57 protein-coding genes and 1 other annotated feature (2 of these 58 running past the window's edge) are annotated in these 57,671 nt (G+C 32.4%); of the genes, 49 read left to right on the top strand and 8 right to left on the bottom strand.

Annotated elements, in window-relative coordinates:
- From B5D14_RS01760 to B5D14_RS01725, 8 genes are all read left to right on the top strand, one after another.
- Positions 1-2,784, top strand: partial view of a GLUG motif-containing protein gene (locus B5D14_RS01760; protein WP_078710863.1) — the 3' portion only. The gene continues 1,323 nt to the left of window position 1, outside the view; 2,784 of the gene's 4,107 nt are visible here — the last part of the coding sequence; its start codon lies beyond the left edge, outside the window; its stop codon occupies positions 2,782-2,784.
- Positions 2,785-3,056: 272 nt separating this feature from the next.
- On the top strand, positions 3,057-3,476 hold the full coding sequence (gene rpsL, locus B5D14_RS01755; RefSeq protein ID WP_078710862.1) for a 30S ribosomal protein S12: 420 nt from the start codon (positions 3,057-3,059) through the stop codon (positions 3,474-3,476).
- Between the two features lie 17 nt (positions 3,477-3,493).
- The gene (gene rpsG, locus B5D14_RS01750; RefSeq protein ID WP_078710861.1) at positions 3,494-3,964 is read left to right on the top strand and encodes a 30S ribosomal protein S7; all 471 of its coding nucleotides are present in this window, start codon (positions 3,494-3,496) and stop codon (positions 3,962-3,964) included.
- 18 nt (positions 3,965-3,982) lie between these two features.
- Positions 3,983-6,058, top strand: a complete 2,076-nt coding sequence (gene fusA / locus B5D14_RS01745) for an elongation factor G (protein WP_078710860.1) — start codon at positions 3,983-3,985, stop codon at positions 6,056-6,058.
- Positions 6,059-6,138: 80 nt separating this feature from the next.
- A complete protein-coding gene (gene tuf, locus B5D14_RS01740) occupies positions 6,139-7,323 on the top strand; it encodes an elongation factor Tu (protein WP_078710859.1) in 1,185 nt (394 codons plus the stop codon).
- 113 nt (positions 7,324-7,436) lie between these two features.
- Positions 7,437-7,871, top strand: a complete 435-nt coding sequence (locus tag B5D14_RS01735; RefSeq protein ID WP_078710858.1) for a MarR family transcriptional regulator — start codon at positions 7,437-7,439, stop codon at positions 7,869-7,871.
- Positions 7,861-9,192, top strand: coding sequence for an MATE family efflux transporter (locus B5D14_RS01730; protein ID WP_078711125.1), 1,332 nt, complete (start codon positions 7,861-7,863; stop codon positions 9,190-9,192). Before B5D14_RS01735 ends, B5D14_RS01730 begins: the two co-directional genes overlap by 11 nt.
- A gap of 39 nt (positions 9,193-9,231) precedes the next feature.
- Complete coding sequence (locus tag B5D14_RS01725; protein ID WP_078710857.1) at positions 9,232-9,918, top strand: HAD family hydrolase; 687 nt, start codon at positions 9,232-9,234, stop codon at positions 9,916-9,918.
- Positions 9,919-10,239: 321 nt separating this feature from the next.
- Here the strand turns inward: B5D14_RS01725 and B5D14_RS01720 are convergent, their stop codons facing one another.
- Positions 10,240-10,680, bottom strand: coding sequence for a hypothetical protein (locus B5D14_RS01720; protein ID WP_078710856.1), 441 nt, complete (start codon positions 10,678-10,680; stop codon positions 10,240-10,242).
- Positions 10,681-11,045: 365 nt separating this feature from the next.
- Positions 11,046-11,804, bottom strand: coding sequence for an alpha/beta hydrolase (locus B5D14_RS01715; RefSeq protein ID WP_078710855.1), 759 nt, complete (start codon positions 11,802-11,804; stop codon positions 11,046-11,048).
- Positions 11,805-12,000: 196 nt separating this feature from the next.
- On the opposite strand from B5D14_RS01715, the gene B5D14_RS01710 reads away from it, so the two are divergent.
- The 11 genes from B5D14_RS01710 (at position 12,001) to B5D14_RS01660 (ending at position 23,730) form a co-directional block, all read left to right on the top strand.
- On the top strand, positions 12,001-13,929 hold the full coding sequence (locus B5D14_RS01710) for a BglG family transcription antiterminator (protein WP_078710854.1): 1,929 nt from the start codon (positions 12,001-12,003) through the stop codon (positions 13,927-13,929).
- Between the two features lie 97 nt (positions 13,930-14,026).
- Complete coding sequence (locus B5D14_RS01705; protein WP_078710853.1) at positions 14,027-14,434, top strand: PTS sugar transporter subunit IIA; 408 nt, start codon at positions 14,027-14,029, stop codon at positions 14,432-14,434.
- A gap of 82 nt (positions 14,435-14,516) precedes the next feature.
- Positions 14,517-14,999, top strand: coding sequence for a PTS sugar transporter subunit IIB (locus B5D14_RS01700; RefSeq protein ID WP_078710852.1), 483 nt, complete (start codon positions 14,517-14,519; stop codon positions 14,997-14,999).
- A gap of 9 nt (positions 15,000-15,008) precedes the next feature.
- Complete coding sequence (locus B5D14_RS01695) at positions 15,009-15,800, top strand: PTS mannose/fructose/sorbose/N-acetylgalactosamine transporter subunit IIC (protein WP_078710851.1); 792 nt, start codon at positions 15,009-15,011, stop codon at positions 15,798-15,800.
- Positions 15,787-16,599, top strand: a complete 813-nt coding sequence (locus B5D14_RS01690) for a PTS system mannose/fructose/sorbose family transporter subunit IID (RefSeq protein ID WP_078710850.1) — start codon at positions 15,787-15,789, stop codon at positions 16,597-16,599. Before B5D14_RS01695 ends, B5D14_RS01690 begins: the two co-directional genes overlap by 14 nt.
- A 9-nt stretch (positions 16,600-16,608) precedes the next feature.
- Entirely contained in the window at positions 16,609-17,847 is a 1,239-nt protein-coding gene (locus B5D14_RS01685) for a hypothetical protein (RefSeq protein ID WP_078710849.1), read from the top strand.
- 108 nt (positions 17,848-17,955) lie between these two features.
- Complete coding sequence (gene hslO / locus B5D14_RS01680; protein ID WP_078710848.1) at positions 17,956-18,843, top strand: Hsp33 family molecular chaperone HslO; 888 nt, start codon at positions 17,956-17,958, stop codon at positions 18,841-18,843.
- A complete protein-coding gene (dusB, locus tag B5D14_RS01675; RefSeq protein WP_078710847.1) occupies positions 18,831-19,865 on the top strand; it encodes a tRNA dihydrouridine synthase DusB in 1,035 nt (344 codons plus the stop codon). The genes hslO and dusB overlap by 13 nt, the downstream gene beginning before the upstream one ends.
- Complete coding sequence (locus B5D14_RS01670; protein ID WP_159443687.1) at positions 19,813-20,436, top strand: pentapeptide repeat-containing protein; 624 nt, start codon at positions 19,813-19,815, stop codon at positions 20,434-20,436. The genes dusB and B5D14_RS01670 overlap by 53 nt, the downstream gene beginning before the upstream one ends.
- A 43-nt stretch (positions 20,437-20,479) precedes the next feature.
- Positions 20,480-20,686: a binding site (T-box leader), on the top strand.
- Positions 20,687-20,722: 36 nt separating this feature from the next.
- Positions 20,723-22,219 (top strand): lysine--tRNA ligase, encoded by a 1,497-nt coding sequence (gene lysS / locus B5D14_RS01665; RefSeq protein ID WP_078710845.1) that lies wholly within the window; start codon positions 20,723-20,725, stop codon positions 22,217-22,219.
- A 209-nt stretch (positions 22,220-22,428) separates the two neighbouring features.
- A complete protein-coding gene (locus tag B5D14_RS01660) occupies positions 22,429-23,730 on the top strand; it encodes an ATP-binding protein (RefSeq protein ID WP_078710844.1) in 1,302 nt (433 codons plus the stop codon).
- A 225-nt stretch (positions 23,731-23,955) separates the two neighbouring features.
- On the opposite strand, the gene B5D14_RS01655 is transcribed toward B5D14_RS01660, so the two are convergent.
- Positions 23,956-24,165 (bottom strand): hypothetical protein, encoded by a 210-nt coding sequence (locus tag B5D14_RS01655; RefSeq protein ID WP_078710843.1) that lies wholly within the window; start codon positions 24,163-24,165, stop codon positions 23,956-23,958.
- Between the two features lie 156 nt (positions 24,166-24,321).
- On the opposite strand from B5D14_RS01655, the gene B5D14_RS01650 reads away from it, so the two are divergent.
- The 9 genes from B5D14_RS01650 (at position 24,322) to B5D14_RS01610 (ending at position 33,441) form a co-directional block, all read left to right on the top strand.
- Complete coding sequence (locus tag B5D14_RS01650; RefSeq protein ID WP_159443686.1) at positions 24,322-25,533, top strand: helix-turn-helix domain-containing protein; 1,212 nt, start codon at positions 24,322-24,324, stop codon at positions 25,531-25,533.
- A gap of 200 nt (positions 25,534-25,733) precedes the next feature.
- Complete coding sequence (locus B5D14_RS01645; protein ID WP_078710841.1) at positions 25,734-28,226, top strand: FtsX-like permease family protein; 2,493 nt, start codon at positions 25,734-25,736, stop codon at positions 28,224-28,226.
- A 1-nt stretch (position 28,227) separates the two neighbouring features.
- Complete coding sequence (locus tag B5D14_RS01640) at positions 28,228-28,884, top strand: ABC transporter ATP-binding protein (protein WP_078710840.1); 657 nt, start codon at positions 28,228-28,230, stop codon at positions 28,882-28,884.
- Between the two features lie 103 nt (positions 28,885-28,987).
- The gene (locus B5D14_RS01635; protein ID WP_078710839.1) at positions 28,988-29,905 is read left to right on the top strand and encodes an aldo/keto reductase; all 918 of its coding nucleotides are present in this window, start codon (positions 28,988-28,990) and stop codon (positions 29,903-29,905) included.
- Positions 29,906-30,065: 160 nt separating this feature from the next.
- The gene (locus B5D14_RS01630; protein WP_078710838.1) at positions 30,066-30,515 is read left to right on the top strand and encodes a DUF2975 domain-containing protein; all 450 of its coding nucleotides are present in this window, start codon (positions 30,066-30,068) and stop codon (positions 30,513-30,515) included.
- An 18-nt stretch (positions 30,516-30,533) separates the two neighbouring features.
- Positions 30,534-30,746 carry a helix-turn-helix domain-containing protein gene (locus B5D14_RS01625; RefSeq protein WP_078710837.1) on the top strand — a complete coding sequence of 71 codons (213 nt, stop codon included), beginning with the start codon at positions 30,534-30,536 and terminating at the stop codon, positions 30,744-30,746.
- Positions 30,747-30,748: 2 nt separating this feature from the next.
- Positions 30,749-32,059, top strand: a complete 1,311-nt coding sequence (locus B5D14_RS01620; RefSeq protein ID WP_078710836.1) for a DUF4153 domain-containing protein — start codon at positions 30,749-30,751, stop codon at positions 32,057-32,059.
- A 68-nt stretch (positions 32,060-32,127) separates the two neighbouring features.
- Positions 32,128-32,634 (top strand): hypothetical protein, encoded by a 507-nt coding sequence (locus tag B5D14_RS01615; RefSeq protein WP_078710835.1) that lies wholly within the window; start codon positions 32,128-32,130, stop codon positions 32,632-32,634.
- 24 nt (positions 32,635-32,658) lie between these two features.
- A complete protein-coding gene (locus tag B5D14_RS01610) occupies positions 32,659-33,441 on the top strand; it encodes a hypothetical protein (protein ID WP_078710834.1) in 783 nt (260 codons plus the stop codon).
- A gap of 140 nt (positions 33,442-33,581) precedes the next feature.
- Here the strand turns inward: B5D14_RS01610 and B5D14_RS01605 are convergent, their stop codons facing one another.
- A complete protein-coding gene (locus B5D14_RS01605; RefSeq protein ID WP_078710833.1) occupies positions 33,582-34,496 on the bottom strand; it encodes an AraC family transcriptional regulator in 915 nt (304 codons plus the stop codon).
- A 455-nt stretch (positions 34,497-34,951) separates the two neighbouring features.
- Between B5D14_RS01605 and B5D14_RS01600 the strand changes: the two genes are divergently transcribed.
- The 10 genes from B5D14_RS01600 (at position 34,952) to B5D14_RS01560 (ending at position 42,185) form a co-directional block, all read left to right on the top strand.
- A complete protein-coding gene (locus tag B5D14_RS01600; protein ID WP_200804729.1) occupies positions 34,952-35,248 on the top strand; it encodes a PTS sugar transporter subunit IIB in 297 nt (98 codons plus the stop codon).
- Between the two features lie 37 nt (positions 35,249-35,285).
- Positions 35,286-36,575, top strand: coding sequence for a PTS sugar transporter subunit IIC (locus tag B5D14_RS01595; RefSeq protein ID WP_078710831.1), 1,290 nt, complete (start codon positions 35,286-35,288; stop codon positions 36,573-36,575).
- A 53-nt stretch (positions 36,576-36,628) separates the two neighbouring features.
- On the top strand, positions 36,629-36,937 hold the full coding sequence (locus B5D14_RS01590) for a PTS sugar transporter subunit IIA (protein WP_078710830.1): 309 nt from the start codon (positions 36,629-36,631) through the stop codon (positions 36,935-36,937).
- An 8-nt stretch (positions 36,938-36,945) separates the two neighbouring features.
- Positions 36,946-37,155: a hypothetical protein gene (locus B5D14_RS01585; protein WP_078710829.1), complete on the top strand. Its 210-nt coding sequence runs from the start codon at positions 36,946-36,948 to the stop codon at positions 37,153-37,155.
- Positions 37,156-37,165: 10 nt separating this feature from the next.
- Positions 37,166-37,339 carry a hypothetical protein gene (locus B5D14_RS12110; RefSeq protein ID WP_159443685.1) on the top strand — a complete coding sequence of 58 codons (174 nt, stop codon included), beginning with the start codon at positions 37,166-37,168 and terminating at the stop codon, positions 37,337-37,339.
- A 1-nt stretch (position 37,340) separates the two neighbouring features.
- Positions 37,341-37,784, top strand: a complete 444-nt coding sequence (locus B5D14_RS01580; RefSeq protein WP_078710828.1) for a DUF3284 domain-containing protein — start codon at positions 37,341-37,343, stop codon at positions 37,782-37,784.
- A gap of 3 nt (positions 37,785-37,787) precedes the next feature.
- On the top strand, positions 37,788-38,870 hold the full coding sequence (locus tag B5D14_RS01575; protein ID WP_078710827.1) for a DUF871 domain-containing protein: 1,083 nt from the start codon (positions 37,788-37,790) through the stop codon (positions 38,868-38,870).
- A 72-nt stretch (positions 38,871-38,942) separates the two neighbouring features.
- Entirely contained in the window at positions 38,943-39,611 is a 669-nt protein-coding gene (locus tag B5D14_RS01570) for a GntR family transcriptional regulator (protein ID WP_078710826.1), read from the top strand.
- Positions 39,612-39,678: 67 nt separating this feature from the next.
- The gene (locus B5D14_RS01565) at positions 39,679-41,004 is read left to right on the top strand and encodes an MATE family efflux transporter (protein ID WP_078710825.1); all 1,326 of its coding nucleotides are present in this window, start codon (positions 39,679-39,681) and stop codon (positions 41,002-41,004) included.
- Between the two features lie 266 nt (positions 41,005-41,270).
- Positions 41,271-42,185 carry an HD domain-containing phosphohydrolase gene (locus B5D14_RS01560; RefSeq protein ID WP_078710824.1) on the top strand — a complete coding sequence of 305 codons (915 nt, stop codon included), beginning with the start codon at positions 41,271-41,273 and terminating at the stop codon, positions 42,183-42,185.
- 23 nt (positions 42,186-42,208) lie between these two features.
- Here the strand turns inward: B5D14_RS01560 and B5D14_RS01555 are convergent, their stop codons facing one another.
- From B5D14_RS01555 to B5D14_RS01540, 4 genes are all read right to left on the bottom strand, one after another.
- Entirely contained in the window at positions 42,209-42,604 is a 396-nt protein-coding gene (locus B5D14_RS01555; protein ID WP_078710823.1) for a hypothetical protein, read from the bottom strand.
- Positions 42,605-42,649: 45 nt separating this feature from the next.
- Positions 42,650-43,381: a nitroreductase family protein gene (locus B5D14_RS01550; RefSeq protein WP_078710822.1), complete on the bottom strand. Its 732-nt coding sequence runs from the start codon at positions 43,379-43,381 to the stop codon at positions 42,650-42,652.
- A gap of 170 nt (positions 43,382-43,551) precedes the next feature.
- The gene (locus B5D14_RS01545; RefSeq protein WP_078710821.1) at positions 43,552-46,068 is read right to left on the bottom strand and encodes a vitamin B12-dependent ribonucleotide reductase; all 2,517 of its coding nucleotides are present in this window, start codon (positions 46,066-46,068) and stop codon (positions 43,552-43,554) included.
- Positions 46,065-46,571, bottom strand: a complete 507-nt coding sequence (locus tag B5D14_RS01540; RefSeq protein ID WP_078710820.1) for an ATP:cob(I)alamin adenosyltransferase — start codon at positions 46,569-46,571, stop codon at positions 46,065-46,067. Before B5D14_RS01540 ends, B5D14_RS01545 begins: the two co-directional genes overlap by 4 nt.
- A 147-nt stretch (positions 46,572-46,718) precedes the next feature.
- On the opposite strand from B5D14_RS01540, the gene ispD reads away from it, so the two are divergent.
- The 11 genes from ispD to B5D14_RS01485 all read left to right on the top strand — a co-directional run.
- Positions 46,719-47,354, top strand: coding sequence for a 2-C-methyl-D-erythritol 4-phosphate cytidylyltransferase (gene ispD / locus B5D14_RS01535; RefSeq protein ID WP_078710819.1), 636 nt, complete (start codon positions 46,719-46,721; stop codon positions 47,352-47,354).
- Positions 47,355-47,399: 45 nt separating this feature from the next.
- Complete coding sequence (locus B5D14_RS01530; RefSeq protein WP_078710818.1) at positions 47,400-48,551, top strand: helicase-related protein; 1,152 nt, start codon at positions 47,400-47,402, stop codon at positions 48,549-48,551.
- A complete protein-coding gene (locus B5D14_RS01525) occupies positions 48,538-49,149 on the top strand; it encodes a ComF family protein (RefSeq protein ID WP_159443684.1) in 612 nt (203 codons plus the stop codon). The genes B5D14_RS01530 and B5D14_RS01525 overlap by 14 nt, the downstream gene beginning before the upstream one ends.
- A gap of 84 nt (positions 49,150-49,233) precedes the next feature.
- Positions 49,234-51,582, top strand: coding sequence for a preprotein translocase subunit SecA (gene secA, locus B5D14_RS01520; protein WP_078710816.1), 2,349 nt, complete (start codon positions 49,234-49,236; stop codon positions 51,580-51,582).
- A protein-coding gene (gene prfB, locus B5D14_RS01515) for a peptide chain release factor 2 (protein ID WP_143254363.1) occupies positions 51,582-52,680 on the top strand; the annotation gives its coding sequence in 2 pieces (ribosomal slippage) (positions 51,582-51,653 and positions 51,655-52,680; 1,098 coding nt in all). Before secA ends, prfB begins: the two co-directional genes overlap by 1 nt.
- A gap of 92 nt (positions 52,681-52,772) precedes the next feature.
- Positions 52,773-53,483 (top strand): GntR family transcriptional regulator, encoded by a 711-nt coding sequence (locus tag B5D14_RS01510; protein ID WP_078710814.1) that lies wholly within the window; start codon positions 52,773-52,775, stop codon positions 53,481-53,483.
- Between the two features lie 63 nt (positions 53,484-53,546).
- Positions 53,547-54,767, top strand: coding sequence for an N-acetylglucosamine-6-phosphate deacetylase (locus B5D14_RS01505; RefSeq protein ID WP_159443683.1), 1,221 nt, complete (start codon positions 53,547-53,549; stop codon positions 54,765-54,767).
- A gap of 309 nt (positions 54,768-55,076) precedes the next feature.
- Positions 55,077-56,159: an SIS domain-containing protein gene (locus B5D14_RS01500; RefSeq protein WP_078710812.1), complete on the top strand. Its 1,083-nt coding sequence runs from the start codon at positions 55,077-55,079 to the stop codon at positions 56,157-56,159.
- Between the two features lie 10 nt (positions 56,160-56,169).
- Positions 56,170-56,586 (top strand): PTS sugar transporter subunit IIA, encoded by a 417-nt coding sequence (locus B5D14_RS01495; protein ID WP_078710811.1) that lies wholly within the window; start codon positions 56,170-56,172, stop codon positions 56,584-56,586.
- Between the two features lie 18 nt (positions 56,587-56,604).
- Complete coding sequence (locus B5D14_RS01490) at positions 56,605-57,084, top strand: PTS sugar transporter subunit IIB (protein ID WP_078710810.1); 480 nt, start codon at positions 56,605-56,607, stop codon at positions 57,082-57,084.
- Between the two features lie 20 nt (positions 57,085-57,104).
- Positions 57,105-57,671, top strand: partial view of a PTS mannose/fructose/sorbose/N-acetylgalactosamine transporter subunit IIC gene (locus B5D14_RS01485; protein ID WP_078710809.1) — the 5' portion only. Its footprint extends 168 nt past the window's final position; 567 of the gene's 735 nt are visible here — the first part of the coding sequence; the start codon lies at positions 57,105-57,107; its stop codon lies beyond the right edge, outside the window.

Genomic DNA, 57,671 nt, shown 5'->3' with positions numbered 1-57,671 from the left:
AATGATGGTTCTGCGCTTTTTGGTGCATTGGGTAAGGCTACTATTAAAAATGTGAAGTTTTCAAATTTTGAAATTACGGGTGAAAGTCGTGTAGCGGTTGTTGCGGCATATAGTTTTGGTGGTTCAACATTTGAAAATATTGAACTTATTGATGGAACGGTAAAAGCAGGTATTGTGTATAGTGATGAGTCATGGGCGGCTGGCGGAATTGTTGGGCAAATGTGGAATTATCGCCATTACAATATTGCCAATAATAATGCAGTATATAGTTTTATTGATTGTAAAGTTGGTTCTAATGTAAGTATTCAAGGGCAATCAAATGTAGGTGGTATTTGGGGAAGTATTGTTGAAGCTACATCAAAATTCTCAGGGTCTTCAACGATTGATAAAAATCAATTTCCATATTGGGAAAAAGATAACGTGATTAATACAAGTGGATATGATTCAACCGTATTTGTTAAAGATTGTTCAAATCAAGGAACAGTAAATGCTACTTTAGTTAATGCTGGTAGTTTAGCAGGATGGGCAAGTGTTGCTGAAGTCAAAATTGAATCTTTTGAAAATACTGGAACAGTAATTATAAAAGATAAAGAAATTGAAAATCCAAAAATTATTAGTGGAAGTACTGTTGTAGAAACTGTGCCATTCTATATGTCAGATAAATCGGCAGAAGTCATAGTACAAACTAAGCAACAGTTGGAACAAGCGTTAGCAAACAAAAAAAACAGCATAAAAGTAAGAGGTATTATTGGTTCAGATCAAGACTATAAAGTATATTCGATTAATGCAGCAACAACAATTCAAGGTGAAACAGGAAGCGAAGTTTATGGTTCATTTATCTTAAATGCAGATGGAATAAAAATTAGCGATTTGGAAATTCACAATCAAGGCTATTTAAATGAAACAACACCGTTGCTAGGGAAGGCGGCTATTTGGGCTATTTCCAATCAATTCACATTAGAAAATAACACACTTGTTTCTAATTCGAATAAACAACTTTCAGGATTAGTTTCAAATGGAGTTGTAGTGTATGCAGGAACTGATAAAGCAACTAACGTTGTAATTAATAATAATACAATTATTGGCTATCAGCATGAGAATGAAGATTGGTCTAGTTCAGGAATTATTGTTACTGCAGGTCTAGGATTTTTAGATGGCATGAATAACAAAAAAGGAGCTACTAAAACAGTTAATTTGACTTTGGATTATGCAACTTTAGCAAAATCAAATAGTTACCAAAATTGTGCCAATGATTTTATTTACTCTGATTATGGACATAATACAGGTTGGAATACTTATCGATACTATTATGGATCAAATGAAACAGGTTTATTAGGTGGCTTACAATATGCTTTCCCAGATGAGGCAATTATTGAAATGGCAACCAAGAATTATAGTTTTAATGAATCAAACACACATGAAGATGGTGAGAACATATTTGTTGTAAAAGCAAATAGCGAGTTGATCATTCCAAGTGAAGCAAGTGTTAGAATTGAAGATGACACAGAACTTATTATCGAAGTTGATGCTAAACTAACGGGTAATGTTACATATGGTAAGGTAAATGATAAAAATATAAATTTACCATGGAATGGTACAGATATTGATGTAAATTGGTATGATGTAAATGAAGAAGTATACATACTTAGAAATGCCAAGGAGTTAGCTGGTTTAGCTCAACTCGTAAATAATGGAAATACATTCCAAGGAAAGACAGTCAAATTATCAAATGATATTGACTTGAGTAATCTCAATTGGACACCAATAGGAACAACTGAGAAACATTTTATGGGTACATTTGATGGAAACAATAAAGTAATATCTAATTTAACATGTTCAAACGAAAATTCTGATTTGGGAACTGGTTTGTTTGGAAATATGATTACACCAGGAGTAATTAAAAACGTTACAATAAATAATGCAATCTTAACTGGTAAAGCAAATGTAGGTGCAATAATTGGTAGTTATTCTACAGGTGATATCGATAATTGTGCTGTGCAAGGGCATATTGAAATTGTTGGTAACTACAAAGTAGGTGGATTGGGTGGTCAAGGTTATGGTTCAGTTAGCAATAGTAGAGTTGATGTTGATTCTTCAAGTTTTGTAAGAGGTATATATCTAGCTGCAAACTTTGAAGGTGATAATGTAGGCGGATTAGTTGGATTTACAGGGGAATTAAATAGCTCTACTTATATGATTATTAATTGTTCTTCAAATGTAAATGTTGAAGGAACACGTAAAGTAGGTGGCTTAGTTGGGTTTCTAAGCAGAGGAGTAGGTGTTAAAGATAGTTCATCAACAGGAAATGTAAGCTCTAATGCATTGGAAGACTACATAACTGCTAATAATATTTCTATCGGAGGCTTAATTGGTGAAGTTCTAGGAACAAATGAAATCTTCACTATTCTTGAAAACTGTTCAGCAACAGGCACCGTTACAGGACCAAGTGCTGATAAAGTAGGTGCATTAGTAGGCTTTTTGAGAGATGATGCAACAATAGTTCAATTGATTAATTGCACGTGGACTGTGAACTCGCTTTCTGAAATTGGAAATGGACATAAGATTGAAGGAACGGATAAGTATACTAGAGTTAGTTCTGACATATCCCAAACAACGAATCTTGATATGAATAACGAAGTTACATTACCAGTAGCTGATGAAGAAGAAAAAGAACTGGGTGAAAGCATAATTCCAGAACCAGTTCCATCTGAAGAACCAGTTACTACAGAAACTCCAGTTTCTTCTGAAACATCTATTGAATCAGAAATAGAGATAAAAGAATAAAGATATTAATGTAAGTGGATAACGAGTGTTATTCACTTTTTTCTTTGTGTATTGGACATAATTATGCGATTATACAGGGATAATTCAAGAAAATGAGTAGTTTTTATAAAGATATGAAATATTTGAACTTTTACTGTTGACAAGCAATAGTGAAATGAACTAAAATAATAAGGCTTAGCGACTACTAAAGTTTCCTGCATGGAAACTATTATTTATGCTAATGTACGGCACGCTTGGAAGTGTGTGCTTAGAATTCGAAAGGAGAACTATTAATGCCAACAATTAATCAGTTAGTACGTAAAGGTCGTACAAATAAAGTTTGGAAATCTAAATCTCCAGCTTTAAACAAAGGTTACAACTCTTTAAAGAGCACTTCAACAGATTTATCTAGTCCTCAAAAGAGAGGGGTTTGTACTCGTGTAGGGACAATGACTCCTAAAAAGCCTAACTCAGCTCTTCGTAAATACGCTCGTGTGCGTTTGAGCAATGGAATGGAAGTTACAGCTTACATCCCAGGAATCGGACACAATTTACAAGAACATAGTGTGGTTATGATCCGTGGAGGTCGTATTAAAGACTTACCAGGGGTTCGTTATCACATTATCCGCGGAACTTTGGACTGTGCTGGTGTAACTGGACGTAATCAATCTCGTTCATTATACGGTACTAAAAAGCCAAAGGCTGCTAAATAGGATAGGAGGTAATTAGAATGCCAAGAAAAGGTTATATAGCAAAAAGAGATGTTCTTGCAGATCCTATCTACAATTCAAAATTAGTTACTCGTTTAATCAATAAGATTATGTTAGACGGAAAAAGAGGAGTTGCTCAAACAATTCTTTATAACGCATTTGATATTGTAGAAGAAAAAACTGGACAACAACCAATGGAAGTTTTTGAAAAAGCATTAGCTAACGTAATGCCACTTCTTGAACTTAAAGTTCGTCGTGTAGGTGGTGCTAACTACCAAGTTCCAGTAGAAGTTTCTGCTGAAAGAAAATTAACACTAGGTCTTCGTTGGGTCGTTAACTATTCTCGTTTAAGAAATGAGAAAACAATGGAACAACGTTTAGCAAATGAAATTATTGATGCTGCAAACGGTACAGGAGCTTCAGTTAAGAAGAAAGATGATACTCACAGAATGGCTGACGCGAATAAAGCATTCGCTCACTATCGCTGGTAGTAGAGAGGAAATACAGTTATGGCACGTGAATTTGATTTACTACATACAAGAAATATCGGTATCATGGCTCACATCGATGCTGGTAAGACTACTACTACAGAGCGTATCCTTTACTATACAGGGAAAACTCACAAAATTGGGGAAACTCATGATGGAGCTTCTCAAATGGACTGGATGGCTCAAGAACAAGAACGTGGTATTACAATCACTTCCGCAGCTACAACTGCATCATGGAAGGGTTACCGTGTAAACATTATCGATACTCCAGGTCACGTAGACTTCACAGTTGAAGTTGAACGTTCACTTCGTGTATTAGATGGTGCTGTTACAGTTCTTGACTCAAAAGCTGGGGTAGAACCTCAAACTGAAACAGTTTGGAGACAAGCTACAACTTATAAAGTACCACGTATCGTTTATTGTAATAAAATGGATGCGACTGGTGCTGACTTCTTAATGTCAGTTAACTCAATTGGAAATCGTTTAGGAGCTAAAGGTGCTGCTATTCAAATGCCAATCGGTGCTGAAAATACATTTAGAGGAATTATTGATTTAATCGAACGTAAACAATATATGTATAAAAATGATTTGGGTACAGACATTGAAGTTACTGAAATCGCTGATGAATTCAAAGACCAAGCAGAAGAGCTTCGTGCTACACTATGCGAAATGGTTGCTGACTTCGATGATGATGTAATGATGAAAGTACTTGAAGGTGAAGAACCTACAATTGAAGAAATCAAACGTGCAATCCGTACAGGAGTTCTTGCATCTGAATTCTTCCCAGTATTGTGTGGATCTTCATATAAGAACAAAGGGGTTCAATTAATGTTGGATGCTGTTCTTGAATATCTTCCTTCACCTTTAGATATTCCTTCAATTCAAGGGATTACTGAAGATGGGAAAGAAGAAGCAAGACATGCTGATGATTCTGAACCATTCTCTGCATTAGCATTTAAAGTTATGACTGACCCATTTGTAGGTCGTTTAACTTACTTCCGTGTGTACTCAGGTACTGCATCATCTGGAAGTTATGTATTAAATGCTACAAAAGATACTCGTGAACGTTTTGGGCGTTTAGTTCAAATGCATGCAAACCACCGTGCTGAAATTGAAGAAGTTTATGCTGGTGATATTGCTGCTGCTGTAGGATTAAAAGCTACTACTACAGGAGATACACTATGTGATGAAAAGGCTCCAATTATTCTTGAATCAATGGTGTTCCCTGAACCAGTTATCCAAATGTCAGTTGAGCCTAAAACAAAAGCTGACTCTGATAAAATGGGTCTTGCTCTTGCAAAACTTGCTGAAGAAGATCCAACATTCAAAACATACACTGATGAAGAAACAGGACAAACAATCATTGCTGGTATGGGTGAACTTCACTTAGATATCATTGTTGATCGTATGCGCCGTGAATTCAAAGTTGACGCAAATGTTGGTGCTCCACAAGTTGCTTACCGTGAAACAATTCGTGGTACAGCAGAGTGTGAAGGTAAATTCGTTCGTCAATCAGGTGGGCGTGGACAATACGGACATGTTTGGATTCGTTTTGAACCGAATGAAGAAGGTAAAGGTTTTGAGTGGATTGATGCTATCGTTGGAGGAACAGTTCCAAGAGAATATATCAAACCAGCTCATGATGGATTGGAAGCTGCACTAAACAATGGTTTAGTTGCTGGTTACCCAGTTGTAGATATTAAGGCTACATTATTTGACGGATCTTATCATGATGTCGATTCATCTGAAATGGCATATAAGATTGCAGCAAGTATGGCACTTAAAGAAGCAGCTAAAAAATGTAAACCAGTTATTCTTGAACCAATCATGACAGTTGATGTAACTGCTCCTGCTGAATATTTAGGTTCAGTAATGGGTGATATTACAAAACGTCGTGGACAAATCCGTGACCAAGAAGAAATTGGAAATGCGATTAAAGTAAAAGCATTTGTACCACTTTCTGAAATGTTCGGATATTCTACAGATCTTCGTTCATTTACACAAGGTCGTGGAAACTATGTAATGCAAACTGATCACTACTCAGAAGTGCCTAAGAGCATTGCAGAAGGTATCGCTAAGAAAAACGCTAAAGATTAGTTTAAAATATTGCATTATTTGAGTGTTTATCTTAAAATGTATTTGGTTATACACATAAAAAATTAGGAGGAATTTGCACAATGGCAAAACAAAAATTTGACAGAAGTAAAGAACACGTTAATATTGGTACTATTGGACACGTTGACCATGGTAAAACAACATTAACTGCTGCTATTACTAACTACCTTGCAAAATCAGGTAAGGCTGAAGCTCGCGCTTACGACCAAATCGATGGAGCACCAGAAGAAAAAGAACGTGGTATTACAATTAATACTTCTCACGTTGAGTACGAAACAGATGCACGTCACTATGCACACGTTGACTGCCCAGGCCATGCTGACTATATCAAAAACATGATCACTGGAGCTGCTCAAATGGATGGATCAATCCTAGTAGTTGCTGCAACTGATGGACCAATGCCTCAAACTCGTGAACATATCTTACTTGCTCGTCAAGTAGGTGTTCCAAGAATGGTTGTATTCTTGAACAAATGCGACATGGTTGAAGATGAAGAATTAATCGACCTTGTTGAAATGGAAGTTCGTGAACTTCTAAGTGCTTACGGTTTCGAAGGTGATGATACACCAGTTATCCGTGGTTCTGCATTAAAATCTCTTGAAGGAAATGCTGATTGGGAAGCAAAAGTTGCTGAATTAATGGATGCAGTTGACTCTTGGATTCCAACTCCAACTCATGAAACAGACAAACCATTCTTAATGGCTGTTGAAGATGTATTCACAATTACAGGTCGTGGTACAGTTGCTACTGGACGTGTTGAACGTGGACACTTAAACCTTAACGAAGAAGTTGAAATCGTTGGTATTCATGATACTAAGAAATCAGTTGTTACTGGTATCGAAATGTTCCGTAAATTATTAGACTATGCTGAAGCAGGAGACAACATTGGTGCATTATTACGTGGTGTTTCTCGTGATGAAATCGAACGTGGACAATGTCTAGCTAAACCTGGATCAGTTACTCCACATACAGCTTTCAAAGCTCAAGTATACGTATTAACTAAAGAAGAAGGTGGACGTCATACACCATTCGTAACTAACTACCGTCCTCAATTCTATTTCCGTACAACTGACGTAACAGGAGTTGTTAAACTTCCTGAAGGTACTGAAATGGTTATGCCTGGAGACAACATCGAAATGATCGTTGAATTAATCGCTCCAATCGCTGTTGAACAAGGAACTAAGTTCTCTATCCGTGAAGGTGGAAGAACTGTAGGTTCTGGTAACGTTACAGAAATCATTAAATAAGTTTAGCTTATTAAATAATTAAAGCACATTGCAAAATGTGCTTTTTTTCTTGTGTTTTTGAGTATAATTTTATAAAATGGTTAAGCAAACTAAACTAAAGGAGTATAAATAGAATGATTAAAGATTCTTTGAAGAATTATATATATGAAGTAACATTAAATGAATTGCATTTATTGAATCATATGGAAGAGTGGAATATTAGTTATAACTCTTTACTTTATTTAGATTTAATTAACTTAACACCAAATTGTACAGGGAGTTATCTTGCGGAGAAGTTATGTGTGTCTAAGGCAGCTGTTACATTAAAACTAAATGAATTATTAAAACAAGATTTAGTGATTAAAAGACAAAGTAGTGAAGATCGTAGAGTTTATTATGTAGAGGTGAGTTCTCGGTGTAGAGTTTACTATAAACTTGTTGAGAAAGCGATGTCGCATGCAATTTCAAATGTAAAAAGAAAGTATAGTGAAAAGGAGATTGGAATATTTTGCAATATCTTAGATGATATGCGCAATGATTATATTCAAGAAATGGAAAATGAAAAATAGTTTAGGAAAAGATTTCACATTGATGTCACTTTTAAAGTTTACTGGACCACCAATAGTTATGATGGTTTTCTTGGCTTTGTATACGATGATTGATGGGGTATTTGTATCGAATTTAATTAATGAGTATGCCTTATCTGCAATTAACATTGTTTATCCAATACCTAGTATTGTTGTGGGTATTGCGATTATGATTGGTACAGGTGGCAGTGCAATCATTGCGAAAAACATGGGCGAGAACAAAATAATGGATGCAAAACAGAATTTTAGCCTTATTTGCTTGTTTGGACTAGTTTTGGGAGTTCTTTTAGTCATTTTTGGACTCTTATTCATCGATGAGATAATTCTTCTATTAGGGGCTACAGAAGCGTTATTTGGATATTGCAAAGATTACTTGATGATTCTAGCCATTGGTACTCCATTGGCGATATTTCAAATGATTTTCCAAAGTTTCTTTGTAACAGCAGGTAAACCAAATTTAGGTTTAATAACAACACTACTTGGTGGTGTTGCAAACATTGTTTTAGACTATGTTTTTATCGCTATTTTTAATTGGGGTATTGGTGGTGCAGCATTTGCAACAGTCATTGGTTATTCAATACCAGCAATTTATGGTGTATATTATTTCATGATAAAAAAAGAAACAATCCTTCATTTTGAAAAACCAGTATTTAGAAAAGATGTCTTATTAACAACTTGTTCAAATGGTTCATCTGAAATGGTGAGCAATCTATCCATCTCTGTAACAACATTTTTATTTAATATGATGATGCTTAGATACATGGGTGAAACAGGTGTTGCAGCAATCACGATCGTTTTGTATGCGCAATTCCTATTAACATCAATTTTCTTAGGATATTCTCAAGGAGTAGCACCAATATTCAGTTACAACTATGGAGAAAGAAATCGAGCGAAAATAAAAAAGTATTTCAAAATGAGTATACTTCTTGTTTCTATATTCTCTGTACTTATGGTTCTACTATCCAATGGATTTGAAGATATTATCATTTCTATTTTTGCAAAACAAGGATCTGAAGTATTTAAGATTGCGAAGCATGGTTTTCCAATATTCTCAATTAGTTTTATCTTCGTAGGTTTCAATATCTTTGCTTCAGCATTGTTTACATCATTATCTAATGGAAAGATATCAGCACTTATATCATTTGTAAGAACATTCCTATTCTTAATTGCATCACTTTTATTGCTACCAAATATTATTGGTATTGAAGGGATTTGGTTAGCGGTACCTGTTGCAGAATTTTTGGGTATAATTCTTTCTATTATTTGTCTTTATCGTTCTAAAGATGAGTATGGTTATTTGTAATTTATGAAATTTCACGTATAATATCCAAGAGGTATAAATATGAAAAATATAAAAGCAATCGTATTTGATTTTGATGGAACACTTTCATTAAGATCACATGCTGCCTATGATAAATATAGACATGATATAAAAATCTTATTTCCAGAAGTGGATGATACATCAATTGAATTTGAAGCAATTGTACAAAATTGTATGACGTGGGACCAATATGGTACAGTATCAAAAAGATTCGTGTTTGATCAATTGGCGAAAACATACAAACTAGACATTGAAGTCACAAATGACTTGGCTAGTAAGTGGTTAGATAATTTCCATGAATATCAAGTGTTACGAGAAGGTGTCGTGGAGACTTTAAAAGAATTGAAGAAACACTATAAAATAGGTTGTATCACCAACGGTGATTCAAAAGGACAACATAGTAAATTAGATTATACAGATTTAAAACAATACTTTGATTCTGTGATCGTTTCAGGTGATTTTGGGATTCATAAGCCAGACCCTAGAATATTTATGGAATCATGCAAGCAATTAAATGTATTACCTGAAGAGATGATTTATGTAGGGGATACTTTCTATGCAGATGTATATGGTGCAACACTTGCGGACTGTACACCTGTTTGGTTATGGCCAGACAAGGAAAGACCATGCAATACAGATGTACACCGAATTTATAGTTTCACAGAAATTATTAAAAAAATAGAAGAAATAAAAAATCAAGTAGATTAATTTAGCATGTATATGAAGTAAATTGGTGCTTTGTAAATGGATATTAAAACTCATGGTTAGTGATACATAAACGCAATAATTTAAAAAGAATGATATTTCAAATTACTTACTTTTTATACTTACAAGAAAAGAAAAATTTATTATAAATATCTCTATATATTTACAAAAATAAAATTATAAGTTATATAAAACAAAATAAGAAAGGAAAATACAAAATGAAGAAAAATAAAAAGACAAAAGTGATATTCATCACTGTTGTCGCAATACTAGGGCTTCTATTTGGATTGTTTTTTTCTCCAATTGGGAAACTATTTAACTATTTTATAAAGTAAATAATCTCCAGCCACCACCACCAGTTCCGCCAAAACCACAGCCAGATGAGCCACTGATGTAGTTACCATTCTTATCAAAATTCATTGAACATCCGTACATATTTTTTCCTTTTCCAAGAGCATAATTAACCGCTTTTGTAATAGCGGATGCAACAATGTCAGATGGAGTAGTTCCAGTTGCAGCTTTAAAAACTCCATTAATGATTTCGCCAGCTAGCCAACCTCCTAAAAATACAAGTATTGCACCTACACCTCTAGGTTCAATTTGAAAACTTGTGGAGTTGTCAATATTCATAGGAATTGTATTCATTACAACAAATCTTTTGTAATTAGTATCCACAATTTTCTCGTGCTCTTCAGCAAAGACACTAGGATTTGAGAAACACAATATCAATGCAAAAGAACAAATGATAGAAATTATTTTTTTCATAATGTCTCCTTTTCTTTGATAAAGTAGGTACCTCTTTATGACTATATCCTAGTTCTAAGTTTGAATTTTTTGTAGTCTTTTTATTTATATTTGGCTATGATAAAATTAAATAGATAGAAACATTTGCAATTTTGATTGATTAGATAAAGTTTTGAGCTGAGTATATATAAATTGAAATTTAATAAGAATGCAACTGAAAAGAATGAAAATATGAGTAGCGACAAAATTCTCTAAGTAATTGCATATAAATGTTAATAATTAGGTTATATTTTACTAAAAAGTAAGAAAAATAATTTTAAACCAACATATAGAATCATAGAGAAATCCATATATATGATAATGTTATTGAGTAATAAATAAATTATTTAGCATCCTCTTGATTGGATAAAAGTTTGAATGCAATTAATTGTGAATTCTCCATGTTGAAGATCATCCAGGATGCGATGATGAACATCTTCAATTAAGTATAAGTGTTTAATTGGTGCAGGAATTTTTTTGTAGAATTTCCTACTCGATGAATAGTGAATGACTTCATCCTCTAATCCATGGAAAATAAGTGTAGGTACTTGAATATCCTCAACAGCAGGTCGACAATTATTCACTAAGTTTGTAAATGTCATTGTAAAAGAAGATGGTAACTCAGGGTATGGGGATTCATCTTTTTCTTTTTTCTCAAAAAATGAAGTCACAAAATCAGTTGCATTATTGAAGTTTACATACTCAAAGGCAGGAGCTAATAGAATTAGTTTTTCTACATTTGGTTTTGTAGCACAATAGCTTGCAATTACTCCTCCCATTGAAAATCCAACTAAGATTATTTTTTTGCCTTCGCTTGCTAAATTATTTATAGTACTTTCAGCACGGTTAATCCAATTGGTCCAATCTGTGTCTGTTTCATCTTCAATATTATACAGATCAGGAATAACAAATTCATAATCCTTAATAATCTTTTGAAGTTGTAAAAACTCATCTTTTTGTCTTCTTCCAAAACCATGGAAGCAAACAATAACGGGTTTTTCTTTTTGTTTTATATTAAATAGTTTCATTGTGTTTGACCTTTCTAAATACACTTGATTCATATTATTCAACAAGATTAATTCTTGTTTAGTTAATTGATCATTCATACGGATGATCTAATTATAGTGTAACACTTTGGCTAATTATTTGTTGATTATACACTATGTTTGATAAAAAATGCTAATTTTTAGTTGGGGAAAATCTCATAAATCTCATGCAACTATTTTTCATGAGATACTGGCAAATTGTTATATGGAAACATTGAGGTGAATAGATTAGACTTTATAAAAGGAGAATTTAATTATGTTAGCATTAGAAAAACGCCATATCTTAATCATGAAAGTTTTAATCAATGCTTCAAAGCCTCTAAGTAGTGAACTTTTAGGTTCTATTTTAGGTGCCACATCAAGAACAATACGTGGAGATATTAAACTAATTGATCAAATTCTACAAAGGATGGGGGCTCAAGTTATTTCGAAATCCGGTATAGGATATACATTGGAAGTAATTAATAGAGGTGAATTCAATGTTTTTCTACAAAGTTTCAATGAGAAATACAGTGATAGTGCGTCAATTCCTTCTTATGCGACTGAAAGAATTAGGGTGATTCTTCATCAACTATTAATTAGTGACGGGTATGTAAAAAGTGAAATATTTGAGAATCAATTATTTATATCACGGACAACACTTTCAGCTGATTTAAAGAAGGTAAGAGAAATTTTGAATTCATATCATTTGAAACTTGAACATAAACCAAATTATGGTTTAAGAATTGTTGGTGATGAGCGACATATTCGATTTGCATTAAGTGATTATATGAATATGGATGAAGAAGGAACTACACTGATTAAAACAATAAGAGTAGAATTAGATGCGAATTTTTGTAAACAAGAAATAATAAGATTTCTAATTGAAAATAAAATACATATTTCAGTGTCTTCCTTAGAGCAAGCAATTGCATTAATGCAAATAGCTGATTTAAGAATTAAGAAAAAGCATAGAGTAAAATTTGATGACAATCAATTAGAGGAAATTAAAACATATCGTGAATATAAATTAATGAAGAATTGGTGGAACAAAATACTACCACTCGCTGATGAAAATGAAATAGCCGACTATACATTACATATACTATCAAGACAAATCTTAGGAATTGATGATGAGTTTGATTTAACTGAAAACAAAACAAGTTATTTTCTACAAGATGAAATGTTGAAATTTTTATTTACTTACACAAATCAAGATTTCTCTTTTGATAGTCAGTTAAGAAAATTATTATCACGAGAGTTAAAGAGTATGCTTATACGTATTACGTATGGGTATGAATATCATGGTAATTCAATGGTTCAAGTAAAGCAAACGAATTTAGCTTTTGAATATGCTGTCATCATGGCTGATTATCTAGTGAAAAAATATGGCTATACAATGAATGAAAGTGAAATCGCGGTACTTGCAAATCATCTTCACCTATCCATGGAACAAAACATGAAAGTCAGATCACATTTGAAAATCGGATTAATTTGGAGTAGGGGCAGAAATGAATCGTTAATTGTTAAACAAAAATTAATGAAGTCTTACTCAAAATACATTGAATCCATTCATGTGCTTGAACATTATGAGTTAAATGAGCAAATAGAAAATGAATTAGATTTAATAATTACAGATATGCCAAGAGCAAGATTTAGATCAAAGATATCATTAATTCAAATTATGAATCAATTTAATACTCAAGAGAAAAAAGAATTAAAAGATTTCTTTTCAAAGAAAGGTGTTATGTTGCATACGTTATTAAATTGTCTGGATAAAAACTGTTGCTTATTTGATGTTGATGCACAAACAAGTGAAAAAGTGATAACTAAGCTTTCTAAGCAAATGATTGAGAATGCAAAGATTACTAATGGGTTTGAACAAATGGTATTGCAAAGAGAAGAAATTAGTTCTACTGAAAGAGGAAATAATGTTGTTATAGCACATAGTTTATTTCCAGCTAGTGAGAAAACAATTATCGGAGTTGCGATTTTAAAACATCCAATAACTTGGGGACAAGAAAATGCTCAACTTGTATTCATGGTGTCCAATGGAAACAATGAAGAGCAAATGTTTACTGTACTACAATGGTTGCAATTGTTAGTTCAAGACTTTGAGTTTGTTCATGAATGTTTAAATGCTAAAAACTTTGAAGAAATAAGACTTGCAATTGAGCGAGCATTTTTACTGATTGATGTTCAATAAACTAAACTAGGTAAAGTTAGTTTCCACAACGTAAAGGAAAAAAAACCGATACTGTTAATTTGAAATAGAAAATAAAATTGAAATAAGGAGAAATAGAATGAGAAAAATACTAATTGCTAGTCATGGAAAATTTGCGGAAGGAGTGGTTGATACAGTAACGTTTTTTGCGGGTGAACAAAACATTTCATTTATTTGCGCATATATTGATAACCAAAGCCTACAAGAGAAGATTGAGGTGGCACTTCAAGATATAAAAGAGGAAGATGAATTAGTTATCTTTACTGATTTGCTAGGAGGAAGTGTAAATAGAGCTTTCTTACCCTATTTACAAAGACAACATACTCACATCATTACTGGGGTCAATCTTGCAGTTATCTTAGAAATAGTAGCAAAACAAGATGATTATCTAATGAATGAAGAGGTGAATGCAATTGTGAATGAAGCACAAAAACAATTGGTTTACTTAAATTGTTACGAAGTTATGACTTCAGAAGATGATGAATAACCGTAATGATGTGGAAAATCATTGAATGGTGATAATTGAAATTGTTAATTAGAATGCAAGTAGGAAAGGAGTACAAGGAAAAATGGCAATTGTACACGTAAGAATTGATGATCGTTTAATTCATGGGCAAGTTGCAACAATGTGGACTAATAATTTAGGTGTAACTCGAATCATGGTAGTAGACGATGCAGCAGCAGGGGATGATGTTTTGAAAATGTCATTGAAGTTAGCATGTCCAAACAATGTAGCACTTTCTGTATTGCCTGTGGAAAAGGCGGCAGAAAGAATTAATGCAAATGCATATGATGGGCAAAGAGTATTTTTAATTTTAAAAAGCCCTAAAACATTAGTTCGATTAATACAAGCTAATGTCAAAATTGAAACAGTAAATGTGGGTAATCTTACTTATACAGAGGGAAAGATAAAAATAGCCAATACTGTTGCAGTGACAAAAGAAGAAATTGAATGTTTTAATGATTTACACAAACTTGGAGTTAAACTAACACTCCAACTAATCCCATCAAATCCAAGTGAGGATTTAATGGATGTGCTCAAGAAAGCATAGGGGGAAAATATGGAAATAAATGCTATACAAATAATATTGATTTGTGTGTATATGGCATTCTATACATACGAAGGAATGAATTTACAGGTAATGCTCTATGGTGGAACTACAGTAATTGGAGGATTTGTAACAGGTCTAATTATGGGTAATCCAACACTTGGATTAACGATTGGAGCGACATTACAATTGATGTCACTTGGCATTGGAGCTTATGGTGGAGCAAGTGTTCCAGACTATCATACTGGAGCAGTAATTGGAACAATCGTAGCAGTTTCAACGGGAAGAGATTTAGAATCTGCATTAGCCATCGCATTACCAGTTAGTTTAATTATGATTCAATTGGATGTACTTGTAAGAATGATTACAACATTCTTCTTGCACCAATCACAAAAAGCTAGTGAAAACTTACAAATGAAGAAAGCATATACTTGGATTGTTTGCGGACAAATTCCATGGGCTTTAAAAGGAATTTTACCAATACTTTTAGTTTTCATCGTTGGTGTAAATAATATTGATTCATTATTGAATCTTTTCCCTGCATGGTTAATGGGAACATTTAAAGTAGCTGGTGGTATCTTACCGGCAGTTGGTATTGGAATACTGTTAAAATACATGAACGCAAAGAGTTACTTCGAATATTTATTGATTGGATTTGCAATGATTAGTTATTTACAAATTCCAATGTTAGGAATCGCATTATTTGGATTAGCAATAGCGATTATTACATTTAAGAATCAAACAAAAAATGACAATAATTCAGTTGTAGTAACAACAGGAGGTGCAATGGATGACGAACTCTAATTTATTAACTAAAAAAGATTTAAATGGTGTTTTCATAAGATGGGCAACATCCTGTCAAATTTGTTGGAACTACGAAACAATGCAATCAGGTGGGGTTGTGTTAGCACTTGGTCCTGCCCTTCGAAAAATTTATACAAATGATGAAGAATATAAAAAAGTAATAGATTCACATTATACGTTCTTTAATACACAACCATTCATGGGGAATATCGTATTAGGTGCTGCACTTGCAATGGAAGAACAAAGTGGTAATAGTGATTTTGAAAGTACACGTTCGGCTGTTACTTCCATCAAAACGGGTTTGATGGGTCCATTGGCAGGGGTAGGAGATGCAATTTTCTTTGTTATTCCATTTACTATTTTCAACGCAATTGCAGCTTATATGGGCAAAGAAGGAAGTCCACTGGGAATTGGAATAGGAGTTCTATTTGGATTTTGTTTACTCTTCTTACGAAAATATATGTTTACGATGGGATACAAAGAAGGAAGTAAATTTGTAACTACGTTGTCAAATCAATTAAAGAGTTTAACAAACTCGGCCAATATTTTAGGAATGATGGTTATTGGTGCATTAATTGGATCTGTAATTAGTGTTACAATACCATTTACATTCCAACAAGGAGAGGTTGCGGTTTCACTTCAAAGTACGATTGATATGATTATGCCTAATCTTATGCCAGCACTAGTTGTAGGATTTGTATATTGGTTGCTTGGTAAAAAAGGAATGACGTCGACAAAAGTTATTGTTGCGGTACTGCTCTTATCATTTGTAGGTTACATTACTGGAATGTTAGGTTAGGTGATAAAAATGAAAGTGGGTTACGCTAGTCATGAAATTACACCAAAAGAACCTAGTTATCTTTGTGGGCATGCGATACGAACAGAAATATCAAAAGGAACTTTAGATCCTCTTTATGTAAGCTGTATTGTATTAAAAGATGGAGATAAAACAAGATGTTGGTTTAGCTTTGACCTAGTTATGCTTGATCAAAAATTTACTGTTAATCTTCAAAAGGTTGTGAGTCACATTTTGGATTGTAAAGAGTTTGAAGTTGTATGTAGTGTTATTCATACCCATTCAGGACCAGAGGTTTCAGAGAAGGGTATATTTAGTGAAACATCAGAATTAGGTGCTAGACCAGGATATGCAGAATTTTTATTCGCAAAATGCATGGATGCACTTTATGGCGCATTAGGATCTTTAGAAGAAACAAGTATCCGATATGATTCATTTGATATTGAGGGTTGCTTTGGTAATCGAAATGGGAAAGAATTTCCAGCAGATAAGGAATGCATTTGCATTCAGTTCTATAATAATGAACAAGTTCTACTCACATGCGTTAACTTCGCTTGCCACCCAACTGTTCTAGGTCCGCAAAATCTATACTTCTCTTCAGATATTTTCGGTAGTATACGAAATCGACTTGAAAAGAAATGGGGTACACCAGTCTTCATGATGCAAGGTGCTGCAGGTGATATGGGAACAAGACAATATCGTCAAGGTGAAGATGGTGCAGAATTAAATCGTCTTACAGATTTATTAGATGTGCAATTCAATCGTGAGTGGAATTGGAAGAATGTAAAGAATGATGAAATAAAGGTAAGTGAAACTCATTTTGAAATTGATGAAGATATTGATTTAGAAGAGTTACAAGTGCGATATAATGAAAACAAGACTAAGCTGGATAAGGAAACAAATCATGATCAAATCAAATTGTTGAATTCTGGTTTAGCTGCATTAAAATCACAAATGTCACATGGATCACATTATCATGCAGAAATAGATGGAACAATTTGGAAAATTGGAGAGCTTTGTCTTGTATGCCTTCCTTGCGAGTTATTTAATCAACTCGGTGTAAAAATCAAAAAAGCTAAGGATAAGGAAAAAATAGTAATCTGGGGGTATGCATTTAATGGTGGAACATCCGTTGGCTATCTAGTTGATGAGCCACAGTATGGTAAAAGCTATGAAAGTATAGCCACATGCATAAAAAAAGGGACACCCGAAAAATATTGTGATTATATCATTACAAAACTAAATTTTTAAAAAGAAGAAGTAATTTCTTGATAAGAGAAATTACTTCTTTTCCATGGCATTCCAATAGTCGAAGTGAGGTCTTTATGATATAATCTTTAAACAAACGAGGTATAAAGTATGAAAGATATATTAGTTAAAGCAATTGCCTTAAATGGCAAAGTAAGAATGTACGCAAATCGTACAACAGCATTATGTGAACAAGCACGTTTACAACATGATTTATGGCCAACATCACAAGCGGCACTTGGAAGAATTATGTCAATTGGTTCGATGATGGCAGGTATGTTAAAAAACGATGATGATAAAATTACGATTCAAATTAATGGGAATGGACCAATTGGTACATGCATGGTTGAGTGTAAACAAAATGGCGATGTAAAAGGATTTGTAGGAGATAATGAAATTTATCTTAAGTACAATGACAACAACAAACTTGCAGTTGGCTTAGCTGTAGGAACCGATGGTTATTTAAAGGTAACACGAAGCTTAGGAATGAAAGTTGATTTCACTGGACAAGTAGCCCTTCAAACAGGTGAAATTGGAGAAGACTTCGCGTATTATTTTACAGTATCTGAACAAACACCATCAGCTGTTTCAGTAGGCGTATTAGTGGATACAGATTATAGCTGTTTAGCTGCAGGTGGACTATTAATTCAAATTATGCCAGATGCAACAGAGGAAGATGTTGCGAAAGTTGAAGAAGCAGTAGCAACACTAGAACCAATAAGTACAATGATTAAAAATGGTCATACACCACAAGATATTGTCATGCGTTTATTTGATGATGTAGAAATACTAGAAGAAAGCCCAATTCAATGGCATTGCGATTGTAATAAAGATCGTTTTAAAGGTGCTCTTACAACGCTTAAATCAAGTGATTTAGAAGAGATGATTGAAGAAGATCATGGGTGCCAAGTAAAATGTGAATATTGTAATAAAACATATGATTTTAGCGAAGATGAGTTAAAATCCATCTTGGAGTTTAGAAAATCATGTGGAAAATAAGAGAATTAGAAATCAAAAATCCAATTGTCATCGCTCCAATGGCAGGAGTAAGTAACAGTGCTTTTCGTGAGATTTGTTTTGAGTATGGAGCAGGTTTAGTTTATACAGAAATGATTAGTGATAAAGCACTTGGGTTTAATAGTAAGAAAACATTAGAAATGTGCAAAATACTAGAAACAGAACATCCATTATCAATGCAATTATTTGGACATGATAAAGAATCAATGGTACAAGCTGCAATTTATTTGGATCAAAATACAGATTGTGACATTATTGATATCAATATGGGTTGTCCTGTAAATAAGATTGTGAAATCCAATGCAGGATCTGCATTAATGAGAGAACCTGAATATGCAGTTGAACTTATTGAAGCTATTGTTCATGCAGTTAAGAAACCTGTTACAGTTAAGATAAGATCAGGTTGGACAAAAGAAACAATTAACTGCGTTGAACTTGCAAAGGAGTTAGAACGAATTGGTGTTAGTGCGATTGCAGTTCATGGAAGAACACGTGGTCAAATGTATGAAGGTGAAGCAGATTGGTCATGGGTAAAAAAGGTAAAGGAAGCTGTAAAGATACCTGTTATCGGTAATGGTGATATTCGCTCAGTGGAAGATGCAGTTAAGCGTCTTCAAGAAACAGGATGCGATGCAATTATGATTGGACGAGGTGCAATTGGAAATCCATTTTTGATTAAGCAAATGGTTCAATATTTCAACAACGAAGAAGATTTTAAACCGAGTTTTGAAGAAAGAATGAAGATGGGTATTGATCACGCAAAGCGATTAATAGCTTTGCGAGGAGAGGTAGTTGCGATAAAACAAATGAGAGGATTAGCACCATGGTATATCCAAGGAATGCCATTTAGTGCACGCGTTAAAAACGAATGTGCTAAACTAAAAACTCTAAAAGATTTAGAAAACTTATTTGGTGATTATGTGAAGTTTTTGAATGAAAGAGGAATCGAATATGAAGATAGAACAACCCAAGATTCAAACACTAAACCAAGCGACATTCAATGATTGCATTATTGACCAAGATTTCTATAATAAATTAATTGATGAAAATCCAACAATGGATATGGATGAAGAATGTCGTGTAGACAGTTGTCATTTTAAGAAAATTGATTTTACCAAAACTAAAATTGATGTAAAAGAATTTCTGGATGTTATTTTTGAGAATTGTGATTTTACAACTATGGAGTTTAATGAAGTTAACTTTCATCGCTGTAAGTTCACAAATTGCAAAATGTCAGGTGCAAATTTCTATCATTGTATTATGAAAAATGTTGAATTTGATGCTTGTTTAATTCGTCTTAGTAATTTCTCCAATGGCAAAATTGAACTATCTCGAATTCAAAATTCTAACTTAGAAGAATCTCGTTTCTTTCAAGTTGAATTAAAGAAAATCGAATTCAAAGAAAATGATGTAACTAAAGGTGAATTCTTTGAAACATCGCTTAATGGAGTTGACTTTTCTTCATCAATTATTGAGGGGATTACTGTTGACTTGAATAGCTTAAAAGGAATTAAAGTAAATTCAACACAAGCAATTCGTTTAGCCTCATTACTGGGTATTGAAGTAGTTGATTAAGTTTCTTTGACATTATCTTAAAAAATAGATATAATCAAGTCGTAAATCAATGATGAAAAGAAGAGTAATTTATCAGGTAACTTCAAGAGAGCCTAGGTTGGTGTGATTAGGCAAGTGGATGATAAATGAATAAAGACTTGGAGTTGAACGTTAATTCGCGTTAAGAATGACTTTAAATAGTCGCTAAGATGATGTAAGTGATTGCATCATGAATTAGGGTGGTACCACGATGATAACTCTCGTCCCTATTGGGTGAAGAGTTTTTTTATTTTATTAGGAGGAAACTATGGAACTAAATTTATCAGAACAAGAAGTTATTCGCCGTCAAAAGATGGAAGAACTAAAAGAAAAAGGTATTGAACCATTTGGTTCAGCTTTTGAAAGAACACACAGATCTTTAGAATTAAAAGAAGCTTATGGCGAAAAAACAAAAGAAGAATTAGAAGCACTTGATGTGCATGTTAAAGTAGCTGGTCGTATCATGACAAAACGTCGTATGGGTAAACTAGGATTTATGCACATGCAAGATCGTGATGGTCAAATTCAAATCGTTGTCAACAAAGCAGTAGTTGGTGAAGATGTCTATGAAATCTTTAAGGCAAGTGACTTGGGCGATATCATCGGTATTGAAGGTGTAGTAACAAAGACAGATTCAGGAGAATTATCAGTAAAAGCACATACCTACACTCATCTAACAAAAGCACTAAGACCATTACCGGAAAAATTCCATGGTCTTCAAGATGTGGAAGAAAGATTCCGTCGTCGTTATGTTGATTTAATTATGAATGAAAGTAGTCGTCAAGTTGCAATGCTACGCCCTCGTATTATTCGTGCTATCCAACATTATTTGGATGGACAAGGATTAATTGAAGTTGAAACACCAGTTCTTCAACCAATCCTAGGTGGCGCAGCAGCAAGACCATTTGTAACTCATCACAATACATTGGATATGGATTTCTATTTACGTATCGCAACAGAGTTACCACTTAAACGTTTGATTGTTGGTGGACTTGAAGGAGTATATGAAATCGGACGTTTATTCCGTAATGAAGGAATGGATACAAAACACAATCCTGAATTCACAACGGTAGAAGCATACGTTGCATATTCTGATATGGAAGGTATGATGAAATTGAATGAAGGCTTATTTGAAAGTGTTGCGATGGAAGTATTTAATACAACAGAATTTGAATTTGCAGGACACCAAGTATCATTAAAAGCACCATTTAAAAGATGGCATATGGTTGATGCAGTTAAAGAAGTTACAGGAGTTGATTTCTGGAAAGAAGTTACACTGGATGAAGCATTAGCTCTTGCAAAGGAACATCATGTAGAAGTTGAAGAACATCAAAAATCTGTAGGACAAATTATTAATCTATTCTTTGAAGAATTCTGCGAAGATAAAATTACACAACCTACATTTGTTTATGGACATCCAGTTGAAATATCTCCACTTGCAAAGAAAAATCCAGAAGATCCAAGATTTACAGATCGTTTTGAATTATTAATTTATGGAACAGAGTATTCAAATGCTTTCTCAGAATTAAATGATCCAATTGATCAAAGAGAACGTTTCGAAGCGCAATTAAAACTTAAAGAATTAGGTGATGATGAAGCTACTGAAATGGATGTAGACTATGTTGAAGCATTAGAATACGGATTACCTCCAACAGGTGGAATCGGTATTGGAATTGATAGATTCATCATGTTACTTACAGGTAACGAATCAATCCGTGAAGTACTATTATTCCCACACATGAAACATAGAGCGACAAACGAATAGTTTAATATCAAGTAAATAAAACACGTTATAATCCTTTAAATATTGGGGAATAACGTGTTTTTTTTGTTTACCTATCACAATATGCAAATAGCAAAAGTAGTAATATAATGAAAAAATTGCTTATAAATATCCATTATGTACAATAAACAAAAGTAACAAATCATTTACAAAAAATGCGTAAATACGCAAAAATTTATTGAGGTATAAATATGCAAATTAACAGGAATAAATATTTAAATCAACTTATTAGTAAAAAAGAAAATGGGCTAATAAAGATAGTTACTGGAATTAGAAGATCAGGTAAATCATATTTGTTATTTGAACTATATCACAAGTATCTAGTTGAAAATGAAGGTGTTGATGAAGATTGTATCATTGAGATATCCTTAGATGATTTGGCAAATATCAAATATAGAAACCCTTTCGAATTGGATAAATTCATTCGTGAAAAAATAGAGAAAGAAGACAATCTATATTACGTTTTTATTGATGAAATTCAAATGGTTGAAAGTGTGGATAATCCATACGTAACAGATGGTAGAAAAAAGATTACTTTTGTTGATGTACTCCTAGGATTAATAAAAATGAAAAACGTTGATTTATACATAACAGGTAGTAATTCAAAGATGTTATCTTCAGATATTCTTACAGAGTTTAGAGGTCGTGGAGATGAAATAAAGATGGCACCGTTATCATATAGGGAGCTTTATGATTGCTTTGATAATAAAAACAATGCATGGAAAGAGTATGTGACATATGGAGGAATGCCATATTTGGTATCTTTAACAAATCATCAATCCAAAAGCAAATATCTTATCGATTTATTTAATAAGATTTATCTTGAAGATATTGTTGAAAGAAATAAGATATCAGCGAGCAAAGAAACATTAAGTGATTTATTAAACTTAATTGCAACAGCAGTTGGATTGTTGACTAATCCACTTAAACTTTCTAAAACATTTAAAAGTGTTAAACAGATTACAATTACGAGTGCTACGATTAGTAAATATCTAGATTATTTTATAGATTCATTCTTAATAAGTAAGTCTTATCGATATGATGTCAAAGGAAAAAGATATTTGGATACTCCATTAAAATACTATTATTCTGATATTGGGTTAAGAAATGCAATGCTAAATTTTAGGCAACAAGAAGAAAATCATATTATGGAAAATATTATTTACAACGAACTTATAGGAAGAGGATTTAATGTAGATGTAGGAGTAGTTGAATATAATTATAAAGATGAAAATGGATTAAGCAAAAGAAAACAGTTTGAAATCGATTTTGTTGCGAATCAAGCAAGTAAAAGATACTATATCCAATCTGCACTCTCTATTGTAGATGAAGAAAAGAAAAATCAAGAAGTTCAATCGCTTTTACGAGTAGATGACTCGTTTAAGAAAATTGTAATTGTAAAAGATGATATAATTCCTTGGCATGATGAAAATGGAATACTTTTCATTGGAGTAGAAAATTTTCTATTAAATGATGCAATTATAGACTATTAAAGTTAATATCAAATAAAGAATGTTATTTTGGTAGGAAACAAAAACCGATGCTTGAGGTTACAGAAAATAGTATATAACTTTAACATCAACTTTATAGAAATATGATTTATCAATGGAGAGATTGTAGCTAAAATTATTTTTTCACAACACATATTTATATATTTCTGTTTGAAATTGAATAAAAAAACAGTTGATGTCTAACTTAGACAAATCAACTGTTCTTTTTTATAGAGGTCCACCAGTATGATTAAATGGAACAATTGTTGGTGCACATGGAATTGGGCTATCTTTTGAAAGAGTACCATCTTCTTCATATACACATGGTTTAACTGGTTCAACTTCTGCATTAGGACGAATAGTTAATGATCCTAAGAAGAGGAACGAAACACTTGAAACTAGAAAAAGCTTAACTAATTTGGATTGAAAATTTTGCATAAATAATGCCTCCTATGTGCTAATTATACGACAAACTTTTGAAAGATTGGGTTAAAAAAATTGATGAAAATATGCTTATATTCGCGTGTTTTTAAAAAAAGTTTTTAACATAATTACTGAAATTTTATGATAGAATCTAGGAGTGGGGTAACAAATATGAGTGAGTTCAATCGATTGGGTATTTTAATTAAGAAACTGCGTTTATCTAAAGGTTTAACTGTTGAAAAATTAGCGCAATTAGCGTGTTATTCAAGAGGGTATATTTCTCAAATTGAAAATGGCATTGTTGATGTTGATGAAAATATATACAGTGTAATATTTAAAACCTTAGGTGTGAATTACAAAAAGCAAGAAGATACTTCAGAATACAATATAAAGTTAGATAATATTTTGCATGAATTTTTGTATTTGAATATTGATTTAGAAGAAACAAAAACAATAATCGAAGAAGGAAAAAACTACAAATATTCAGTTGTGTATCATAAGTACTTAATTGTTCGATTAGCGTACTATGTTTTGTATAAGGCAAATAGTAAAAATGTTAAGATCATTGTAGAAGAAATGGAAAAACTAGTAGGGCAATATGATTCGAGAAATCAGCAAATTATCTACGATTATATAGGGTGCTACTATTTAAGTATTGATAATAACAAGGCATTATCTTTCTATAAAAAAGCAATTGATTTAGGGACATATGATCACGCAACAAGTTTACTGGCATATCATTTAGGCATGTACTATTATAGAACGAATAACTATTGCCGAGCATTAATCTATTGTTTACAGGCATTAGAGTTATTTGGAAATGAAATGAATTTTAAAAGAATATACTATACTAAATTGCATATCGCTATTTTATTATCAAAGAATGGTGATTATGAAGAAGCAATTAATGAGTTCATGTTATTGCTTAAAGTACCAAATATAACTCAACGAGATATTTGCGTTATTTATAGTAATATTTGTTGGACCTATATAAAGAGTAAAAATTATGAAGAGGCATTGAGGTTTGGACTACTATGCAATGCAGAAGAAGATGATGAATATTATTATCATTTGGCACTTATTTATTTTAATCTGTGCAAGCGAGATGAAGTGAATAGGATTATAAAAGAAGGAATAAAATTCAATAAAAATAATTCATTGGAAATCAAAAGATTATCTATCATCAAAATGCAATTGGATGGTGAGGATAAAAGTGAAAAGTATGTCGAATTGTTAAAAGAAGCTAGCATTGAAGTAGGGAACAAAGGTGATCTTGAAACAATTGAAATGATTTATAACAATATTATTAAGTATTACAAGAATAAACATCAATATAAAGATGCTTTTAAATACCTACAAGAATTAACTAAAATAAAATCATGAAATAAGTTTCTGATAAGTAAGAAAGTCAGATTGTATTTAGAACATTTATAGAAAACTCGTAGTCATTTGTATATTCATACAAATAATTACGGGTTTTATTTTGAATTAAATGTTAAGAATGATAATGTTACACAAAGATTACACATCACTTGATTAAGATTTAAGTAAATAAAACAAAGTGGGAGAATCGAGGTAATAAAATGAAGGCAAACTTTTATTTATCAGCAAAAGGGATAATTGGAAGAAAAAGACAAAATTTTTTATTGGTGATGATGATTATTTTATCAATTGTTTTCTCGGTATCATATTTAATTTATAACCAAAGTAGTTTAAAGAGCTTGGAAGAAACAAGAAGAAATCTTTATGGAGAATGGTATACAACAACTTATAATGTAATCGATCCTGTTGTAAGTCAAGAAGGTGTAAGTAGTATAGTTGAACAGTATGCATTAATTTGTGATAACAATATAATTCTTGGTTCTGTTGGCAAAGTTGATGATAACTTTGAAGAATTAGGAAGGATTCAATTATTGAATGGTAAACTACCTACACATGAGAATGAAATCGCATTAACAACATCTCTTTTAGATAGTTTAGGCTATTCTTATGACTTAGATAAATTTGTAAAAATTCCAGTTTTACCAATGGATTATGACACAGATAAATTACAAAGAGAGCTAGTTGAAACAAAATTTATTGAGTACAAATTAGTTGGCATATTACCTGCGTATGATGTTTTCTGGCAAAAAAATGAAACACCATTAGTAAATGCAATCGTTAGTGATTCTATAAATAATTATTCTAAGCAATATCAAATATTTTGGAAAGGATCCAAGGCATTTGAGTCTTATAAATTAATGGAGAGTGCAAACAAAGATATAGTAGTAAATGAGTTTGCGTATCCTATCGATAATAGTTTTGATTATTCTTTAATGATGATTCAAATTGGAATTATTCTGTTGACGTTTGTTTCTAATTTAATTATTTATTCCTTGTTATTAAATAAGCGGAAAAAAAGTTTTGTGACAATGTCTAATTTAGGTTCAACAAGGTCAATGATAATAGGAGTAGTTATTATTGAATCATTGCTTATTTTAACGTTTAGTTTTGTTGTAGGGATACCAATAGGATTACTAATTGGTGTCCTTATAACAAGTTTCGCAAAGAACGCGATAATAAGTATTCCATACATTCAAATCATAATAATATTAGTTTCAATGTATTTTGTTTGCTTTACTTCGTTTCTTATTTCTGCGATGATGATTCGTATTGATAATCCAGGTACATTAAGAAATGAGAAAACAAAAATACTGAAGAAGGTAGAAATTGCATCAAAGCCAAAATTAACAGTTATCCTATTAATAATATTTATATTTATTACTTCAATAGGAACACTTTATTTCACCAAGTGGCAGATGATGCCATATGAAAAAAATGTTTCTTATGCTGCATTAAATATTCAAAGTAAATCAGAGAAGTTTTTTGATGGAAGAATATTGGATGATTTAGAGAAAATACCAGAGGTTAAAGAAGTATCAGCTATTAACTTCGTTCCATTACAATACTTTGTCACATCGAAGGATATTAGAGAAAATAAAGCATATGATGATATTTATGATGCAAGTTTTGAAACACCACCTATTCACTTTTATAAAAGAGGAATATTATTGACTAATTTCTATGTTTTGTCTAACAAGGAATGTGACTTGCTTGTTGAATCATCAGATATGAATAAAGAAGAAGCAGTACGATTTAAAAATGGTGAAGGAGTTATTTATTACCAAGCTATTTTGGAAAAAGATAAGAAAACAGGGATGGTATATAATTTTATAAGTGTAAGGCAAAATGATGATTTTGAATTGTTAGAATTGCCTGTAGAAAAAGGTTCAATGCTTGCGTTAACATCAAATCAGTTTGTTGATGAAGAGGGATATGATTATACCAAATCAAATGTATTTGAAAAAGATATTGAAGTATTAGGTGTTCTTCCAAAATTAAATGATCAATTGTTGTTTGGCAATGAATTGGCAATCACAAATGGTAGCATATTCATATCACAAGAATTTTATAAGAAACTGATGTTAAGGATGGAAGAAAGACGAGTTACAGAGGATGAGTATACAAACATCAACCTAACAATTGATGAAAATGCTTCATTTGCAACAAGGAAATCAATAGCTTCTATAGTTACATCTCGTGGAGGCATACTTCAATCTGACACGTATGAACTGGTTGATAAATTGTATCGTGAGTGTACACAGAAGGCATTAATTGTTGCGTTATCTGGATCAATAGCTTCATTATTTGGACTTATCTTGTTATGCAATATTGTCAGTTCTTCATTACTTGTGGAGAGAAAAAGAATAGGAATATTACAAGGGTTGGGTTGTTCAAAGAAACAATTAATCAAGGCTTATCTAATGAAGATAATAAAAATATTCATACCTACGATTATCATTGTAAATGGACTTGTGCTTGCTCTAGTGAGTTATATAAATCAACCTAAGTATCTGATTGAATTCATAAGGATTTTCGTTTATGGCTATGATATTTATTTTGAGTATCCTATAAGTCAACTTATCATCTTAAATTTATTATTAATCTTCATTTTGTTATTAGTTCAATTGTATCCACTTTATAAAATGATAAAGAATGAACCTATTGAAAATATGAAAGAATCAGGAGGAGTTTAGAATGAATAAATTAATTCAAGTAGAAAATCTTACAAAGAAGTATGATGAAAAGACAATAGCTGTAAAAGATATTAGTTTCAGTGTAGATGAAGGATCAGTTGTGGCAATTATAGGTAGAAGTGGTAGTGGTAAATCTACACTTTTACAAATGTTGGGGTTACTTGATTATCCTACTGAAGGTGTAATTCATTTAGATCATCAAGATGTAAGTCATTTTAATGATGTAAAACGTGCCTTATATAGAAGAACAAAGATAGGAATTATATATCAAAATTTCAATCTGCTGCCAGAATATTCAATCAAAGATAATATTTGCTTACCCTTATTACTAGATAAAAAGAAAGTTGATATGAATTATTTTAATGAACTAGTAAATTTATTAGGTTTGAATGAATTACTTGCAAAGCAACCTTATCAACTTTCCGGTGGTGAGCAACAACGTGTTGCAATTGCGCGTGCATTTATTATTAAACCAATGCTAATTTTAGCAGATGAACCTACAGGAAACTTAGATAAGATCAATGGTGATAAGGTGATCGAACTTATACTAAATACTGCTAAAGTATTCAATACAACGGTAATCTATGTAACACACGATATTGTATTAGCTAAGTGTGCAGATGTGGTGATGGAGATGAGTGATGGTCAACTTATTTAGTAGAAAACATGGATAATCATGAAGTATCTCAAAACGTCTAATCAATCAGATTAACTGTGTCTTATGATATAATCAAAATAGTAAATACAGAGAAGGAGTTTATATGAGATATATAACAATAAATCAAGATGTACCACAATGCTCTGAGATTGGAATTGGATGTATGAGAATCAATGCTTTATCAAGTAGTGAAGTGGAAAACCTGATCAACACATCATTGGAAGTAGGAATTAATTTCTTTGATCATGCAGATATTTATGGTGGAGGGAAGTCCGAAGAATTATTTGGCGAATGGTTACAAAAGAATCCTGAAAAACGAAAAGATATTGTAATTCAATCGAAGTGTGGCATTCGTAAAGGATATTATGATTTTTCAAAGGAGTATATTCTTGAATCAGTTGAACAGATTTTAAAGAGATTAAAAACAGATTATTTAGATATTCTTTTGTTACATAGACCAGATGCTCTAATGGAAGTAGAAGAAATTGCGGAAGCTTTCAATCAACTAAAAAATGAAGGAAAAGTTCGTGCATTTGGATTATCTAATGTCAACGCAATGCAAATCGAGTTAATTCAAAGTGAATTAGATCAACCCATTTTAATTAATCAGTTGCAATTTAGTTTAGCACATACAGGACTCATTGATTCGGGTATTAATGCAAATCATCCATCAAGTGCAGGAGAAGCAAGAGATGGTGGTACCTATGAATATTGTCGTTTAAACAATATTATTCTTCAAGCCTGGTCACCACTTCAATATGGATTCTTTGAAGGTACATTTTTAGGAAATGATCTTTATCCAGAATTAAATGAAACAATTAATCGATTAGCTGCTAAATACGAAGTAACTCCTGAGGCAATAGCAATAGCCTGGATATTAAGACTTCCTATGTCAGTTCAAGCAATCGTTGGTTCCACAAATCCACAAAGAATCAAAAATATGGCAAAAGCGACTGATATTGTACTAACTAAAGTTGAATGGTATGAACTCTATCGCTCTGCAGGAAATTTGCTTCCTTAAATAATCAAAAACCCTGTAATTCTAAGTCTTTGAAGACAATTATAGGGTTTTTATTTTATTCTTCACAACCATTTATTTATCGATAAACAATAAATAAATGTTGACAATCAATAAAATAATGCGTATTCTTTTGTTACAAGCTATCTAGGAGGTTACTACTATGTCTTGGAATAATGAAAAATCATTGAAATTAACAAAATTTGTTTTAACAGGAGGAATAGGCTTTATGATTCTTCTTGTATTTGGGTTTCCATGGCTTACAAGTGAAATTAAAAACTATGCAGTTTTTACAAGCATTCAACTGACATACTTGACGATTGTATTTTATATCGTATCAATACCAGTATTTATATCTTTATTTATGCTATATAAATTAATTATGAATATACAAAGTAATAAAGTTTTTGTTGCAGAAAATACAAAAATTATTCGCAGTCTATCATGGCAATGCTTCCTAGGTTCTCTTCTATTTCTAATATTTTCTTTTGTGTATATACCATCGATTTTTCTTTCGATGTTAGCTGCATTTTTTGGAGTTATGTTACGCGTATTGAAAAATGTATTTGCTGCAGCGGTAGAATTGAAAAAAGAAAATGATTTCACCATTTAAAGAAAGTAGGAAATAGATATGGCAATTATTGTAAATCTAGATGTTGTTATGGCAAAAAGGAAAATTTCGTTGGGTGAGCTATCCGAAAAATTAGATATTACTCAAGCAAATCTTTCAATATTAAAAACGGGGAAAGCAAAAGCAATTCGATTTTCAACTTTAGAGGCTATTTGCAAGTTATTAGAGTGTCAACCAGGGGATATTTTAGAGTATAAAGACGATGAGGAATAAATATGATTGAACCTAAAATGATTTCTAATGAATTGACTCAATCCAGCACACAACCACCAATTTTAAATGAAGCAAAAAGTATCGAAAAAATATTGGGATTTATTTTTTGGGCTCTGGGAATTTTCCTAGTGGATAATTTCTTCAATGGCAAGTTTAGTAGCCTATCCATTTTCTTTATTCTTTTGTTGGGTACACTTGTTTTTTACTTAATCAAAACTAAAAAAAATATAGTGCTGGAATGTAAAATTGGCATTGCCTATCTAGCGTGCTTCTCTTTAAGTTTTACGATATTTAACAATGAATTTGTTCATTTTATGGGTCTATGTTTTATGATTGCGGCGCTCATCATTGGCTATGCTTATGTTGAACGTCCTTGGGATAAAACAAAAGACATTAATTGTATGGAATTTGTAGATAGTATTTTCGTTACACCATTTACATGCTTTGGCGGTTTATTTAAAGTATTAACAACCTTTACAAAAAATAAGAAAAAAAATAAAACAACACAAAGTATAATTATTGGTTTATGCATAGCAGGACCCCTAATGGTTGTAATCTTATCTTTACTTGTTCAAGCAGATTATTTATTTATGAAATCTGTAAGTAATTTTATGACAGAGATTTTAGAGATGTTCAATGATGTGCAATTGGATCGAATTTTTGTGGATATAGTGTTTGGTTCATTAACTGCTTCATTCATGTATGGTGTAGTTAAAGGAAATGAAAAAGAAGAAATTAAGAAAGTATTCTCAAAGAATGAAAAAAGAATTACTATGGAATCATTAACAATGATAATTTCATTTGTGCCTTTATTAATAGTTTATCTGATTTTCTTCGTTGCTCAAATTACGTACTATACAAATGGCATAATAGGACAATTACCACTAGGTTATACTTATGCAGAATATGCAAGAAGTGGTTTCTTCGAGCTAATTCGTATTGCCGTAATCAATTTAATTATAATCATGATTATGAATTCATTGAGTAAAAATAATGATAACAAAACAGTAAAGTATTTAACATTGGGATTTTCAATTGTATCAATCATCATGGGCGTTCTATCCATGTCAAAAATGTTGTTGTATATAAGTGCTTATGGTTTAACAACATTAAGAATTGTTACGATGTGGTTTATGATTTTGTTGCTAGTCTTCTTTGTGTTTATCATCACGCATGTGTTGAATATAAGATTTAAAACTTTAAAAAATTGTTTGTTTGCATTTTTAATTCTATTTACATTATTAACATTTATGAATGTAGATGGTGTTGTTGGTTGGTACAACACATCACACGATAGTTCTGAAAAAAATTAAAGAGAAGTATCTTCTCTTTTTTTAATCAAATGCATAATAATGGTATAATGTTGTAAAGAGGAAGCAATATGATTAGGAATAAGCAATTAGTTAAAATAAGTGTAGTTCTATTAACATGTATAGTTTTTATTCAGTTTGCAGTACTAATCTTTGCAGAAGATTCCAGTAATAAAAGGGATCCTAAAAATTGTGCGCTGAAATCTATGGTAGATGCCAATAACGCAATCATTTTATCTGATTATACTCAAGCAGAGCAATTAGGAATAATTAGCATATACAAACAAGGACAGTCAAACATAACTTTATTGAAAGGTAGAGAACCACAAAATAACAATGAAATCATAATTACATTAGCATTACTTGATAAACTTGGTTACTCTAGTGAACTTGGACAAGAGATAAACATAAAAAGATATCCAATTGTAGTTAATGAGTGTAGGTTGGTTGAATTTGGAGCTGTTGGTAGAAACTATAAGGTCGTAGGAATCATCCCTGTTTATGATGTATTTAGAAAACTGGATAACTGTTATTTTGCAAATGCAATCGTAACATCATTTCAAAATGATTTTAACTAATAGTGATTACAAAAAGGAGGAAATATGAAAAGAAAAGTTATTGCTATCATCGCTGTAGTGCTATTGGTAAGTGGATGCAATTATAAAATTAGTAAAAATAATAGTGTTTATAATAATGAATTAGATGGAAGAAAAATTAGTATATATCTAATGAGAAATAGAGAAGGTGAGAATTTCTTAGGTATTAAAGTGAATAATGATTTTGTAGGCTCTAGATATGAAAAAGGAGGTTTTCTATCTAAAGATGAAAAATATTTCTATTACTTTGATGATATGTCAAAATATGATATTTATGAGAATGGAGAATTAGTTGAGCCAATTGAATCGATTAATCGAGGCTCTTCGGAAGTATTGATCTACAAACTAGATGCTGAGAAAGATAATGTTGCTTATCCAAAAGGAACTGTAGATTTTGAAGGTATTTATAAAACTTATGTGCTAGTTCCAAAAGATGAGAATGAACTGATTAGAACAGAAGTTGGCTTTGATGGTAATAAATTATTTGAATTGGTATCAAAAGGAGAAAAATTTATTCCTAAGTATCGTGAAATAGCGATGGAATCTGTAGATATACAACCTCATCGTGTATGCATTCAATATTCAAAAACACTATTTGATAAAGAGTATATTCAGTTCTTTGATAATATTGAAGAATATACTTTAGGTATAGCAGAACCTACTGATGGAATTCTACAAGTAGTAAAAGCACAGTCTAGTATAATTGAAGAAGGACGCTACTATTATTTGACTGATCAGCAGAAAAAAGAGTTTGATGAAATCACAAAATATAATGAGACAGTAAAATAAATGAAAAACACAATGAATAAAATCATTGTGTTTTTCTAGGAATAGAATCTATTAAGGAGACTTAATAGAGGGCTAGCCGTAAAGGCTGAACTTGTACAAATTATAGAATGAACTAAATAATTTTAATATTGAAGTACTGACTATTCACTATCAATATCCTGCCATAATGCACGATACTCATTTGGATTGTGATTTGTGTATTCTTTAAAGATCTTCCCAAAATAACTAGAAGAAGAAAAACCACAAGATAGAGCAATAGTAGTAATGGGTTCAATCGTATATCTAAGTCGATAGGATGCCTTTTGAATACGATAATTATATAAATATTCTAAAGGTGTTAATTGAAGTGAATTCTTAAATGTACGATAGCATTCTCTTTCGCTAATAAAGGCTGAATTTGCGATATCAATGATCGCAATTTTTTCGCAATAATGCTCATGAATATAAACCATCATCGATTTAAGTTTATCTTCTGCAACATGTCTAGAATTCTTATTGGATAACAATACTTTGGTTTCATTTAATTCAAGTATTCTAATCCACAAGTCACAAAGAGTAGAGCGAATCATAATTGGAAATGCTAAATCATTTTCGTTTAAGGTGAAAGACTCTTTAATTAGTCGAATGAGTTCCTTGTGTTTTTTATTGGTGAATTGCATGAGCTCAATTTCATGTGAACTTGTAAAAGGTGCAATTAATGATTTATCGATAAGGCTCTCTTTTTTACCGCTTAAGAAGACAGGACGAAACATGTGGATTAAAAGAACTGTATTTCCATTTTCATCCAAGGAGCGTGTTTTATGCAATACATTTGAGTTTAAGATTCCTGCTTGACCTTTTGTGAATATTTTCTTTCCTTGAGGTGTATTGTATTCGAGGCTTCCACTTTTGACATAAAATAGTTCAATGGATTCATGCCAATGCCAAGGAGCAGTTTTTTCAGGATATTTATCTAATTCAGAATATGATGAAATATAGGGGAAATCGGGATTCATATTTGAAAGAATTTCCTGTTTATTGTTATTGCTAATTAATATGTTACTTATCTTTTTCATGACTGTTTCCTCTATAAATTATTTTAGCATAAGCAAATCATGTAACAGTACTAAAATTTAGTACTAAATAGAGGTTCCCTGGGATATGAAACTAAGAATAACCTCGTAGCAATAGAGAATTTTAAGAGAAAATGAGTACTTTTAGTTAAATAAATTGAGATTTAGCGTCTAAAGGAAGGGGTAGATACTGAAATATAAGTAGTAATTTGGTATTGTTTCTTTCGCTTTTGGTTAGATGAAAAGTTATATTTATGACAAAATACAGTATAATATTTTTGGCTATAAAAGATAATAGTAAACTTTTTACTCCTTGTAAACATTTAGTAAAAAAGTTAAAGAAAACGCTTGCATTTTATTCTCTCATAGATTATATTGAGAGTGTAAGTGGTATATACCGGCATAAATAAAGGGTATTTTTGGTATATACCGAGCAAAAAGGCTAGAAAGGGGAAATCATGAAAATTTGTTTAATTTGTTGTGCAGGGATGAGTACAAGCGCAATTGTAAAGAAAATGCAAGATGCTGCAACAGAGCAAAACATTGACGCAGAGATTTGGGCAGTAGGTGAAGCACAAGCGAAAGAAAATGTTGCGATTGCTGATGTCATTCTAATAGGGCCACAAATCAGATTTGCTTTATCTCGCATTCAAGCACTTGATCCAAACAAACCAGTAGCAACAATTGATATGGCTAGCTATGGTCGTATGGATGGTAAAAAAATATTGGCTGATGCAATAGCACTTATAAAATAGCTATTGTTCAACATAACTAAATTTCAAGGAGGATAAAATGAACGGTTTAGTAAATTGGATGGAACGTAATTTTGTTCCAATTGCAGCAAAAATTGGTTCTCAACGCCATTTAGTAGCAGTTAGAGATGCATTCATTTCTATTATGCCAATTACAATGGCAGGGGCTATTGCTTCATTAATTAATGTATTTGTTCGTGATTTACCAAATATGTGGAAGATGACAGATTTCGTTACTGCAATGGCGCCAGTGATTGGTGTTAACGGAAATGTATGGTGGGGAACTACTGTTATCTTAGCAATTGCATTTGTAATTGCACTTGGATATAACTTATCAAAGAGTTATGATGTGAACCCATTAGGTGGAGGACTTGTAGCATTATCTGCATTTCTCGTAACAACTCGTCAATCTCAAGTAGATGCAGGTTGGGGTTATTTCCACTGGGGAGAATTTGGAGCTAGTGCTCTATTCTCAGCATTATTTATCGGTTTAGTAGCTACAATGATTTATGTATTCTTAATGAAAAAGAATATTATCATCAAAATGCCAGATGTTGTTCCACCAGCTGTATCAAAAGCATTTGCAGCAATCATTCCAGGAACAATCGCAATTTATATATTCGGTATTGTTGCTTATCTATTCTCAACATTTGTTGGAATGGCATTTAATGACTGGGTATTCAAAGTGATTCAAGGACCATTCATTAATTTAGTTCAAGGTTTACCAGCAGTATTAATTCTTACATTCGTTGTACAATTATTCTGGTTCTTTGGATTACATGGTACAAACGTATTGGCACCAGTATTAGATGGTGCATGGTTAACTGCATTACTAGAAAACAATACAGCTTATATGGCTGGAACTGCAGTAGATAAACTTCCATACTTATGGACACGTGGATCATTTGATGCATTTGCATGGATGGGTGGAGCAGGATGTACAATTGCACTAGTTATCGCGCTATTAATTTTCTCTAAACGTGAAGATGAAAAAGCAGTTGCAAAAGTTTCTGCACCAATGGGTATCTTCAATATCAATGAACCAGTAGCATTTGGACTTCCAATCGTATTGAATGCAGTTTATTTAATACCTTGGTTAATCATTACTCCAATCTTAGTAACCATTGCATATTTATTTACTCAATTTGGAATTATCCCACCAGTGTTTATTCAAGTACCTTGGATTGTTCCACCAGTATTCTATGCATTCTTAGCAACAGGTGGAAATATCGTCGCAGCAGGAGTTGCTTTATTGAATTTAGTTATTGCAATCTTCTTATGGTCAATCTTCGTTAAAGTTGCGAATACAATCAAACCATCTCAAGAATAATAAACAATTATGAGGGGTGAAAACCCCTCTCTCATTTTAAAATAGGAGGTTTTATGGAAGGATTAGAACTACTTGCATTTCAAATTATTTCAACTGTTGGAACAGCTAGATCATTGTATATTGAAGCGATTCAAGAAGCTAAAAAAGGCGATTTTGAAGAAGCGACTAAGAAAATGGAAGAAGGAAGTCAACTTTTCTTAGAAGGACATCATGCACATGCAGAATTAATTCAAAAAGAAGCAAATGGAGAAATTACATCCATTAATCTATTACTTGTACATGCTGAAGATCAACTGATGAGTGCTGAAGGATTCAAGATTATTGCACAAGAATTAATTGAAATTTATCAAAGTAGAAAGTAGGGATTATCGTGATTTATGTAAATTGTGCTCAACATGAACAAGTGATAAAATTATTAGAGAGTTATCCAGGTGATGTAAAGTTTGAATTCAAAGGGAAAACTGGATTAAAACTATCCTTTGAAGCAACAACGGATGATGACTCAGCAGTAGAACTTGCGAAATCAATTATTAAAAATAGTGAGTTAGGAAAGTCGTTATATTTTCAAGTAATAAAGTGAGGATAAGAAAATGGAAAAATGGGGTTTAGCAGTTTGCACATTAGGTTTATTATTAATTACTCTTTCAGCAACCACAACACCAGTCAACTTAATGATGATATTTAGTGGGCTATTTTATGTAGTTGTAGGTATAGGCATGGTTATCTACAAAAACAGGAAAATGAAGAAAGAAAGAAGGGCTTAGTATGCAAATTCAACAACAATTAAAAATTAGTGCTAACCAATTTTCTCAACACATCCTCAATTCAATTCAATATGAACTTAAAGAATATGGACAAGTAAATGTAGATAAAGATCATATTCGTGCAGGAATAACCTATAAAAAACCATTAACAACCCAAATGAAACAAACAGACCATGTAACAGTCGAAATTACAAAGTTAGAAAAATCACCATTTGAGTATGAAGCTACTTTTGATTCAACTCAAGGGAGAAATACAATAAGATATAGTGCAAAGGATTTAAATGAAAATGAATGTTTAGTAACCTATGAAGAAGATTTTGTAGGTAAAGATACAATGAAGAAATTGAATCATAAACTTATGAGAGTATTTTATAAAGGAAGAAGTAAGAGAAGAATACATTACTTACTCAATGCAATTGAGGATCATGTATTAAAAGGAGAATAACATATGCCTAGACTTGGTATTTCATTATATCCAGATGTATCAAAAGACATGAAAAAAGATAAAGAGTACATTGACCTTGCAGCAAAATATGGATATTCAAGGCTCTTCACAAATTTACTAAGTGTCAGTGAAGAAGATTTACAGAAGTTCAAAGAATTAAACAAATACGCCCATGAAAAAGGATTTGAAGTAATCCTTGATGTTGCACCTAGTGTATTTGAAGCCAATCATTGTAGTTATGATGATTTAACATTTTTTAAAGATTTATATGCAGATGGAATACGACTCGACGAAGGATTTAATGGACAAAAAGAAGCATTAATGACTGTAAATCCTCAACGATTAAAAATAGAAGTAAATGCCTCACAGGATACAAAGTTTATCGATAATATTCTAAGTTATAAACCTTATCGTGATCATTTAATTACCTGCCATAATTTCTATCCACAACGCTATACAGGATTGAGTTATGAATTATTTAAGAAGACATCAAGTGCAATTAAAGAAAACAATCTAAAAGTTGCTGCATTTGTGTCAAGTCAAGAAAAGAATGCATTTGGACCTTGGCCAGTGAATGATGGATTATGCACATTAGAAATGCACCGTGATTTACCTATTGATCTTCAAGTACGACATTTATATGCAACAGGGCTTGTAGATGATATACTAATAGCGAATTGTTATGCTAGTGAAGAGGAACTTAAACAAGTAAACCAAATTCATCCAGGAAAGCTTACAATTAAGATTGAATTAAATCAACAAGTAACAGAAGTAGAAAAAGAAATACTATTTAATTACCCGCATTATGTCCGTGGTGATATGAGTGAATATATGGCAAGAAGTACCATGAGTAGAATTGACTACAAAGATGCGGTTATACCACAAGGGACAACACCAGAGGTATTGCATCGAGGTGATGTCTGTATCCTAAATGAAAAGTATGGACGTTATAAAGGGGAATTACATCTTATTCTAAAAGATATGCCAAATACAGGGAACATTAATTTAGTTGGTAAAGTATTAGAAGAAGAAAAAATCTTACTAGAATTTATTGAACCATGGAAGCCTTTTGCGTTAATTAGATAATGCTAAAGGCTTTTCCTATTGAAAAGTTTGAAAAAGTTGTTATTATTTTAAAGGTAGAAGGAGGATATGATTATGACAATACCAATATATCAAAAAATTATGGAATTAATCCGTGATGAAATACGTAATCAAGCTCCAAATACGCCAATTCTTTCAGAGAGAGAATTAGAGAAAAAATACAATGCGAGTCGTATGACAGTACGAAAAGCAATTGATCTTCTAGTTGAAGAAGGAGTCTTATATCGTGTACAAAATATTGGTACTTTTGTAGCGGATAGTAAGTTGCATAAAAAGACAGATAGCCATGCTTTAAATTCATTTGATTTAGAGTGTGATTACAAAATAATTTATTTTGATGTAAAAGATGAAAATAGAGAAGTAGCACAAAAACTCGAAATATCAACACATGATCAATTTGTTCGTATTGTACGTTTAAATTTACAAAACGGTCAACCAGAGAGTTTAGATCAGATTTATATTGTTCGCTTAATGATAGATGATTCTGTGATGAACAACATTCTTAATATTTTGGAGTTTAGTGCAAAAATTGAAACAGGTTCTGTAAATCAAGTATTCGTCCCAATGATTGTTCCGGTGAAATTTGCGAATTTATTGAATGTAAAAATTAACACACCTATCATTTGTGTTCAAAGCAAAATCAATACAAAAAATGGAAGAATCTATGCTTATATTGAATCTTATCTTAATCCAGAAGCAAAAAGCATTGAAATAACAATTTAAAGAAGAATTCGTTCTTCTTTTTTTTTGCCTAAAGGGTTATAATATCAATCATGAATGTGGGGAGAATATGTTTAGTAAGAGAGACTTGAGAAAATTAATAATTCCATTAATATTTGAACAAATACTTGCGGTATTAATGGGAATGGCAGATACGGTCATGGTAGCTTCATGTTCTGAGGCAGCGGTATCTGGTGTATCATTAATCGATGGAATCAACGTATTACTACTTCAATTGTTTGCGGCATTAGCTGTGGGAGGCTCAGTTGTAGTAAGTCAATATTTGGGGAAAAAGGATTTAGAAAGTGCAAAGAAAAGTTCAAAACAACTTGTATTTGCAACTGTATTTATTGCGATTATTATTTCAGCACTATGTATTACATTTAGAATTAATTTGATTCATATGATTTTTGGTAATCTTGATCCAGAAGTTTTTGAAAGTGCAAAAACATATTTCTTGATTACTGCAATTGGATATCCATTCATTTCTTTATTTAATGCAGGAGCTGCATTATTTAGAGCGATTGGGAATGCAAAGTTATCATTAAAATGTTCGTTATTAATGAATGCAATCAATGTAATTGGTAATGCAATCTTGATTTATGGATTCAATATGGGTGTTGCAGGGGCAGCAATCGCAACAACAGGATCAATGATTATCGGTGCATTTATCATGATTTATAATATTACACATCAAGAAACGGAAGTGAAAATTGATACCTTTAGATCTTATCGTCCTAACATGCAAATTATCAAAAAGATATTTTTAATCGGAATTCCTTCTGGATTAGAAAATGGTATGTTCCATGTGGGTAAGTTATTAACAGCAGGACTTATTGCGTCATTTGGTACAATATCGATCACAGCGAATGCTGTAGGAAATAATTTATCAAATTTGGCAACAATTCCAGAAATGGCGATTGGATTAGCGATGATTACGGTAGTAGGTAGATGCATTGGTGCTAAAGAATTTGAACAAGCACGTCACTATACTAAACTATTAATGAAACTTAGTTATATTGGAATTATTGCATTAAATGTGGTCATGATTTTATTATTAAAACCAATTTTAAGTATTTATAATTTATCATTACCAACCTTTGAATTAACATTAGAGATTATGACGATGTATTGTATAGGAGCTATGATCTTTGCAGTACCAGCTTTTGGATTACCGAATGCATTACGTGCTGCTGGAGATGTAAAGTACACCATGGTAACTTCAATCATTACGATGTGGGCATGTCGTATAGGACTAAGTTATTTATTTGGTCTAACCTTTGAACTAGGATTAGTTGGTGTATGGCTTGCAATGATGTGTGACTGGGTTATTCGATCAGCGTTCTTCTATTTTAGATATCGAGGAAAAACTTGGCTAACAAAAGGAATTGTATAAAATAAAAAAATTAGTAAGGTAGCAATTAATTACTAATTTTTTTTATTAAATTTCATAAATTAATGATGTTAGAAATAAATAAAGAATTAATGTATTATTTTGCTCATTAATCCAGTTAATTATTTGCAAAGATACTTTTAAAAGTATACTATATAACTAGGGTAATCATAGTGATGTTTAATTGCTGATTTTTATATTGTTAAGAATCATTTTTTATTTTAAATTATGAAATGTATAAACAGAAATAATAATTAGGAGAATTTACTATGCAAGATATTTTGATAAATAGAGCTGGATCATATATGCACGCTGGAACAGAATTTTCAGGTGGGAATATGACTCATTTAATATATAATGATCCATCCTTTGAAGTAACACATGATGTTTTTCCTAAGGGAACGGTGGGTTGTTTTTATACTATGGATACTGAAGAGTTTGAATTTAATTATATCATCAAAGGAAGACTTGAAATATTTGATGTTAAAGAAAAAGTTTTACTTTCTCCAGGGGATACATTTTGTTATCAAAAACTAGAACGCAATCATCTATTTAAAGCAATAGATGATGTTGAATTATTAAGTATTCGTAAGACTCCTTGTTTTGGTGAATTTGAAGAATCTGTAACACACCTAAATGAAATTCTTTTCCAATTACAAAATGTAGATGGTGATACCCTTTCTCATTGCGAACGCGTTAAGAATTTGACAATGGGTATTGCTTATTATCTTGAGTTTGATCAAAGTCAATTGCTTAATCTTTTTTATGCTGCAAAATTTCATGATGTTGGAAAAGCAAGAATTCCAGTAGAAATATTACTCAAACCTGAAAAACTTACAGATGATGAGTATGAAGTAATGAAAACTCATAGTCGTCACACTTATGAAATGATATTAGAATATTATGGACCTGAAGTCGCAAAGATTGCGTTTGATCATCATGAACGATTGGATGGAAAAGGATATCCACAGGGGTTAAAAGGAGATGAAATAAGTTTAGCTGCACGCATTATTTGTGTAGCAGATGCCTATGATGCAATGGTTGTAACACGACCTTATCGTGTTGGGATGACAACTAAAAATGCTCTTGCTGAACTGCGGAGATGTCAAGATATACAATTTGATTCTATTGTTATTGATGCATTAGAAAAATATCTTCTTGATTTAGATAAAGAGATAAATTAGTGCTCTTATAGAATTGCGATTAATTATTGTTGATTATTATGTGCCAATAGCCAGTCTTCACTTTGAATTATATTGGTTTCAATTTTAGTGTATTCATTCATTTTTGATACGATATTATAACCTAATAAATCTTTAAACTTATCGAAATTATCAATTACATTGAAATGCTTACGAAGTGCTACATATTTAATTATGCTTTCTTCGTATTTATAAATAACACCTATTGTTTTATTATGTATCGTATCCCAGTATAAATGAAGTTGATTTTCAAATACAATTTTTTCATTGTATTCTTTTAACACTTTAAATTCTTCATTGGATAGAGGATGGGTAAGCGCTACTTCCTTTGCATCATTACTGACACACTCTACAAATGCAAAAGTCATACCTAGATAATAAGAATATTTGTCAAATTTCATCATGTCACCTCTTGTATTCATTATAAATAGAAAAGAAGTAGTTGACTACTTCTTCCACTCAGATATTGCTTTATTTAATGATCGTCCCATTTCTTTAAAGAAATCAGAATTAATTTTTCGATCGTAGAAACGTTTCATCCAACTAACTGTTTCTTCATGTGTCCCAATACTAAACATTTCACCAATTTCTTCATCAGTTAATTCCTTGTAGGTGTTTTCACAAACAATGTATTTGTTTGTATAACGATTGTGTGGTGGAATAATAGGTGCATCTGGAAAATAACCTAACACAAGCATGCAACAAGGGAATACGTATTTAGGAAGATGTAATAACTCTTGGTGAATTTCTAAATTTTCCATAATATCGCCGATGTAGCATGTTCCTATTCCCATACTTTGTGCAGCAATAACTGCATTTTGCGCAGCGATGATTGCGTCTTGCATACTAAGAATAAAATCAGCTTCATCAATTGATTTGTCGCCTTCTTGTTTTGCACCAAACAAGGTAAAAGCACGATCCCATTTGCTCATGTCATTACAAAAGATTAGAATGTGACTAGCATCTTTAATGAAGGGTTGATTATCACACGTAACACTTAATCTTTCTTTTAATTCTTTATCGGTAATGTTAAGGATTGTGTACATTTGCATGTTTCCTGCGCTAGGTGCTTGTTTTGCGCATTGTATGATTGCATTCATATCTTCGTTGGTAATTGGAGTATCACTAAATTTTCTACATGAAGCTCTGCTTAATAATAAATCTGTTGTATTGTTCATAATTTCATTACATCCTTTCAAGAAAAATGATTGTGATTAAACCATTTTAAGAATTTCTAGTTCTTAGTAATTAACAAGTAATACTGTTTCTATTCTAGCATTCTTCTTAAACTTCATCAAAGATATCGCATGTTTATTCAAATAAAAAAGAGACAGAGTCTCTTTTTATTTTATAATCCACATTTTAGTTGAGCATTACAGTTTGTGCAAGTATTGCATCCACCAATTTCCTCTACGATACCTTCTAAGCAGATAGGACAGATGTCTCCAACTTCAACACCAATGTTTCTATCTTGACGATCCGCTCTTAAATCAGTTTTCTTTTCTTCTTCTTGTTGTTTTCTTACATCAACACCAAAGTCTTTTGTAATACTCATTTGATCCCATGCAGTATCTTCATCATTTGTAAGACTTAATACTTGAGAATCACGAGAACCATCTACATAAACAGTTCCACCTTTTGCACCACCATTGAATAAACGTTCATAAATGCGTTGTACTTGTCTTACAGAGAAGCCACGAGGTGCATTGACTGTCTTAGAGATTGATGAATCGATCCAATGTTGAATCGCACATTGTGTATCAGCGTGTTCTTCAGGAGAAAGTTGCATAGCACTTACGAAGTAATCAGGTAAAGAATCACGGCTATATCCAGGGTTAAGTGCTAACCATTGATCAACGATTGCAGCATTAACTTCAATGAATTTACCTAAACGTCCAGAACGGAAGTAACTAAAGCTGAAGTATGGTTCAAGACCAGTTGATACACCAACCATTGTTCCAGTTGATCCTGTAGGAGCGATAGTTAGTAAGTGAGAGTTACGGATACCATACTTAACAATATCTTGGCGAATACTTTCGTCCATTAGTTTCATATATCCAGATTGAATGAAATCTTCTCCCTTTGTAAAGAATGGGAATGATCCTTTTTCTTTAGCTAATTCAACAGAAGTTCTATAAGCACTCTCTGAAATACATTTGAATACTGAATTAATTGTTTCAATCGATTCAGGTGAGCCATAACGTTTTCTAGCCCAAATGAGTAAATCATGTAATCCCATAATACCAAGACCTACACGTCTTTCACCTAGTGCTTGATTTTTGTTTGCTTCTAAGAAGTAAGGTGTATCATCAATTACATTGTCTTGCATACGTACTGTAAGTGATACAGTGTTAGCGAGTTTTTCGAATAAGATTTCACCAGTATTTTTATTAACAAAATTAGCAAGGTTTACTGCAGCTAAGTTACATACAGAATATGGAGCTAGAGGTTGTTCGCCACAAGGATTTGTAGCAACTACTTTTTGACCATATGTTTTTGCGTTTGTCATATCGTTAGCATTATCGATGAAGAAGATTCCAGGTTCTGCAGAATAAGTAGCACAGAAACAAATTAAATCCCATAAGTCACGTGCTTTGATAGTACGATATGTTTTAACAGGATAGCCCATCTCAGCCCATTCACGTACATCACCAACATCATGCCATTTTTCATCATAAGCAGTTTTTTGTTCTTCGTTATAGATTTGAAGATCTGGGAAACGTAAATCAAATGTTCCATCTTCTTCAACAGCTTTCATAAATTCTTTTGTCAATGTTACAGAAATATTTGCACCTGTTAAGAATTCAGAGTTTTGTACTTCTAAACTACCGCCGTCTAATAAAACTTCACGTGCATGATCTTTGATATGTTCAGGCGTTGTTTTTGAATCAACTAAACTTTCATACATTTCTTTCTCTAAACGAGAGAGAGGTGTAAATTTAAGTTTGCGATGAGCTAACTCACGAATTTGTTCGTCATTTGAATTTTCGCTTAACCATTTTAATACTCTTGGATTTTGCATCTTAGAAATGATGAATTCATAAATATCAGGATGCCAATCAGCAAGCATAATCATTTGTGCTCCACGACGACTACCACCTTGCTCAACTAAATTAGTTAGATTCGCAATATCATTTAGCCATGATACAGCACCACTTGATTTACCACCTACACCTTTAGCAGGTGCAGATTTTGGACGTAGTGTTGAACCATTGGTTCCCACTCCACCACCACGGCTCATGATTTCCATAACTTCTTTTCTATGATCGGCAATTCCACCACGACTGTCTTTTACAAATGGCATAACGAAGCAGTTAAAGTAAGTTACTTGTGTTCCACTTCCAGCACCATATAAAACACGTCCTGCTGGTATTGTATTTAAGTCTTTTAATTGTTCATAAAACAATTGTCCATATTTTTGACGAGTAGCATCATCTTTTTCAGGATTAGCTAAAGCAAAACCAACACGTTTTGCGATTTGTTCATAAAATATTTCTAATGGTTTATCAATTTGGAAGAATGTACGTTTTACAAGACCTGTTTGAGATTCTTTTTCATCTTCAAGAGTTCCTCTAAATTCTTCTTCAATTTCAATCACAACAGTTTCATTAGCATGATCAATTGATTTGATAATACCTACTCCTCTTGCAGGATACTTAGGATCTTCTTTAATGACAGTTAAAACAATATCACCAACACCAAGAGAAATGAGTTCTCTATCTTTTTGTGAATATCGATCTAACATAACAAGACGTGATACACCACTGTGAATTGTGTGAAAATCAGACTCAATCTTTGTAAGATGAGGAAAATAAGCCTCAATGTCTTGATTTAGTTTTTGGATTGTTTCTTTGCTATAAGTCATAATACATTCTCCTTTGTAGTATTCTCGAAATATTCTCTACAACCTAAGATGAACCAAAAGTCACTTAAGCGATTGATATATCGCAAGATGGATGGTGGAACTTCTTGTTCCTGAATTAGTTGGCACAAAACTCTTTCAACTCTTCGTACAGTTGTTCGCAAATGATTCATTGCTGCTGCCTTTTCATTATCGAAAGGGTAAACAAAGTGAAAGGAATCGGTGATAGAATCTTGATCCATTGTCTTTTCTAGCCACTCTGTTTTGTCGTCAGTAAATAGTGATGCTGGACGATAACCGGCAATGATTGCACATATACAATTTAAATCCTCTACAATTTTTTTTGATGTAGAGGACTCGGAATCCCATTTTGCGCTGAGTAGGATGCATTCCGCAATACATGAGTCCAGTTCACCCAAAACTTCGATAACTAGACTAGATTTGCTAACGCGGTGATCAAAGATACTCGTTGTACCGGTATCGCCTCTCTTGGTAGATACCTTCATATAAATCCTCCTCAAAAAGCTAATCTAATTATACGATAAAATTACTGGGTTTTGAATAGAAAAACTTAACTTTCTTCCTAGAAACTTAAAATATTGAGTAAGTAAAGTTTTTAGTGTATGATGTAAAAAAAGTTAGAGGGATTTCAAATGAAATATTCAGTTATCATTGTGGCTGCTGGAAGAGGGTCACGTATGAATTTAGGCTATAATAAGGTATATTATCCGTTAAATGGGATCACAATCCTTGAACAAACCATGAAAAAGTTTGAAAATGACCCATTATGTAATCAAATCATTGTGGTTACTGAAGGTGAAGATTATAAAACACATACAAACCGATATTCAGGGAAAATTGTGATTGTAAAAGGTGGAGAAACTCGTCAAGAAAGCGTATATAATGGCCTTTGTGCAGCAAAAGAGGAAGTTGTATTTGTTCATGACGGAGCTAGACCCTTTGTGACAATAGAATCTCTTAAAAAATTAACACAGGCTATGGAAAATAACGAGGCAGCACTACTTATGGTACCTTGTAAGGATACAATCAAAGTAGTAGAAAATGGCGTTATAGCGAAGACGCTTGACCGTGCCAAGCTAATGCATGCCCAAACACCACAAGCATTTAAAACAAAATTATTGATAGAATGTTACCAAAAAGCCTTTAAAGATAAGTTTTTGGGAACAGATGATGCATCCTTAGTAGAAAAATACAGTGATGTAAAGATAGCAGTAGTAGAGGGTGACTACAAAAACATCAAAATTACAACACCAGAAGATATTGAATAGGAGAAAAGATAACTCGTTCATATAAGAATATGAAGGAGTTTTTTTATGCAATGTCCAAGGTGTCGAAACAAAGATAAAAAGTATTTTTATAAATCAAGTCGGGGTTGGATTTGTAGACGCTGTATTCAATTTAAAAGGCAATTGATTGAGGAGGAAATACAAGAAAACGGGAAAGTGGAAATCAAAGAGAATGCAGATGAATATACACTAAAATACCCTTTAACGCCAAAGCAAAAAGAAGTATCACTCAAGTGTCTACAAAGTTTAATGAATGGAAAAGATGTGTTCATAGATGCATTGTGTGGAGGAGGTAAAACGGAACTGGTTTTACAGAGTATAAGTTATTATTTGAAAAATAAGAAAAGAGTTGTCTTTGCAGTGGCAAGAAGACAGGTTGTGTTGGATTTGTATGCACGACTAAAGGCGATTTTCAACCATGCTAAAGTGATTGCGGTATGCCAAGGATATACTCAGGATTTAGTTGGTGATTTAATTGTGTGTACAACGCATCAATTGTATCGCTATCCGAAGTCATTTGATCTGGTGATACTGGATGAACCTGATGCTTTTCCATACAAAGGGAATGTTGTATTGGAAGGCATTGTGAAAACAAGTTGTATAGGACAAATGGTTTACTTAACAGCAACACCAGACCAAACAATAAAAAGAAGAATTCAAAACGATGAATTAACGCATTTAAAACTTTATCGTAGACCTCATAATAAAGACTTACCTGTACCTAAATTAATTGTTGCACCAACAATGATTTTATTTTTATTGTTAGTACTTTGGATTAAGCAACATGCAACACACTCACTTCTTATTTTTGTACCTACAATACAATTGTCTAAAGTTATGCATCGCCTTTTATCATGCCTATTTGTAGTCGGTTCATGTACAAGTAAAACAGTAAATAAAGATGATATTATTGAAAGGTTCAAAGACAAGAAAATTCAATGTCTAATTGCCACTACAATTCTTGAGCGAGGTGTAACAATTGAAGGGGTTGATGTTTGTGTTTTTCATGCGGATAATTCTGTTTTTGATGAAGCGAGTTTGGTACAAATGAGTGGTCGAGTGGGAAGAAGTTTTAATTATCCAACAGGAGATTGTCTTTTCTTATCCAAGCAAAAATCAAAGTTAGTTGATGATTGCATCAAAACATGCATAAAAATAAATGATAATGGAAGAGTGTAAGTATTGCTTTAAGTCGATTGAGAATGGCTCGACAGTTCTAGATTTATTAGCGAATCATGATGTTATTTGTCCAGTGTGTAGAAGGTCACTAACTACAAGTAAAAAGAAGTTTTATATTCAAAAAATAAAAGTGAATTATGTCTATGTTTATGATGACTTTTTTAGTTCACTCTTAGTTCAATACAAGGAATGTATGGATGAGGCGTTGGCGGATGTTTTTCTCTATACCAAACGTTGGTGGTTTTCACTGAGATATCAAGGTTATACGCTTGTCCCTATGCCCAGTAGTAATGAGAAGGTAAAGGAAAGAGGATTTCATCATGTAGCGAGGATGTTTGAGAATACTGGGTTACAACAATGTGATTGCCTTGAAAAAATAAGTTCACAAAAACAAGCGTTCTTAAATAAAAAAGATCGAGAGAAAATGAAATTCAACATTAAATGTAAAGAGAATATGACAATACCAAAGAAAATCTTACTGGTTGATGATGTGTGTACAACAGGGAATACAATCAAAGGAGCACTCCATGCGCTTTCTGTCTATAATTGTAAGATTAAGATATTTGTAGTTGCTATTCACCCTTTAAACTTAAAATAGTGGAAATCCATGTCAGTTAGTTTGTTTTCAGTGGGTAAATAAGGTATAATATATCGTGCATAAAAATGTGAATTCGGAGGAATTATGGCAAATTTTATTGATAAGCTTTTCAATGTAGAAAAGAAACGTGTTAAAGAAATAGAAAATAAGGTTAGACCTGTAGAAGCTCTAGCAGATAAGTACACCGCAATGAGTGATGAGGAACTAAAAAACCAAACAAATATTTTAAAAGGAAAACTTGCAGAAGGTGCATCTTTGGATGATATTTTACCTGAAGCTTTTGCGACAGTTCGTGAAGCTGCAAAACGTGTAATTGGAGAATATCCATACTTTGTACAGTTAATGGGTGCTGCAGTTATGCAAGGTGGCGATATTGCGGAAATGAAGACTGGGGAAGGGAAAACACTGACTTCAGTTATGGCAGTATATTTAAATGCCCTTGAAGGAAAAGGTGTTCATGTTGTTACTGTCAATGAATATCTAGCTGAGCGTGATGCGAATTGGATGGGTCAAATTCATCGCTTTTTAGGATTAACAGTTGGATTGAATTTACGTCAACTTACACCAGCTCAAAAACGTGCTGCTTATCTGTGTGATATTACTTATACAACCAATGCAGAAGTAGGATTTGATTACTTAAGAGATAACATGGTAACTCGCGTAGAAGATCGCGTATTACGTCCATTGCACTTTGCACTGATTGATGAAGTCGATTCAATCTTAATTGATGAATCACGTACACCATTAATTATTTCAGGTGGTCAAAAACAAACCGCAAATCTATATATTCAAGCTGATCGTTTTGTTAAGGGATTAACTGAAGGTGAAGATTATGAAATAGACGTTAAGGCAAAAGCAATTACATTAACAGATGAGGGTGTAACTAAAGCTGAGAAAGCATTCAAAGTTAAAAACTTATATGAATTAGAACATACACAAACTGTTCATCACATATCACAAGCATTGCGTGCAAACTATATTATGCACAATGATGTTGAATATGTTGTACAAGAAGATGAAATCGTAATTGTTGACCAAAATACTGGACGTCTTATGAAAGGGCGTGCATATTCGGATGGATTACATCAAGCGATTGAAGCGAAAGAAGGAGTTTCAATTAAACAAGAAACAACAACGCTTGCAACAATTACTTACCAAAATTTCTTCCGTCTTTACAACAAACTATCAGGAATGACGGGTACTGCAAAAACAGAAGAAGAAGAATTCTTAAGTATTTATAATATGCGTGTTTATGAAATCCCTACAAATAGAGATGTTGCGCGTATTGACTATCCAGATGCAGTATTTGGATCACAAAAAGCGAAGTTTGAAGCACTTGTTGAAGAAGTAAAAGTATGTCATGAAAAAGGACAACCTGTTTTAGTTGGAACAATTGCTGTAGAAACATCAGAATTTATTTCTAAGATGTTGAAATCTCGTAAGATTCCACATGAAATTTTAAATGCTAAAAACCATGCGCGTGAAGCTGAAATCATTCAATTTGCAGGACGCAAAGGTGCAGTTACAATTGCAACAAACATGGCAGGACGTGGTACTGATATTAAACTTGGCGAAGGTGTTCGTGAAATAGGTGGTCTTGCGGTTATTGGTTCTGAAAGACATGAATCTCGCCGTATTGATAACCAATTACGTGGACGTTCTGGTCGTCAAGGTGATCCAGGATATTCTCGTTTCTATGTTTCAGTACAAGATGAGCTAATGGTTCGTTTTGGCAGTGAACGTATGGAGGGCTTGTTTGCACAATTAGGAGATGTACCGATTGAATCAAAAGTAATCACAAAATCAATTGGAAATGCACAAAAACGAGTAGAAGGTGTTAACTTTGATTCGCGTAAAGCATTATTGGAATATGATGATGTATTAAGACAACAACGTGAAATTATTTATGAACAAAGAAATTTCATTCTTGAAAATGAAGATGTACATACAATTGTAGAGGATATGTTTAAACGCGTTATCACTAATATCATTAGTTCTCATGTAGATCACACAGGGAAAGAAGATATAATCCATGTTGAAGAAATACTTGAAAATCTAGAAAAGATGGGATTCAAAGAAAAACTAAATGCTGGTGATTTAAAAGATAAGTCAGTAGAGGAATTGGTAGAAATTTGTAGCCAACAAGCTTGGAAAGAATATGAAGATAAGATTGCTCAAGTGAAGGAACAAATTTTACCAATAGAAAAAACAATGGTACTTAAAGTAATCGACCGTGCTTGGGTAAATCACATTGATATGATGTCGAAATTACGTGATGGTATTGGACTACGTTCTTATGCACAAGCAAATCCACTACAAGCTTATGTACAAGAAGGATATGAAATGTTTGAAGACATGATGGTTCGTATTTCCCAAGAAATAGTTGGATTCTGTCTTAACGTACGTATCGTAATTGAGGAGAAAAAGAAATAATGGAATTATATGAAATCAAACAAAGCCTAGAGACTTCTTCAACGAAGTTAATACAACTAGGCGATTCTCTTTGACTTAGCTAACAAAAAAGAAATTGTAGCGAAGAATGAAGAAAAAATGGCAGAAGAGGGATTTTGGAATGATCCTAAGGCTGCACAAGTCGTGATTCAAGAGACTAATGGGATTAAGGAATTAATATCGCTTTATTCTAGTTTGAAAGCACAATTATTAAGCATTGATGAGTCTGTTGAAGAAATGAAAAAAACTTATGACGAAGAATTAATGATGGTAATTGAAGAAGAATATGTTGATACAATGAAACAATTTGAAGACTTTGAAATTAAGGTGTTATTGAGTCATCCTTATGATAAGAACAATGCAATTCTTGAACTACACCCAGGAGCAGGAGGTACTGAGTCGCAAGACTGGGCACAAATGCTATTCCGTATGTATTCAAGATGGGCAGAGGATAAAGGATATAAAGTCACGGTTTTAGATTATCAAGATGGTGATGAAGCAGGGATGAAATCTTGCAGTATTCTTATTGAAGGTTATATGGTCTATGGTTACTTAAAGGCAGAAAAAGGTGTTCATCGTCTTGTTCGTATCTCTCCTTTTGATTCATCTGGACGTCGTCATACCTCGTTTGCTTCTGTTGATGTCATGCCACAATTCAATAATGAAATTGAAATTACAATTGATGAAAAGGATTTGGATATTACAACCATGAGAGCAAGTGGGGCTGGAGGACAACATGTTAATAAAACAGATTCAGCGGTCCGCATGGTTCATAAACCTACAGGGATTACGGTTACTTGTCAAACTGAAAGAAGCCAAATTCAAAACCGTGAACATTGTTTAAATATGTTGAAATCTAAACTATATCAACGCATGATTGAGGAGCAAGAAGCAAGAGTAAATGCCATGAAGGGTGATCATAAAGCAATTGAATGGGGATCACAAATACGCTCCTATGTATTTTGTCCTTATACCCTTGTTAAAGATCATCGTACAGGTGTGGAAATAGGGAATGTTTCAAGTGTTATGGATGGAAACATTGATGAATTCATCTTTGGCTACTTAAAGAGTCAGATATAAAATGGACCGAAGGGTTCATTTTTTCTTGGATTTCTAAAATTGTATAAAAAATGCTATTATATAGATAAATAAATGCAAAAGGAAAAAAGATAATGAAAAAGTATGAAATAATTGAAAAATATATTATTGATGAAATAGAGAGTGGAAGACTAAAAATTGGCGATCAAATCATGACTGAACTTCAACTAAGTAATAAATTTGATATTGGTCGACTTACAGTTAATAAAGCACTGGCTATGTTAAAACAAAAAGGTTATATTGATCGCGTAGCTGGAAGAGGTTCCTTTGTAGCACCAAGAACTGTTATTCGTTCAATTAGAACGAAGCGTAGTTTTAGTGATGATATGAAGGAAATGGGGATGAAAGCAGGATCTAAACTGATTGAATATCGAGTGATTTCAAGCAGAGATGTACCCATTATTGCTGAATACTTAAATTTAAATCAAGATGATGAACTTTACTATTTCACTCGCCTAAGAACAGGTGATGGAAAACCGATAGCACTAGCTCATACCTATTTGGTAGCAAAGATTGTAGGTGAGTTTGAGGTATCTGGATTAGATGGTTCTATGGACGAATATTTAGAGAAAAAAGGTACGTTTTGTTCAAACTATGAAACAAAAATGTCGGCAACAATGTCAAACGATTATCAGCAAAAACTATTACAAATTGGCAAAGATGCATTACTAAAGAGTGTATCCATTCGATACAATCAAAATCAAGAAGTATATGAATATACAGAGACATATTATATTTCTAATCGTTTTGAATATTCATTTAGTAGTGAAGTTGTAGGTGAATAAAAAGTAAACCTCTTTAAATATATATACATTTAATGTATTATATATATGAATGGAGGTTTTTTTATGTTGACAGTACTAAGATGTGACAAAATTTACACGGAAAGCGGAGTAATAGACGGATATATCATTTTAGAAAATAAAATGATTCAAGATATTTGTGAGCAATACGATGGTGAAATAGATGTAGATTTTAGAGGAAAGAAAATAATTCCGGGTTTAATTGATACGCACAATCATGGATTTTTGGGATACCCGATGAGAACATCTGAAAACTATACAATCGATCACGAAACAGCAATTCAAGGATATTTAAAGGGTTTAGTGGCTTATGGAGTAACTGGAGTTTTTCCAACATGTTCCATTGATAAGATTGCTTCAATTGCTACATTTGCAAAAGATAACAAAGAAAAGGGTGCAAAGATTTTGGGGATTCATAGTGAGGGACCATGGTTAAATCGGGTCGGGGAAAAGGGAATAAAAAAAGGTTTTATACACCCTTCGAAAGAAATAGCAGAAAAAATGGTTAATGATGGAAAAGGACAATTAAAATTAGTATCTTTATCACCTGAAATTGAAAGCATAGAATCTGTAACAAGAGTAATGAAGGATAAGGATGTTACCTTAGCTATCGCACATACAGATTATCTTTACGAAAATGTTAATAAGTGTATTGATCAAAAAGGATTTCGGGTCATGACTCACTTAGGGAATGCAATGACAGGGCTGCATCATCGTGATGTTGGTGCTATAGGCGCTGGGCTTTTAAACAACAATGTTTACTGTGAAGTCATTTGTGATTTTATTCATGTCTGTAAAGAGATGGTACAAATCATGTTGAGTGTGAAAGACTTAAATAAAATCATTATGATCTCAGATAACTCTGAATATACAGCGTTACCAGCGGGGGTATATCAGGGAACGGATGATAAAACAACAATCGAAGTTGGCAAAGATGGTTCAATTCATACAGAAACAGGAAAAATACAAGGAAGTAGTATACCGATGATTTATGGTTTGAAGAATCTTGTGCAAGAGTTAGATTATGATCTACAGGAAGTATTAAAGTTAAGTAGCAAAAATTGTTGTGACCTATATAAACTAGAAAATAGAGGAATATTAAAAATTGGAAATTATGCAGATATTGTAGTTATCGATGATGATTTCACAGTGGAATGTACTTATGTAGAAGGTAATTTAGTTTATGATAACTCAACAAAAATTGAAGATTTACAAAATAAAGACTTCATCTTAAAGCATAAAATAACTCAATGTATATATAAATAAAAACGAAGTTAAAACTAGTTCGAGGGAACTAGTTTTTTAATTTTTAACAACTGAAACGAAATTGAAAATTAGTTATAAAAATGAAAATAAACCTTTATATAAAGGGTTAAATAATGATTTTGTAGTAATTTAATTGTAAAATTGATGGACTCAGGTATGGAATTTAATAACTACAAAGAGAAAAAAAATTAAGCTTTTTATTCTCGATAAACTAATAAATAAAAAAATAATCATATATATTAATAGAAATGTATATACAAATAAAAAAGAATATGGTAATCTAAAACCAACAAAAGAGGAAAATTGAATATGAAAACATTTTTAGGGGACATGCATGACTACATTTATGAGTCTGAGAAGGTGGCACTAAAGGTATTCTCAAATCGAAAAGAGTTATCTTCTGACTTTATCAATGTATTCAAAACCAATGAAATTGAAACAATTGTATTAACAGGTGCAGGTACTTCGAATTATTCGGCACAAGGTGTAAGAACATTTTTTGAAAAGGTATTAAAAGTATCAGTATTAGTTCCCTTAACTAATCACTTTATCGATGGTGATTATATGGTAAAGGGAAAAGGGTTATTTATAGGTATTTCTGCAACAGGTAGTAGTGCATCAACAATTAATGCATTAGATAAAGCCAACTCGCTCGGTATGATTACCATGGCATTAACTAATGAACTAGAATCAGAGGTTGTTAAGCATTGTGATAAAACAATTTTCTTAGATCATGGGATTGAAGATGTATCACCAAAAAGTAAAAGTTTCATATGTGAGCTTGTAACATTACTATGTTGTGCATTAGAAACTGCAAGGGAGTTAAAGACAATAACGAATATTGAGTATGAAGAATATACTGCTGAATTAAATAAGACAATTCTAAATCTCACAACGATTGCAATCAAAAGCGATGAATGGTTTAAAAGAAATGAACTTGATTTGAAACAATGTGAACGGATGATTCTTGTTGGCTATGGTAAAAATTATGGAATTTTACAAGAGGGGGCATTGAAGATTCTTGAGTGTGGTAGATTTCAAACATGTTTTTATGAATTAGAGGAATTTATGCATGGAATTTATCATTCAATCGATGAGAACTGTTATCTTCTCTATCTTGGAGATAAGAGTAAATACTATCAACGCATGATTCAGTTAAAAAATTATTTAGGAGAATTCACTAGTCATCAGTATTTGATCACAAGTCAAATGGATGAAGAAACAGAAAAAAACTTGGTGATTGATTTTGTGGAAAGCGAAGAATTTTCGATGATTGAATACATTGTTCCTTGCCAAATTCTTGCTTATCGAATTGCAATTAGTAAGGGAATTAATCCAAACAAACCAAGTGATCCATATTTTCATAAGAAAATGAATAGTAAATTCATATAGGGAGGTAGAAATGAAAAAAATATTAGTCATAACGCATGGTACTTTCGCAGAAGGAATTAAAGAATCAGTTAACGTTATCATGGGTGACAATTCAATGATTGATACATTATGTGTTACGGTATCAAGTTCACCAGAAGAAGTGAAAGAAAGTATTGCGAATTATATGAATCAAGTAGATGCAAATATTCCAGTACTTGTACTTACAGATATTCCAGCAGGAAGTACAACAGCATGTGCTGCACCCATGTTGGCTGAATATCCAATGATGCATGTTATCTCTGGATTAAATTTAGGAATGATGTTGGCATTTGCAATGCAAGCAGTTGAAGATGGCGACATTCATGAAAATATTAGAAACATTTTAGAAGATGCTAAAAATACAATGTTGTATATCAATGATGTATTTAGTGAAAGCAACAATGCTTAAAAGGAAAGGAGGAAAAATATGATTAAGCAATTACGAATTGATGATCGATTGATTCATGGAGAAGTTGTTGTTCTTTGGTTATCTCATACAGGGGCTGATACAGTAATTGTTGCAGATGATCAACACGCAACAAATCCAATGCTTACGATGACATTGAACCTTGCAAAACCAAAGGGAGTAACAATGCATGTATTAACATTGGAAGATACGATTAAGTATGTGAATGATGGTTCACATGATGTAGAAAAAATATTTATTGTGTGTGCTAATGCACAAAACGCATTAAAACTTGTACAAGGATGTGAAGCAATTCATGAAGTAAATATTGGTGCAATGAGATCTTCAAATGGTAAGAAACAAGTTACATTAAAAGTATTTGTTGATCAAAAAGATGTTGAAGATTTAAAAGAAATTGAAAAACTAGACAGAACAATTTATCAACAAACAAAACCAGATCAAAAACGTGTTTCATTGAAAGAAATCGCATCTAAATTATAAATCGAAAGGGGAGAATAATTATGTTTTTAATTCAATGTATTCTAGTTTCAATTCTAGCAGGGTTATTACGTTGGGATGGACGTGTGTTTGGACAAACATTAGCTGAAGTTCCATTATGTGCAGGGGTATTAGTTGGTATTATCATGGGGGATCCTTATACTGGATTAATCATGGGGGCAAGCTTGCAATTAATTTTCTTAGGTATTGTTGGTATTGGTGGAGCAACTCCTCCGGATTCAACTATCGGTGCAGTTATGGGAACATTCTTTGCAATTACAGCAGGATTAGATGCTGAAACAGTAGTTGCATTAGCAATGCCTATGGCAATCCTTGGACAAGCATTAGGTATCTTATGTCGTATGATTAACGTTCGTTACAATATCGTAATCGACAAAGCTGCAGCAGAAGGCAATACTAAAAAAATTGATGGAGCATTATGGCAAGGTGCATGGATCTTCTTTGCTCTTACAGCATTACCAGTATTCTTGGGATGTTATTTTGGAGCAGATGTAGTTCAAACAATTGTTAACTATATTCCACAAGTTATTCTTAGTGGATTATCAAGATCAGCAAGCTTATTACCTGCT

Origin of the sequence: Anaerorhabdus furcosa, assembly GCF_900167375.1 — a bacterium.
Lineage (GTDB): Bacteria > Bacillota_I > Bacilli_A > Erysipelotrichales > Erysipelotrichaceae > Anaerorhabdus > Anaerorhabdus furcosa.
This window is presented reverse-complemented; position numbering and strand designations above follow the sequence as displayed.

What these genes read in the sequence shown, in the direction of transcription:
- rpsL (WP_078710862.1), top strand. Translation starts at nt 3,057, where the DNA reads ATGCCAACAATTAATCAGTTAGTACGTAAAGGTCGTACAAATAAAGTT.
- rpsG (WP_078710861.1), top strand. Translation starts at nt 3,494, where the DNA reads ATGCCAAGAAAAGGTTATATAGCAAAAAGAGATGTTCTTGCAGATCCT.
- fusA (WP_078710860.1), top strand. Translation starts at nt 3,983, where the DNA reads ATGGCACGTGAATTTGATTTACTACATACAAGAAATATCGGTATCATG.
- tuf (WP_078710859.1), top strand. Translation starts at nt 6,139, where the DNA reads ATGGCAAAACAAAAATTTGACAGAAGTAAAGAACACGTTAATATTGGT.
- B5D14_RS01735 (WP_078710858.1), top strand. Translation starts at nt 7,437, where the DNA reads ATGATTAAAGATTCTTTGAAGAATTATATATATGAAGTAACATTAAAT.
- B5D14_RS01730 (WP_078711125.1), top strand. Translation starts at nt 7,861, where the DNA reads ATGAAAAATAGTTTAGGAAAAGATTTCACATTGATGTCACTTTTAAAG.
- B5D14_RS01725 (WP_078710857.1), top strand. Translation starts at nt 9,232, where the DNA reads ATGAAAAATATAAAAGCAATCGTATTTGATTTTGATGGAACACTTTCA.
- B5D14_RS01720 (WP_078710856.1), bottom strand. Translation starts at nt 10,680, where the DNA reads ATGAAAAAAATAATTTCTATCATTTGTTCTTTTGCATTGATATTGTGT.
- B5D14_RS01715 (WP_078710855.1), bottom strand. Translation starts at nt 11,804, where the DNA reads ATGAATGATCAATTAACTAAACAAGAATTAATCTTGTTGAATAATATG.
- B5D14_RS01710 (WP_078710854.1), top strand. Translation starts at nt 12,001, where the DNA reads ATGTTAGCATTAGAAAAACGCCATATCTTAATCATGAAAGTTTTAATC.
- B5D14_RS01705 (WP_078710853.1), top strand. Translation starts at nt 14,027, where the DNA reads ATGAGAAAAATACTAATTGCTAGTCATGGAAAATTTGCGGAAGGAGTG.
- B5D14_RS01700 (WP_078710852.1), top strand. Translation starts at nt 14,517, where the DNA reads ATGGCAATTGTACACGTAAGAATTGATGATCGTTTAATTCATGGGCAA.
- B5D14_RS01695 (WP_078710851.1), top strand. Translation starts at nt 15,009, where the DNA reads ATGGAAATAAATGCTATACAAATAATATTGATTTGTGTGTATATGGCA.
- B5D14_RS01690 (WP_078710850.1), top strand. Translation starts at nt 15,787, where the DNA reads ATGACGAACTCTAATTTATTAACTAAAAAAGATTTAAATGGTGTTTTC.
- B5D14_RS01685 (WP_078710849.1), top strand. Translation starts at nt 16,609, where the DNA reads ATGAAAGTGGGTTACGCTAGTCATGAAATTACACCAAAAGAACCTAGT.
- hslO (WP_078710848.1), top strand. Translation starts at nt 17,956, where the DNA reads ATGAAAGATATATTAGTTAAAGCAATTGCCTTAAATGGCAAAGTAAGA.
- dusB (WP_078710847.1), top strand. Translation starts at nt 18,831, where the DNA reads ATGTGGAAAATAAGAGAATTAGAAATCAAAAATCCAATTGTCATCGCT.
- B5D14_RS01670 (WP_159443687.1), top strand. Translation starts at nt 19,813, where the DNA reads ATGAAGATAGAACAACCCAAGATTCAAACACTAAACCAAGCGACATTC.
- lysS (WP_078710845.1), top strand. Translation starts at nt 20,723, where the DNA reads ATGGAACTAAATTTATCAGAACAAGAAGTTATTCGCCGTCAAAAGATG.
- B5D14_RS01660 (WP_078710844.1), top strand. Translation starts at nt 22,429, where the DNA reads ATGCAAATTAACAGGAATAAATATTTAAATCAACTTATTAGTAAAAAA.
- B5D14_RS01655 (WP_078710843.1), bottom strand. Translation starts at nt 24,165, where the DNA reads ATGCAAAATTTTCAATCCAAATTAGTTAAGCTTTTTCTAGTTTCAAGT.
- B5D14_RS01650 (WP_159443686.1), top strand. Translation starts at nt 24,322, where the DNA reads ATGAGTGAGTTCAATCGATTGGGTATTTTAATTAAGAAACTGCGTTTA.
- B5D14_RS01645 (WP_078710841.1), top strand. Translation starts at nt 25,734, where the DNA reads ATGAAGGCAAACTTTTATTTATCAGCAAAAGGGATAATTGGAAGAAAA.
- B5D14_RS01640 (WP_078710840.1), top strand. Translation starts at nt 28,228, where the DNA reads ATGAATAAATTAATTCAAGTAGAAAATCTTACAAAGAAGTATGATGAA.
- B5D14_RS01635 (WP_078710839.1), top strand. Translation starts at nt 28,988, where the DNA reads ATGAGATATATAACAATAAATCAAGATGTACCACAATGCTCTGAGATT.
- B5D14_RS01630 (WP_078710838.1), top strand. Translation starts at nt 30,066, where the DNA reads ATGTCTTGGAATAATGAAAAATCATTGAAATTAACAAAATTTGTTTTA.
- B5D14_RS01625 (WP_078710837.1), top strand. Translation starts at nt 30,534, where the DNA reads ATGGCAATTATTGTAAATCTAGATGTTGTTATGGCAAAAAGGAAAATT.
- B5D14_RS01620 (WP_078710836.1), top strand. Translation starts at nt 30,749, where the DNA reads ATGATTGAACCTAAAATGATTTCTAATGAATTGACTCAATCCAGCACA.
- B5D14_RS01615 (WP_078710835.1), top strand. Translation starts at nt 32,128, where the DNA reads ATGATTAGGAATAAGCAATTAGTTAAAATAAGTGTAGTTCTATTAACA.
- B5D14_RS01610 (WP_078710834.1), top strand. Translation starts at nt 32,659, where the DNA reads ATGAAAAGAAAAGTTATTGCTATCATCGCTGTAGTGCTATTGGTAAGT.
- B5D14_RS01605 (WP_078710833.1), bottom strand. Translation starts at nt 34,496, where the DNA reads ATGAAAAAGATAAGTAACATATTAATTAGCAATAACAATAAACAGGAA.
- B5D14_RS01600 (WP_200804729.1), top strand. Translation starts at nt 34,952, where the DNA reads ATGAAAATTTGTTTAATTTGTTGTGCAGGGATGAGTACAAGCGCAATT.
- B5D14_RS01595 (WP_078710831.1), top strand. Translation starts at nt 35,286, where the DNA reads ATGAACGGTTTAGTAAATTGGATGGAACGTAATTTTGTTCCAATTGCA.
- B5D14_RS01590 (WP_078710830.1), top strand. Translation starts at nt 36,629, where the DNA reads ATGGAAGGATTAGAACTACTTGCATTTCAAATTATTTCAACTGTTGGA.
- B5D14_RS12110 (WP_159443685.1), top strand. Translation starts at nt 37,166, where the DNA reads ATGGAAAAATGGGGTTTAGCAGTTTGCACATTAGGTTTATTATTAATT.
- B5D14_RS01580 (WP_078710828.1), top strand. Translation starts at nt 37,341, where the DNA reads ATGCAAATTCAACAACAATTAAAAATTAGTGCTAACCAATTTTCTCAA.
- B5D14_RS01575 (WP_078710827.1), top strand. Translation starts at nt 37,788, where the DNA reads ATGCCTAGACTTGGTATTTCATTATATCCAGATGTATCAAAAGACATG.
- B5D14_RS01570 (WP_078710826.1), top strand. Translation starts at nt 38,943, where the DNA reads ATGACAATACCAATATATCAAAAAATTATGGAATTAATCCGTGATGAA.
- B5D14_RS01565 (WP_078710825.1), top strand. Translation starts at nt 39,679, where the DNA reads ATGTTTAGTAAGAGAGACTTGAGAAAATTAATAATTCCATTAATATTT.
- B5D14_RS01560 (WP_078710824.1), top strand. Translation starts at nt 41,271, where the DNA reads ATGCAAGATATTTTGATAAATAGAGCTGGATCATATATGCACGCTGGA.
- B5D14_RS01555 (WP_078710823.1), bottom strand. Translation starts at nt 42,604, where the DNA reads ATGAAATTTGACAAATATTCTTATTATCTAGGTATGACTTTTGCATTT.
- B5D14_RS01550 (WP_078710822.1), bottom strand. Translation starts at nt 43,381, where the DNA reads ATGAACAATACAACAGATTTATTATTAAGCAGAGCTTCATGTAGAAAA.
- B5D14_RS01545 (WP_078710821.1), bottom strand. Translation starts at nt 46,068, where the DNA reads ATGACTTATAGCAAAGAAACAATCCAAAAACTAAATCAAGACATTGAG.
- B5D14_RS01540 (WP_078710820.1), bottom strand. Translation starts at nt 46,571, where the DNA reads ATGAAGGTATCTACCAAGAGAGGCGATACCGGTACAACGAGTATCTTT.
- ispD (WP_078710819.1), top strand. Translation starts at nt 46,719, where the DNA reads ATGAAATATTCAGTTATCATTGTGGCTGCTGGAAGAGGGTCACGTATG.
- B5D14_RS01530 (WP_078710818.1), top strand. Translation starts at nt 47,400, where the DNA reads ATGCAATGTCCAAGGTGTCGAAACAAAGATAAAAAGTATTTTTATAAA.
- B5D14_RS01525 (WP_159443684.1), top strand. Translation starts at nt 48,538, where the DNA reads ATGGAAGAGTGTAAGTATTGCTTTAAGTCGATTGAGAATGGCTCGACA.
- secA (WP_078710816.1), top strand. Translation starts at nt 49,234, where the DNA reads ATGGCAAATTTTATTGATAAGCTTTTCAATGTAGAAAAGAAACGTGTT.
- B5D14_RS01510 (WP_078710814.1), top strand. Translation starts at nt 52,773, where the DNA reads ATGAAAAAGTATGAAATAATTGAAAAATATATTATTGATGAAATAGAG.
- B5D14_RS01505 (WP_159443683.1), top strand. Translation starts at nt 53,547, where the DNA reads ATGTTGACAGTACTAAGATGTGACAAAATTTACACGGAAAGCGGAGTA.
- B5D14_RS01500 (WP_078710812.1), top strand. Translation starts at nt 55,077, where the DNA reads ATGAAAACATTTTTAGGGGACATGCATGACTACATTTATGAGTCTGAG.
- B5D14_RS01495 (WP_078710811.1), top strand. Translation starts at nt 56,170, where the DNA reads ATGAAAAAAATATTAGTCATAACGCATGGTACTTTCGCAGAAGGAATT.
- B5D14_RS01490 (WP_078710810.1), top strand. Translation starts at nt 56,605, where the DNA reads ATGATTAAGCAATTACGAATTGATGATCGATTGATTCATGGAGAAGTT.